Genomic DNA, 57,671 nt, shown 5'->3' on the forward strand with positions numbered 1-57,671 from the left:
TCGAGCTTGCCGGTGGGTATGCCACTGAGACTGGCGCCAGCGAACTGATGGTGATTGGCGGTGCGCAGATTTACCGCCTGGCTATGCCGCAGGCGGCTCGCCTTTACATCACAGAGGTGGATGCGGAAGTGGCGGGCGATGCGTTCTTCCCTACACTTAATGACTCATGGATCGAGGTTGTACGGGAGTGTTACCCAGCCTCCGACAAGAATGAGTACAACTACGCATTAGTTCAGTACGACAGATTTAAATAAAAACAATTTGATTAAAAGTTGATCAATCTGTTAAATTCTGCGACAGCTTACACAAGGAACTTCGCCGCTAATGTGTGCAAGCGACCCGGTTTTGTTACCTGGGTGTTACCTTGCTACCCATGCGGGCCGATGCTGGCAATCGGCATTTGAATAATCAAATCGGCTGTTTACAATGTGCGGCTCTTAGCTGTCTTCTAACCAATGTTTTTAAAACAAAAGGACACCGCGTTGTGGCAGCTAACTCATCGCGACCATGTTGTGAAATATTGAACCCACTGGGGGGTCTAATGAAAACCAAGCGATTCATGGCTGTGGCGCTGACCACTGCGTTGTCTGCCGGCGCGCTCTACGGCAGCGTAGCCACTGCGGATACTCTCGATAACGTACTCGCCGTCGGCCAGCAGAAAACCACTGCGGCCCAGGCATCGCAAAAGCGCATCGACAAGATTGCCGAAGAAACCAGCGGCCTGCTGCAGGACTTCAAGGTGGTTAATAAAGAAATCGATGGTCTGCGAGTGTATAACCGTCAGCTGGAAAAACAGCTGGCCAATCAGCTCGAAGTGATCAATGAGCTGGATGATTCCATTGCCAACGTCACGGTAATTGAGCGTCAGATCCAGCCGCTGATTCTGCGTATGCTGGACGGCCTGGAACAGTTCATCGAACTGGATGCCCCGTTCAAACTGGACGAGCGCATGGCCAACCTCGAAGGCGTAAAGAACAATATGGACCGTTCCGATATTACCGTTGCGGAAAAATTCCGCCAGGTACTGGAACTGTACAATTTCGAAGCGGAATACGCGCGTAAGATCGACACTTACGGCGACTCCCTGAACGTCAACGGTCAGGAGCGCGAAGTGAAAGTGCTGCAAATTGGCCGTATTGCCCTGCTGGCTCAGACCACGGATTCCAAGATTTCTCTCGCCTACGACAAAGGCCAAAAAGCCTGGGTTGAGATTGATGCTGGCGAATACCGCCGCGCCCTCATGAACGGCCTCAAGATCGCCAAGAAGCAGGCCACTATCGATATCATGACTATGCCGATCGCGGCACCGGAGGCAGCGCAATGAAATCCTCTATCGCCAAACGTGTACTAGTTGCAGCAGCGGCTGGCCTGATCAGCTTCTCAGCTGTTGCACAGGAAAAAGCCTCCTCTCTCGACGACCTGCTCAAGATGGTTAAGCAATCCAAGGTTGCCGAGTCCAAGGAGCACAGGCAGCGCGAAGCCGAGTTCCGCCGTCAGAAGTCCAACCAGCAGAGCCTGCTGAAGAAAGCCAAAGACACCCGCACCGCTGAAGAGAAACGCTCTGCCGAACTGGAAAAGAAATACCAGGAACAGGAAGTGGCTGTAGACCAGAAGCGTCAGCAGCTGGATGAGCGCCTGGGTTCTTTGAAAGAACTGTTCGGCCATATGTCTTCTACCGCGGCAGATCTGCGTGCGAACGTTGGTTCCTCTCTGGTTTCCGCTCAGTACCCCGGTCGTACCGAGTTTATCGACGGCCTGCTGGCCAAGATGAACAGTGCAACCAAGTTGCCGACTATCGAGGAAATCGAGCGTCTGTGGTTTGAATTGCAACGTGAAACCGTAGAATCCGGCAAGGTTGTTAAGTTCAACGCTACGGTGATTAAGCCCAGCGGCGAGCAGGCTGAGCAGGAGGTGGTTCGTGTTGGTAACTTTAACTTGGTTTCCAACGGCAAGTACCTGGAAATGAACGACGCCTACAAAATGGCGGAACTGATTCGCCAGCCGGATGCCAAGTTCCAAAGCATGGCGGAAAGTCTGCAGGCTTCCACCGCTGGGTTCAGTGCTTTTGGTGTTGACCCGACTGGTCCTACGGGCGGCTCCTACTTGAAAGCTATGATCAACAGCCCCGACCTCGTTGAGCGCTGGCACCAGGGCGGCATCGTTGGCTACATCATCTCTGCGGTTGGTGTATTCGCCATGCTGCTGGCCATCTTCCGCCTGATCGTACTGACCGGTGTTAGTGCCAAAGTAAGTGCTCAGCTGCGTTCCTCTACCCCGAACACCAACAACCCACTGGGTCGTGTACTGGCTGTTGCGGAAGAGAACAAAGGTGTCGACGGCGAGACTCTCGAGCTGAAGATGGAAGAGGCCGTATTGAAAGAGCGCCCGGCGGTAGAGTCTGGTCTCAACCTGTTGAAGATCATTGCCATGGTAGCCCCGCTGCTGGGTCTGCTGGGTACCGTTACCGGTATGATCATTACCTTCCAGGCGATCACTATCTTCGGTGCCGGTGATCCTAAAGCAATGGCTGGTGGTATCTCTTCCGCCCTGATCACCACCGTTCTGGGTCTGGTAGTGGCTATCCCCACTGTACTGATGCACACCGTAGTCAACGGTCGCGCCAAGCGTGTCCTGCACATTCTGGAAGAGCAGAGTGCCGGTATCGTGGCAGAAAACGCCGAGCGTAAATAAGAGGAGGCGGCAACATGCACGCATTAAATGACGCATGGGCCGCCGTCAACGCCTTTATGGCGTCGGGCGGGCCAGTACTGTTCCTGATCGCCGGCCTGACCTTCTTTATGTGGACGCTGATTTTTGAACGTGTTTTTTACTTTAACAAAGCGTTAAAGAGCGACGTTCAAGGTGCGGTAGACCAGTGGGAGGAGCGCACCGAGCGCAAGTCCTGGTCTTCCCACCAGATCCGTTACGCGATGATTTCCCGGGTATCCGAGAAGATTCAGGACAATATGGACATGATCCAGGCCTGTGTTGCCCTAGCACCTCTGTTCGGGCTGCTGGGTACGGTCTGGGGCATGATCAACGTGTTCGATGTTCTCGCGATTACTGGTGGTGGCGACGCCAAACAGATGGCCAGTGGTGTATCCATGGCAACTATCCCGACGATGGCGGGTATGGTTGCGGCCCTCTCTGGTGTATTTGCCAACACCTATCTCGCTCGTAAGGCTGAGCGTGAGACCCAGCTTTTGGAAGATCATCTGACCATGGATCACTAGGCACACATCAGCGAATAGGCAAGCTTATTTGCTGTGAAGGTTTAGCCAAGCCAGAAATTTTCGCCGGGGGCCCTCTCTGGGCTTCCGCCGGAAAAGTTCGCTAAGAGAGTTGCTATGAGCAAAAGACAAAATACGGCAGAAGAAGAAGCCGGCGCTATCGACCTCACGCCCATGCTGGACGTGGTGTTTATCATGCTGATCTTCTTTATCGTCACCGCGACCTTTATCAAGGAGCCGGGTGCTGATGTTGTGAAGCCGGAAGCGACAACCGCAGAACTCAAAGCCGCCTCAATTCTGGTAGCGATCAACGATAGTGATGAGATCTGGATTGCCAAAGATAAGGTTGATGAGCGCCAGGTGAAGATTGTCCTGGAACGCCTCTACTCGGAAAACCCGAAAGGGTGGTTGGTGATTCAGCCCGATAAGGAAGCGAGTATTGAGAAGATTGCCCTGATTGCGGAAGCGGCCAGGAAGATCGGTATCAAGAAAGTTTCGGTCGCGACAGAAAAGAGTTAACAGCTATGAATCCGGTAAGACTTCTTGGGGCAGGTACGCTGGCAGTAGCCACAACCTTTGGCCTCATCTTCACCATGCATCAGCTGATTGCGGCAAACATGAAGGCTCCAGAGGACAAGGAGCAGTTCAAAGTTGCCGATGTGGTGATGCCTGAGCAGAAGATTGAAACACAGTACGATACGACCAAGCCGGTGAAACCGGAGGATCCTGAGACTCCGCCGCCGGAAATGCCAGAGCCGGAGTTCGAAGAACCGGACATCGATGGTGGCATCAGCATTTCTGCACCGAAAGCCTCTGGTGGTGTCAAGCTTACGGGCTTTAGCTTTGGTGAGGGTGATTATCTGCCTATCGTCAAGGTTCAGCCTCAGTATCCACGCCGCGCTCTTCAGCGAGGTATGGAAGGCTTTGTGATTGTTGAATACACGGTGACCACCAACGGTTCTGTGCGCGACCCCAAAGTGGTCGAAGCTTTTACCCTGGACGGCAAGCCGACCTCTGTTTTTAACAGGGCCGCGCTCAAGTCTGCGCTGAAGTATAAGTACAAGCCGCGGGTAGTTGATGGCAAGCCGACTGAAGTCCCCAATGTGCGGACTAAGATTAGCTTTAATATGGCTAAGGACTAAGGGGGAAGCACTATGAAGTTGACAAGCATTCGCAAAGGTTTGTCCAAGCTCGCTCTGCGCACCTCTGTGGCACTACCCCTGGTGCTGGCACCGGCGGTCAGTGTCACCGTGCTCGAAGCAGCGGGTGTTTCCGCACCTTTCGCTTCTGCCCTGGCGCAGGAGCAAAAAAAGCCCAGCAAACAGAAGAGCCGCAAAGTACCGGCTATGCGCGAAGCCGCGTATAAAAAGCTGGAAAAAGCCCAGGAAGCTGCCGACGCAGAGGACTGGGCGGGCGCCCTTGTCGCGCTGAAGGAGATGGATGCGAGTAAGAAGCGGTACAACGGCTATGAAGTAGCGCAGATGTACAATTTCTTCGGTGTCGTTTACTACAGTACTGAGCGTTATAAGCAGGCAATCCCGTACTTTAAGAAAGTATTGAGCCAGGGTGAGAAAAACCTACCGGTGGCACTTGAAGTGGGAACCTTATTCACTCTTGCTCAGCTCTACTTCGTCACAGAGGACTACAAGCAGGCGATCAATTACCTGAACCAATGGTTCAAAGTTTCCGATCGTATTACTGCCGACTCCTACGCTTTGCGTGCCCAGGCTTATAACCAGGTTGGCAATCAGAGCAAGGCACTCGCGGATATTAATGTTGCGGTGTCCATGTACGAGAAAGAGGGCAAGGTACCGAAAGAGGGGTGGTACGGTCTTCAGCAGTACATTTACTTCGAGCGCAGTGACTATAAAAAAGTAGCCGGTGTTCTGGAAAAGCTGGTGCAGCATTATCCGAAGCCTGTGTATTACAAAACACTGGCTGCGATGTATGGCGAGCTCAAACGCGATAAAGACCAGCTGCATATGATGGAGGCGGCTTATCTTGCCGGCGCTCTGGAGAAGGATCGGGACCTGTTGAACATGGGTTATCTCTTTATGGGGCATGATATGCCTTATAAGGGGGCCAAGGTGATTGCCAAGGGCATCAAAGAGAAGAAGATTCCACGTACAGCCAAGAACCTGGAGACACTTGCCCAGGCTTACCAGATGGCTCAGGAGCTGCAAAAAGCGATCCCCCAGCTGGAAGCGGCCGCTAGTCTTTCCGACAAGGGTGAAATCTACTCGCGTCTGGCTGGTATCTACCTGGATCTGGACCAGAATGAGAAAGCCATTTCCATGGGTAAAAAAGCTCTAAAGAAAGGCAATATCAAGCGTGTTGATACCCTGCATGTCGTGATGGGCATGGCGAATGCCAACTTGAAGCGCTATGACGCCGCTTTAGTAAGTCTTAAAAAGGCTGAAAAAGATGAACGCTCTGAGAAGTTTGCCAAGCAGTGGATAGCCTTTGTGAAAGGCGAACAGGAGCGTGAAAAGCAGCTGGCAATTTAATTGTTGAGTTAGCTTTTTAGGTCCTCGAGAAAGCCGTGCAGAAATGCACGGCTTTTTTTATGTTCTTTTACTTCTGATTTCCAATACAAAAAATTGAGAAAACCTGTATTAACGAACTATTTGCATTTTTATATAAATTGGCTAATGATTAGAGTCAGCTGATCAGCTTTTTCCATTACGGCACTTGGATGCCTTTTACGCACCCTAATAACAATAGGAGAGGTGTTATGGATAGAGCTTGCACGCCAATTTCCAGCCCCGAATTTTTCCCTACCCACTTGCTTTCTAGTTATGCTAAGGGCTTAGCCTACGCTGCCCTGACCACCCTCGGGTTGATTTTTTTAATGAGCCAGTTGATCTCCACTCGTTTTGAGGAGCCTCTAGCAAAGCCATTACCGACGATTCAGCCTATCGATATTACCGAGAAGAAAGTGGTTACCATGAAAGAGTATGAGGCACCGGTAAGCCCTCAGGAAGTTCCGCCAACGCTTCAGCCTCCCAGAGAGAAAGAAGATGTAAAGGTTATAAATACCAATACAACAGTGACGCCTCCGGTTGTTATTAACGAAGGCATTTTTGATTTGGTATCGAGAGACCCTTTGCCTGTTTATAAGCCCGCACCGCGTTACCCCAGTGCGGCTCTGCGCAGAGGCATAGAGGGGTACGTGATTGTAGAGTTTGTGATAACCAAAACCGGCGCGGTACGTAATGTCAGGGTCGTTGCTGGCTATGATAGCGCCGGTAATGCCACCAGCGTATTTAACCGCTCGGCGCTGGCAGCGGCAGAGCGCTTCAAATATCAGCCGCAAGTGGAAGATGGCCAGCCGGTTGAGCGCTATGGCGTGCGCAATCGTATTGCCTATAAATTGGCGCAATAAAAAAACGGCCCACTGGGGCCGTTTTTTTAAATCCCAGGTATTTCTACCTAATCAATTTCCCGCACCGCGCCCCGGTCGGCACTGGTGGCAAGTAATGCGTAGGCTTTTAGCGCCTTGCTGACTTTGCGCGGACGCGGTTCACTCGGCTTCCAGGCCGCCTGACCGCACCCGCTCATTTCCTGACGACGTTTGTTGAGTTCGTCTTCACTAATAACAATCTCAATTTTGCGTGCGGGTATATCGATTCGGATTGGGTCGCCATTACGGACTAGGGCGATGTTGCCACCGGAGGCGGCTTCCGGGGATACGTGGCCGATTGATAGACCGGAGGTACCGCCGGAAAAACGGCCATCGGTGATCAGGGCACAGTGCTCCCCAAGCCCCTTGGATTTTAAGTAACTAGTGGGGTAAAGCATCTCCTGCATACCGGGGCCGCCTTTGGGTCCCTCATAGCGCACAATCACCGCTTCACCCTTATGTACCTTGCCATCGAGAATATGGGCAACAGCGGCTTCCTGACTTTCGACGACGTGGGCTGGGCCTTCGAATTGCCACAATGACTCGTCAATGCCGGAAGTTTTTACCACACAACCATTGGGGGCCAGGTTGCCAAACAGTACCGCCAGGCCCCCTTCCGCTGAATAGGCGTGATCTGCGGAGCGGATACAACCGTGCTGGCGGTCGGCATCCAGGGTCGGCCAGCGACAGGCTTGGCTGAAAGCGGTTTGAGTGGGAATGCCTGCGGGGCCGGCGCGGTAAAAGTCGTGCACAGAGTTGTCATCGGTGCGGCTGATATCCCAGCGGTTCAGCGCATCGGCGAGGGAGCCGCCGTAGGCGGTGGGTTGCGAGGTATCGATCAGTCCGGCGGACTCCAGCTCGCCGAGAATTGCCATAACGCCTCCCGCCCGGTGGACGTCTTCGACATGGTACTTTTCGATGTTGGGAGCGACTTTACACAGTTGGGGAACCTCGCGGGAGAGCCGGTCGATATCCTCTAAATGAAAATCGATATCCCCCTCCTGGGCAGCGGCGAGCAGGTGCAAAATGGTGTTGGTCGAGCCTCCCATGGCGATATCGAGGGCCATGGCATTCATGAAGGCGGTGCGGTTGGCGATGTTACGGGGTAGGGCACTCTCGTCATTTTTTTCGTAGTAACGCTTAGTCAGGGCAACGATTTCCCGCCCAGCGCGCAGAAAGAGCTCTTTGCGGTCTGCGTGGGTGGCCAGCAGGGTGCCGTTGCCCGGTAGCGAGAGCCCCAGAGCCTCGGTGAGACAGTTCATGGAGTTGGCGGTAAACATGCCGGAGCAGGACCCACAGGTGGGGCAGGCAGAGCGCTCGTACTCGGCCACCTCCTCATCGGAGGCCGTATCGGTGGCGGCGATCACCATAGCGTCCACCAGATCCAGTTTGTGATCGGCCAATTTGGTTTTGCCGGCCTCCATCGGGCCGCCGGAAACAAAGATCACCGGGATATTCAGGCGCAGCGCGGCCATCAGCATTCCGGGGGTGATCTTGTCGCAATTGGAAATACATACCAGGGCATCGGCGCAGTGGGCATTGACCATGTACTCTACTGAGTCGGCGATAATCTCGCGACTGGGGAGGCTGTAGAGCATGCCGTCGTGGCCCATGGCGATGCCGTCGTCTACGGCGATGGTGTTGAACTCCTTGGCGACGCCGCCGGCGCGTTCGATCTCCCGCGCGACCAGTTGCCCCATATCTTTCAGGTGCACATGACCCGGTACGAACTGGGTGAAGGAGTTGGCGATAGCAATAATGGGTTTGTGAAAATCTGCATCGGTCATGCCTGTGGCGCGCCACAGGGCTCGGGCGCCGGCCATATTGCGTCCGGCGGTGGAGGTACGGGAACGATATCTGGGCATGATTCAAGCATCCGGCTAGGCAAATTAAAGCGACAGCTTAGCAAAAAAAGCCCATATTCGGGATGTTTTCCCCCATTAGTGGTCCACTGAGTGTGTTACTAGGATAACGATTTCGAATAAGGTGGTGTCGAACTTGCTTAAGCGTCGTTATCCCAGCCCAAACGCTTGCGCAGGATGCGGGAATTGCGCTGAATGTTGTATAAGGATTTCCGCGAGGCGGGCAGATCACTGACATTCACCTGCTCAAAGCCTTGCTCAATAAACCAGTGTTCGGTCTGGGTAGTGAGGACATAGAGCTCGCAAATATGGATTGTGCGGGCCTGGCGCTCCAGGTGGCGCATTAGTTTGGCGCCGCGACCGCCGCCGCGAAAATCCGGATGGCTGGCCACACAAGCGATTTCCGCTGCGGATGTTGGACCGCCTTCCTCCTGGATGGGGTAGAGCGCGGCACAGGCCACAGGCGTCCCATCGACCTCCACCAGGGTAAAGTGCTCAATTTCCGCTTCGAGCTTTTCCCTTGAGCGCCGTACCAAAACCCCCTGTTTTTCCAGCGGGCGGATCAGGCCCAGAATGCCCCCCACATCGGTGATACGGGCCCGGCGCACGACCTCATAACTATCCCGGTAGATCATGGTTCCAGCACCCTCACGGCGAAAGAGTTCCTGGATCAGGGCGCCATTCTGGCAATAGCTAAGAAGGTGAACTCGGGCAATACCGGAATTGCAGGCGCGAATAGCGCACCGCAGGGTCTCACTCTGTACCCGGGTGGCGGCCTGCTCGGCCTGAACAATGCTGAGCTCATTGACCGGGTTGTCATCGAGTAGCAATTGGGCCGGCTCGCGAAATAGCACCAGCTTTTCGGCGCGCAATGCGCGCGCGGCCTCCGCGGCCAGATCCAGGTAGTTGATGTTAAATAGCTCACCAGTCAGAGAGGTGCCCAGTGGCGATAGCAATACCAGCGCGCCCTGGTCCAGAGCCTGTTCAATCGTATTGATTTCCATACGCCTGACCGTGCCGGTCCAGCCGAGGTCCACGCCATCGAGAATCCCGCAGGGGCGGGCGGTGACCAGATTTCCCGAGATCACTTTCAATGCCGAGCGGGCCATAGGGGAATCGGGGAGCCCTTGGGAAAAAGCGGCTTCAATATCGAAACGTAATCTCCCCACTGCGGCTTTAATGACTTCCAAACTTTCCCTGTCGGTGATGCGCTTACTGCCGTGAAAACGGTTCTCGATACCGCGTTCATCGAGGGCGCGGCTGACCTGTGCGCGGGAACCGTGCACCACTACCAGGCGCACACCTAGACTGGCGAGGAGGGCCAGGTCGTGAACCAGGTTGCGAAAATTATGATGTTCCAGGCCGTCGCCGGGAATGCCGACCACCAGAGTGCGACCACGCAGATCGTTGATGTAGGGTGCCGCGTGGCGAAACCAGTTGAGAGAGGCGTTTTCGTCGCTCACTAATGCCTTACCGTCTGTCGAAGTGTTTGCGATTTAAGGGCGCAGCCGAATACGGGTCTGCGGTATAGCCCGGTTTAGAGGCAGAAGCGGCCGATCAGGTTGTGCAATATTTTCACCATCGGCTCTATACGGTCCAAACTGAGGTATTCATCCGGTTGGTGTGCCTGGTCGATATCGCCTGGGCCGAGCACAATAGTGTCAATATTCAGACTCTTCAAGTAGGGGGCCTCAGTGCCGAAGGCGACACTCTCGGCTTTGTAACCCGTGAGCTTTTCGGCAACCTTGACCAGCTCGGAATCACGGCTTTGCTCAAAGGGCTCGGTGCCGGGAAAGAGTGGGACTATTTCCATATGAATTCTGTCGTTGGGGATGCGGGCCTGCAGCCTTTGCTTCAGTTCCGCACGCAATTCCTCAAGAGCCATGCCCGGTAGGGGGCGCACATCAAACTGCAGCTCCGCCGCGCCGCAGATGCGATTGGGATTGTCGCCGCCGTGGATGCAGCCCAGGTTCAAGGTGGGCACGGGGACGACAAACCCGGCGTTATTATATTTCTCCTGCCACTCTCCCCGCAGGCTGAGCAGCTCTGCAATCACGCCGTGCATGGCCTCGAGGGCGCTGGCGCCGAGGCTTGGATCGGAGGAGTGGCCGGATTGTCCGGTGATGCGTACCGACTCCATCATCACGCCTTTATGCATACGCACCGGACGCAAACCGGTAGGTTCTCCGATCACCGCGTAACGCCCCTTTGGCCGACCCGCCTTGACGAGCTCTCTGGCACCGGTCATGGAGGTTTCCTCATCGGCGGTGGCAAGTATCGTCAGGGGTTGGCGCAGCGGTTGATGGCAAAAGGATCGTGCCGCTTCAATAGCCAGAGGGAAGAAACCCTTCATATCGCTGCTGCCTAAACCGTAGAGGCGATTATCACGCTCCGTGAGTTTGAAGGGATCTGAGTGCCAAAGCCCTTCATCGTAGGGGACCGTATCGGTGTGTCCAGACAGTATCAAGCCACCTTCGGCGCCTTCACGTGCGCCCAGGGTGGCGATCATATTGGCCTTGTGGGGGCTGCCCGGGAGGGGCATCAGTTCAACGGCAAAGCCCAAAGTTTCTAGCCATGCGGAGAGCATTTCCACAACTGGGCGGTTGCCCATATCCAGAGCCGGGTCTGTGGCACTGACACTTGGGCAGGCGATTAGCTGTTGGAGTTGGGTTTTTAGCTCAGGTACTGCGATAGGTGCCATTGAGATTGTCCCTTATCTTGTTGCGTCGCTCATTGAGAATAACCGCCACGGCAATGGCACATCCACCCAGAGCCAACCTGGGGATATCTGCATCGCGATTCCAGATCAACAGATTTACGAGTAGGCCGACTGGTACCAAAGCATTGTTCATGGCGGCGAGTGTCGCGGCGGAAACCTGGATAGCCCCCTTGTTCCAGAGGAAATAGCCAAGGCCGGAGGCGACCAGCCCGAGCCACAGCAGCACAGTCCACTGCGTTGCGCTCTGCGGATATTGGGGGCGCCCCAGGATCAGCCAGGCAATCACGCTAACGAGGGCCGCACCGAGGAAAAACCAGCCAAATGTCTGTCTCGGGGGAAGTGACTGCCCCTGCCGCATAAATTGCCGATAGGCCACCTGACCAGCGGCAAAGCACAGGTTAGCGCCCTGGACCACGGCAAAACCAGCCCAATAGTCTCCACTGGGAGAATCCCAGCGGATGATAGCTGCCCCGAATACTGCAAGCAGGGCAATGGCCAGATTCCACAGTGATAGGCGTCGCTCTATCAGATCGTAGAGCAGGGCGATATAGAGGGGGGTGAATATGGTGAACAATAGTACTTCAGGTACACTCAGCAAAAGGAATGATTGGTAATAAAAGAGGTACATGGCCCCAAGCTGTAGGCCTCCAATAGCCATTAGGGTTACGGCGTTGCGCGCGCTGCAGCGACGCCATTGCAACAGCGGAAGGAAAACCAGAGCGGCCAATAAAACTCGGGTCATCGCTGAAAAGTAGCTATCTACCTGCCCCGCCAGATAGACGCCGATGAGACTGAAAGAGAAGGCCCACAAGAGTGTGACAATGATAAGGAGTGGCATGTTAAAGCGTTCTCAGAGCCAAATTCACATGGCGAGTATTGGCCGGTGAGTATTGCGTGCGAGGGGGATAAATGGAAGCGCTCCACGCCCTGGAAGCCAGTACATGGCCCTGAAAAATCGGTAATCCGTGTGTCCCGGTATTCTTTCAATAGATGGTAGCGAGGGTTAGTTGAGGCGTGTTCGGAAGAGTTACCTGGGGGAAAAGGCAGAACTAAAAAAGGGAAGCTCAGCTTCCCTTTTTTAGTTCGATAGACCTGGCTGAGATCAGCCAAATAGTCCTTTAAAAAAGTAGAAGAATAGAATAGCTATACCCGCACCCGCGGGCAGCGTGATGACCCAGGAGGCCGCGATGGTAGTGATCATGCGCAGGTTAAGTGCGCCTATGCCCCGCGCCAAGCCGACGCCGAGCACCGCACCCACCAATGTGTGGGTGGTGGAAATGGGCAGGCCGGTGCCGGATGCCATCACCACCGTGGAGGCGGCGCCGAGCTCGGCGGCGAATCCGCGGCTGGGGGTCAGCTCGGTAATTTTTTTGCCGATGGTGGCCATTACCTTGAAACCGTAAGTGGCGAGGCCAACCACGATACCCAGGCCCCCGAGCAGGAGAATCCAGGACGGCATAGTGGCTTTAGCGGTGACGGCACCACTCTGGATGGTGTTCACTACCGCCGCCAGCGGGCCCACTGCGTTGGCCACGTCGTTGGAGCCGTGGGCGAAGGCCATGGCGCAGGCGGTGAAAATCATCAGGATGGCGAACACCCGCTCCACATTGGCAAAGCGGTTTTCAGCTTCGATCGAGGGGTCGCGCTTAATGCGCTTGAGCATGCTGACGCCAACACCCGCGACGATCAGGCCGACAATCGCCGCAATGCCGGCATCCTGTATGAAGCTGAGCTTGATATTCGCATCTTTGAGAACGTGCTTCAGACCCTTGGTAAGGGTCACCATGGAGATCATCCAGCCTACCGCGAACATATAAAAAGGGATGTAGCGTTTGGCGTTGGCGAAAGGATCTTCGGTGTCGAGGATCAGGCGCTGCACACTGCGGAACAACAGGAAGGAGATGGTGCCTGCCAGCAGTGGCGACACGACCCAGCTCGCCACAATGCTACCCACCTTGCCCCAGGATACGGCATCGGCGGATATGCCCACCGCGGAGAAGCCGACAATGGCGCCGACAATAGAGTGGGTGGTGGATACCGGCCAACCTAGAATACTGGCCACCAGCAGCCAGGTACCCGCTGCGAGTAGCGCCGACAGCATACCGTACACCAGTAGCTGAGGTTGTGAGGCAAAGACGTCCGAATCGATAATGCCCTTACGTATGGTGGCGGTAACCTCCCCACCGGCCAGATAGGCGCCAGCAAATTCAAAAATCATGGCGATGACAATCGCCTGCTTGATAGTCAGTGCGCCGGAGCCTACTGAGGTACCCATGGCATTGGCGACATCATTGGCGCCAACGCCCCAGGCCATAAAGAAGCCCGCCACAATGGCCAGAATCAATAAGATATGGCCGTATTGACTAAGAATTTCCACGCTGAACCCCCTAACGTGCCAACAACAACTGCAAACGGTTACCCACGCTGTGGGCGCGATCAGCCAGTTCGCCGATCCATTCAATTATCCGGTAGAGGAACATGACATCCACCGGCGGTAAGTCTTTTTCTATACAAAACAGTGCAGCGCGAATCTCGACTTCCAATTTGTCTGACTTGCGTTCCAATTCATCCAGCTCTTCTGTCATACGCTTGGCGATGTTCACTTCGCGCCCGGCAAAGCCGCTCTCCAGCAGCTCGTCCAGCTCATTGATGGCGCGCAGTGCCTGGGCAGAAGTGGCCACAGCGCTCTCTACAAAGGTGGTCATCAGAGACTGTAGGTTCTGCGGGATCTGCATTTTTCTGCCCACCGCCAGCCCGGCGATGTCCTGAGCCGTATTGGCTACTTCGTCCTGTGCGTGCAGTAGTTCCAGCAGATCGGACCGCGAAACAGGCATAAACAAACTGTCCGGCAGGTGCAGACGCAGGTCTCTCTTGATGTCATCTGCGCGGTTCTCTGTAGCAGAGATACGCAACTGAATTTGCTCCGCCTCTTCCAGGTCGCCTTTTATCAGGGCCTCGAAGAAGGGGATCAGGTCGGCTGAAGCCTCGTGGGCCGTAGCCATATGCTTCTCGATCGGCTTGATCGGTGAGCGGCCAAACAGATTGGCAATATTCGACAGGGCCATGGTTAGCTCCATTGCTCAGGACACGAAATCGGCGGCATGGTACCCCAATCGGGGCAACTTCGGTAATAGTGCGTTAACGATGCACTGTCCCCAATAGTTGATAGGGCTACAATGCGTCGTCATATGAGAATAAGGGGTTACCGATGACTGAGAGCAGAGCGGCGGACAGGTTGCTGGATTTGCGCGGACTACTGGAAGACCTTGTCGTCCAAGGTTACGTGAGCAGGTTGGACGCGAACCGCATCGTGGGGTCGCCGCGCACCGCTGAGCAGGCACAGATGCACCCCCTTAGCTATATCGCCAGCTGCGATCTGGGAAACCAGAAGGCCCCCGGTACTCTGAGCCACGAGTTGCTCAGTGCCTGGTTGGCGGAGAGTTCCGCTCATCCCCTCTACCATATCGACCCGCTCAAAGTGAATGTGAATGCCGTCACAGAGGTGATGAGCTTTCAGTTTGCCAAGCGCCACCAAATTCTGTGTGTTGAGGCCGGTGCGGAAGAGCTGATGGTGGCTACCGCGCAACCCTTCACTCACGGTTGGGAAGAACAGCTGGAACACACCAGCGGGCGCCGGGTGCGCCGCGTGGTGGCAGATCCGGCGGATATCAAACGTTACTGTGTGGAGTTTTACTCCCTGGCCAATTCCATTTCCGGCGCCAGCGGTCTGCAGGGTACCTCTGCGGCGAATAACTTCGAACAGTTACTGGAACTGGGCGGCCTCAAAGACCCAGAGGCCAACGACCAGCACATTGTTAATATTGTCGATTGGCTGCTACAGCACGCCTTCGATCAGCGCGCCAGTGATATCCATATCGAGCCTCGGCGCCAGGTGGGGCGCATACGCTTTCGTATCGACGGGGTCTTACACCCGATCCATGAATTGCCCGACCAAGTAAATGCGGCGGTGACCAGCCGCTTGAAAATCCTCGGGCGGATGAACGTAGCGGAGAAGCGCAAGCCCCAGGATGGCCGCATCAAAACCAAGCGACCCGATGGCAGTGAGGTGGAGCTGCGTCTGTCCACCCTACCCACTGCTTTCGGCGAGAAGTTGGTGATGCGAATCTTCGATCCTGAAGTATTGGCACGTTCCTACAGCGATCTGGGGCTCGCGGGTTCCGACCTGGCTCGTTGGCAGACAATGCTGGCGCGCCCCAACGGCATCGTGCTGGTTACCGGTCCAACGGGTTCGGGTAAAACCACAACCCTTTACACCGGCCTCAAGCAGTTGGCCACCAGTGCCGTTAATGTTTCCACGGTGGAAGACCCCATCGAGATGGTGGAAGAGAGCTTCAACCAGACCCAAGTGCACCATGCTATCGGCTTCGATTTTGCCGCGGGTATCCGCACTTTGATGCGCCAGGACCCAGACATCATCATGGTGGGAGAGATCCGCGACCTGGAAACCGCACAGATGGCCGTACAGGCGGCCCTCACCGGCCACCTAGTGATTTCCACTCTGCACACCAACGACGCCCCCACGGCGGTTACTCGCCTGCTGGACCTGGGGTTGCCCCATTACCTGCTGAAGTCCACCATTTTGGGCGTGATGGCCCAGCGCTTGGTGCGCACACTGTGCCCCTCGTGCAAGCGTGAAGACAAAATTGATGAGGCGGATTGGCACTCCCTGGTGCGCCCGTGGAAAGCGCCAATGCCCGATAAGGTATACGGGCCAGAAGGCTGTCTTGAATGTCGCAACACCGGATACAAAGGGCGCCAGGGTATTTATGAAATCCTGCCGTTCAGCGAGGCGGTGCAGACGATCGTGACCCCCGATTGTGACCTGCAGCAGTTGCGCCGTCAGGCTATGCGCGATGGCATGAATAGCCTGCGTCTCTCGGGAGCCAAAAAAGTGGCGGCCGGTGTGACCACAGTAGCGGAAGTGTTGCGCGTGGCACCGCCGCCAGATATCGCTTTTTAACCGGGAGCGGTGGGCCCAGCGGCCCCTTGTAGTGTTCACCACTTTTGGAAATAAGGACTGATTCCGTATGTTTGATAGCGCTATTTGCCCCGAGCCCCTGCAGCCCCAACTGCAATCCCTGTGGTGCGACTGGAGTGAAGAGGCGGGTCCGGAGCTGGCTGGGGAAGCGAAAGAATTATTGCGCGATAGGGCGCTTCGATTGGGGCTGGCGCGCAGTTTTATCGGCTCCGAGTTTTTTTATCGACAGTGTCGTCGCCAACCGCAGTTGTTGATAGATCTGCTGAAGAGTGATGACCTGGGCCTGCCGTTAGCGAGCTTTGATAGCGATGAAAGTCTCGATTTTTCCCTGCGGCAGCTGCGCAATCGCACAATCGCCGAGGTTATTTACCGGGATTTTGCCGACCAATGGGATATCCCAAAAGCCTGCCTGCGTCTCAGCGATCTGGCGGAGCTCGCGATCAACACCGCCTTGCAGTGGCATCACGACCAATTGGCACAGCGCTACGGTGAGCCCCGCGATCGCCTGGGGCGAGCGCAGTCCATGGTGGTATTGGGAATGGGCAAATTGGGTGCCCGTGAATTGAATCTATCATCGGATATCGATCTGATTTTTGCCTATCCGGAGCCGGGCCACACCGACAATGAACCGTGCGTGGAAAATCAGAAATTTTTCCAGCGCTTGGGGCAGCGTTTAATTAAATCCCTGGACGCGGTTAACGCCGATGGTTTTGTGTTTCGAGTGGATATGCGCCTGCGCCCCTACGGCGATAGTGGCCCCCTGGTGAGTCATTTTGCCGCGCTGGAGGATTACTACCAGACCCAGGGGCGCGAATGGGAGCGCTATGCCATGGTTAAAGCGCGCCCAGTGGCTGGCAAAAGTGAAGTCGCGGCAGAGTTGATGGAATTATTGCGCCCCTTCACTTATCGCCGCTATATCGACTTCAGCGCGATCGATGCTCTGCGCGAAATGAAGGCCTTGATCCAGCGGCAGGTACGGGCTCGGGGACTCACGGACAATATTAAATTGGGCCGCGGTGGAATTCGTGAGGTGGAGTTTATTGCCCAGGCTTTTCAGTTGATTCGCGGGGGGCGCGAACCGGCGCTGCGTGAGCGCAATTTATTAAAACTGCTGCCTCTGTTGGAGTCCGATGGCCATGTGGAGCCCGGTGTAGCCGATGAGCTGGCAAATTGTTACCTGCTGCTGCGCCGTGTAGAGCACGCCTTGCAGGCCTATAAAGACCAGCAGACCCAGGCGTTGCCGCAGGATCAGGCGGAGCGTGAGCGACTCGCTTTCGCCCTCGGCCGCGACAGCTGGGATCAACTGTACGCTGAGCTCGCAGGGGTACGCAATGTGGTGGAGCGTGAGTTCGATACTGTTATCGCGCCGCCGGAAGAGATTGCGGAACCTCGCGTGGCAGAGGAGTGGCAGGGGCTATGGGGTAGCTGCAGTGAGGGGGGCAGTGAAGAGGTCAACCTGCAAACACTGGAAAATATCGGCTTTAGCCCGGCGCGTGAGGCGCTGGATCTACTTCAAGACCTAAATGACTCCTCTATGGTAGCGGCTCTGCCGGCACCCTCGCGTGCGCGTTTGGACCAGTTTATGCCGCTGTTATTGGCCGCGGCCAGTTTACAAGAACGGCCACTTTTGGTGCTCGGCCGGGTGCTGCCTCTGGTGCGTTCCATATTGCGTCGCAGCGCTTATCTGGTGCTGATCAATGAAAATCCACCGGTGCTCAGCCAGTTGGTGCAATTGTGTAGCGCCAGCCCCAGAATCGCCGAGCAGTTGGCGCGCCATCCGATTCTGCTGGATGAACTACTGGATTCCCGCCGTCTGTTGGCGCCGGCCACGGCGGCAGATATTGCCGATGAAGTGCGCCGCGAGCTGTTGCGGATTGACCCCGAAGATTTGGAGCTGCAGATGGAGGCGCTACGCTATTTCAAGCAGAGCCAGAGCCTTCGTATCGCCGCTCAGGAAGTTAGCGGTGCATTGCCGCTGATGCAGGTCAGCGACTCCCTCACTTGGCTGGCCGAGGGAATATTGCAGCAATCCCTCAGTTTGGCCTGGGCGCAGATGGTGGGTAAATACGGGCAGCCGGCCGGGGCCACGGCGGAAGATATGCATTTCGCTATCGTGGCCTACGGTAAGCTCGGTGGCTTGGAACTCTCTCATGGCTCGGATCTGGATATCGTATTTGTGCACGATGCGGATCCGCAGAGTTACACCGACGGCGATAACAGCATTGATAACCTGCGCTTCTACACCCGCCTTGCGCAGCGGCTGATTCATATCCTGCAAACTCGCACCTTGAGCGGACCCCTTTATGAGGTGGATACCCGCCTTCGCCCCTCGGGTAATTCGGGTCTGCTGGTTACTTCCATGACGGCCTTTGAAAAATATCAGCGCGAGAGCGCCTGGACCTGGGAGCACCAGGCTCTGGTGCGCGCACGTCCGGTTGCGGGCAGTGGCCCACTCTGTGAGGATTTTCAAGCGCTGCGCCTTAGATTGCTTTGCGAGCCGAGAAATGAGGGGAAACTGCGCGAGGAAGTGATCGCAATGCGCAATAAAATGCGCACCCATCTGGATAAGAGCAATGATCAGAATTTCGATCTGAAGCACGGCCCGGGCGGTATTGTCGATATTGAATTTTTGGTTCAATATGCGGCTCTGGCCTGGGCACAAACTGCGCCCTCGATCGTGCGGTATACCGATAATATTCGCATTCTCGAAAGTCTGAACGACGCGGGCCTGATGCCGGCCAAACAGGTCGGGCATCTGATCGACGCCTACAAAGCCTACCGATCTGAAGGTCATCGCCTGGCACTACAACATTTGCCAGGGACAGTGAGCGATGACCGCTTCACAGCGGAAAGAAAGACCGTTCTAACAAACTGGCAGCAATTACTCGGTTAAAGCCCGGCTTTACCCTGCTGCCCGATTAAACTGTTTTTCAGGATTTGTAGGAGTTGCCCTATGTCTTTTGCCGACCGCGACGGCGTTATCTGGTTTGATGGTGAGTTGGTGCCCTGGCGCGATGCGCGCGTGCATGTGCTGACCCATACCCTGCATTACGGTATGGGGGTGTTTGAAGGTGTACGCGCCTATGAGACCGACCGTGGAGCCAGTATCTTTCGGCTGCAGGATCACACTCGCCGATTATTCCGCTCTGCGAAAATCATGAATATCCCAATGCCTTTCAATGCCGATGAGCTGAATGAAGCCCAGCGTCTGGTGGTGCGGGAAAATAACCTGCATCAAGCCTACTTGCGGCCGATGGTGTTTTACGGGTCTGAGGGGATGGGATTGCGTGCAGAGGGTCTCACTACTCATGTGATTGTGGCTTCCTGGGAGTGGCCCAGCTATATGAGCCCCGAGGCACTGGAGCGCGGCATAAAGGTGAATACTTCCTCTTATACTCGCCACCACGTCAATATCAGCATGTGCAAGGCCAAGGCCAACGGCAATTACATTAATTCGATGCTGGCTCTGCAGGAGGCGATTCGCAACGGCTGTGAAGAAGCACTCTTGTTGGATCCCGAAGGCTATGTGGCCGAGGGCAGCGGGGAGAATTTTTTTATTGTCAGGGACGGGATTATCTATACCCCTGAGCTGACTTCCTGCCTGGATGGTATTACCAGGGATACGGTGATTGAGTTGGCCAGGGAGTGCGGTTATCGCGTCGTGGAAAAGCGTATTACCCGCGATGAGGTTTATATCGCCGACGAAGCTTTTTTCACCGGTACTGCGGCGGAAGTTCTACCTGTCAGTATGCTCGATGGGCGATCCATCGGCAGTGGCCATCGCGGACCAATCACCGGTCGCCTGCAGGGGCTTTATTTCGATGTGGTACAGGGGCGCAGTACTGCACATCGGGGATGGTTGAGCGATGTGGCCGATGGTAATTTTGGTGAGGATAATCGCTTTGCCGTTGCCTGAAACCGCTAGAGGCCAGTTAATTTTTTGATTTGATAACATGCATTTTAGCGTTTTGGAACGGCTATTGTTCAGCAATGGGGGGCTATCCCCCCATACAGTATTTTTTAGCGCTACTTATTTTTGGGGCGGCCTACGCAGTAATAATCTATTCCGTTGTCATTCATGTGCTTGGGCTCATAGAGATTGCGCCCATCAAAAATAACTGGGTTATTTAGTGCTTCAATCACTGCCTTTGTATCAATCGCTTTAAACTGTTGCCATTCGGTAGCGATAATGAGGGCGTCGGCTCCAGATAGCGCGACTTCTTTCGTGCCGCATAATTGCATATCCTCACGAACACCATATATCCGTTGGCACTCCTCCATGGCCTGGGGATCGAAGGCCTGCACTTTTGCTCCTAGCTGCCAAAGCTGTTCCATTAACGTGCGGCTGGGGGCTTCACGCATATCATCGGTATTGGGTTTGAAGGCAAGTCCCCAGAGCGCGATGGTTTTGCCGTTCAGGTCGTTGCCAAAATGCTCTTTAATTTTCTCAAGCAAATAGCTTTTCTGGGCCTGGTTTCGCTCCTCAACTGCATTCAAAATACCGGGAGATATACCCATTTGGGACGCCGTCGATATCAGTGCTTTTACATCTTTAGGAAAACATGAACCGCCGTAGCCGATGCCGGCATAGATGAAGTGGTAGCCAATGCGGGGATCGGAACCGATACCCTGGCGCACTTGCTCAATATCGGCCCCTACGTGATCGGCAATTTGTGCCATCTCATTCATAAAGCTGATTTTGGTGGCCAGCATGCAATTGGCCGCATATTTGGCCAGTTCCGCACTGCGGACATCCATGGTGATGATTTTTTCGTGGTTGCGGTTGAAGGGAGCATACAGTTGGCGCAGGGCATCCTCTGCGGAGGGACTGCTGGTTCCGATAATGATGCGGTCCGGTCGCATACAATCACTGACGGCAGAACCCTCTTTGAGGAATTCGGGGTTTGATACCACCTCAAAGGTCAGGTTTTTCGCATTGCGCTCTGCCAGTTGGGCAGCGATGGCCTTACTTACTTTATCCGCAGTGCCAACCGGAACCGTCGACTTGTTGACGATGACTTTGTGGCCAGCCATATAAGTGGCGATAGACTTGGCAACTGCCAGGACATGGCGAAGATCGGCAGAGCCGTCTTCATCGGGGGGGGTTCCGACGGCGATAAAGATGACTTCGCCGTGCTCGACACCCTTTGACGCATTAGTGCTGAAATTGAGGGTCCCATTTTTCAGGTTGCGCTCGATCAGTGGGGATAAGCCGGGTTCGTAGATGGGGATAATCCCATTTTTCAGGTCTTCGACCTTCTTCTCATCAATATCAATGCACAAAATATTGTGGCCAACTTCAGCCAAAACTGCGGCCTGAACTAGACCGACATAACCGCTGCCAAATACCGTTACATTCATGTGTATCCCATTACCTGTCGCTGAAGGGGCTGTGTTGCCCATAAAACATGCGCGCTAGTGTACCAGATATCGCCAGCATACCCTGCGCTGGGCAGGGTATTCCGGGACTCTCTTATTCGCTGACAAAGGCGCAATACGCTATGCTTGCAGGCTTTTCAATGACAGGGGTTTACGCATTTTGCAGCTGAGGGTTTGGCGTTTTCTCGATGGTAACCGGGCGCATGAGAAGCAGAGCGCGGCGCTGGTTTGTGGCTTGCGAAAGAGTTTTGCCGGACAGGTACAGAGCTTTGATATCCCGGCTGGGTTAACCCCATCGCGTATATTACTGGGGCGAATGAAAGAACTAGAGCAACTTCCAAAGCCGGATTTCCTTATCGGCACTGGTCGCAAGAGCCGCCTGCCGATGTTGGCTGCCCGCCGACGTTTTGGTGGGCGTGCGATATCGATTAATCGTCCTCAGTTGCCATTTAGCTGGTTCGATTATGCGATTGTGCCGGAACACGATCGACCACCACCTCTTGAGAACGTTATTCTAAGCCAGGGTGCGCTCACGGAACCTTTGCCTGAAAATAGCCCGCAGGCCGGGCGCGGATTGGTATTGCTCGGTGGCCCGAGCAAGCATTATGCCTGGGATATCCAGGCGATCAGTAAACAGATCGAGCCACTGCTAAACCAGCCTATCGAGTGGCAAATTTCAGACAGCCGGCGCACTCCAGAGGGCACGCTGGACGCGTTGTCCGGCGAACGTATCAACCTGGTCGATTGGCGTACATGTGCTCCCGGTTGGGTTCAGGAGCAGATGGCGTTGGCAGGGCAGATCTGGGTGAGTGAAGACAGTGTTTCAATGTTGTTCGAGTCCCTGCAGAGTCGCGCGCGAGTGGGGGTAATCCGGGTTCCCGGTCGGGGCAAGTCCAACAAGGTCCGCGCAGCCGTGCAGAGGTTGATCGATCAGGACATTGTCAGCGAACACCTTGGCGAGGTGCTGGCTCAGCCACAGCGCCAACCTTTAGATCAGTATCTCCTGTGTGCCCGGGCGCTCTTGCGCCGCTGTGGCTTGCCGCTAAATTAGCCCTTGAGGCCTCGCGCCTCAAATTTTCTCCAGGGTATTTTCTTGTCGGAGACCTCCCACTCGACCCGCAGCCACATCCGCTGAATACGGCGGTGGATATAGCGTCTGGCAAAGAAGCGGGAAAACTGGGGGAGAGGTAAAAATGAGGCGCAGCCTAAACCGTCGATAACATAGACCTGTAAATGCCCATTTTCCCGGCGCAGAACCAGATTGTGTGCGATCAGGTTTTTGGTCAGTACCTCGTACTCCAATAGCCAGTCGGCAAATTGTTCAAGGGCCGCGCGGATCTCTGCATCCAATCCATTCTTGTTGAGGTATTGGCGCAGGGTGGGGGCCGGGGTCCCGGCCTCGTCCAGAATCATATCGGTGACCGCAGCTGGACCAAGGGTCGTTGCCTGGATTCCGTACCAGCGCGGTAGGTGCTGCCACAGCCCCTCTCGACTTTGTTGTATGGCCCGCTGGCTATAACCTTCTTGTTCGCGCAGGTTGTCGTCAAAGCTGTCCAAGCCGCGCCAGCGTTTAAACCAGGGCGCTCTGTTCAGCAGTACCCGGGTGCGCCCCGGACGCATGACTTTGACACACTTTTGGGGATCTTGAGGGTGAAGGTAACAAAAGCGATTGCCCCCGCTGGCAAAGGGGTCCCGGTTGTTTAAATCTATCATTGCGTTGCCCTGGCACTGCTATTGAGCATCGCTCGATAGATATCCATGGTGTGTGAGGCCTGTCTCTCCAGGGTGAAATCCTCCGAGAGATGGGGTTTTTGCAGCGGCGTGTCGAGTATTTCTCGAGTGCGTTCGAGGAGCATTGGTAAGTCCCCTTGATTGACCAACCCCTGCGGAAAGCAAGCCTGTAGGGACTCGGCCGGGCCGCCGATGTCATAGCCGATAATGGGAGTACCTATGGCGGCGGCTTCAATAACGGTACGGCCAAAAGGCTCAGGGCGCTGAGACAGGTTAAAAACCAGAGAGGACTGCTTGTACCAGTAGCGGATATCTGAGCGATGCCCGACAAAACTGATACGATTTTCAATGCCCAGGTTTTGTACTTTCTCTTTGAGCTCTTCTTCGTAATGGGCTTTATTCGCTTCGCTACCGCCGAGGATAACGCCATGTATGTCGCTATTCAGGGGGGCGAGCTTGGCGATTAAGTCGATGAAATCCTCCTGGCCCTTCCAGCGGGTTAGACGTCCAGGAAGTAGCAGCCAGCGCTTTCCCTCAAGCTGGGGAAATTCGGCACAGGTTTTTTCCATCCAGTTTTCGGGCAGGCTAATTGTCGGATGAAACTCTTCGGTATCCACGCCCCGGTAGACAATCTGGGGTGGTGCCTGTAGGTCACTCGGATAGTTTTTGAGTAGGTAATCATTGACGCAACGGGAAATAGCAATAACTTGTTCAGTCTTTGCCATGATCGCGCTATAGCGATTGATCGAGTAGAGTCCATGGGCGGTACTCAGCAGCCTCGGGCGGCTGGCTTGCGGCATTTTTTTCCAGGCCAGATAAGTAAGCCAGGCCGGTACGCGGGAGCGTACGTGCAGAATATCGGCATTCAGTTCCTTGAGCAGGCTGCGCAGTGGACGCACCTGTAACAGACTGGTTAAGGACTTTTTGTGGATGGGCATGGTGATATGTTGCGAGCCTTCACGCTGCAACTGTTCGACCATGCGCCCGCCACTGGAAATGACAATTGACTGATGTCCGGCATGGACCAGCGCACGGGCAAAATCCACGGTTCCGCGTTCAACCCCGCCCGAATTCAAGGCGGGCAGTAGTTGCACTACTTTCAAGTGACCAGCTCCGAGTGACCAAGAAGAAAATGTTCTGCCAGTGATATGATGGCCGGGTTTTGGCTTCCTGGCAGGGAACTCATTATATGCAGCGAAGCCCGACCCCGTACAGCTGGTGGTACACCCTACCGGCGTTTGTTTTCTTCCTGTGAAGCACTTTTGTCGATGCGTGTCCTGTATACCTGTATTTTTCGAGTGGCCGTCCCATTTATTTTGCTGCGCCTCTGGTGGCGAGGTCGCCGCCAGCCCGCGTATCGGCAACGTCTGCGGGAACGCTTGGGGCGTGTGCCGACTCGCCTCAGCCGCGCGCCACTTTTGTGGGTACACTCGGTTTCCGTGGGAGAGACGCTGGCCGCAGTGCCGGTTATTGCCCAGCTGGCCGCCCGTCATCCCGATTGGCAATGGTTGGTGACTACTAGTACCCCCACCGGCTCCGAACGGGTCCGCGAGGCGCTACAACCGGTTTTGGGGGGGCGTCTTTTACACTACTACCTGCCCTATGATCTGCCCGAATGTCTGGTTCCTTTCCTGCAAGCCCTGCGTCCGAGCATGTTGGTCATTGTGGAAACCGAATTGTGGCCCAACCTCCTGCACCTGTGCAGAAAGCGCAAAATACCGACGCTACTGGCCAATGCGCGTCTCAGTGAGAAATCGGCTCGAGGCTACGGCAAATTTGTAAAACTCACGGCCTCCATGCTCGCCAACCTGGATAGAGTGGTGGCCCAGTACGATGTGGATGCGCAGCGCTTTGTGGACCTGGGGCTGCCACCACAGCGGGTGGTGGCCAGTGGGAATATCAAGTTTGATCTGTCGATAGACTTGGGGCTGGCCAGTGAAGCCCAGGCTCTGGCGCACCAGTGGCGAGGTTCCAGTGGGCGCAAGATATGGTTGGCGGCCAGTACCCATGCCGGTGAAGATGAAATTATTTTGGATGCCTACCGGGAACTGGTGAAGACTTTTGAGGATTTACTCCTGGTTCTGGTGCCGCGACACCCCCAGCGCTTTGACCGCGTCGCGCAGCTCTGTCAGGAACGGGGCTTCCGGGTGGCCAGGCGCAGTGAGGGGCTGGGATTGTCCCCCCGCGATCAGATACTCCTGGGGGACACTATGGGGGAGTTGCTACGCTTTTTCGGTGCCTGCGATATAGCCTTTGTGGGTGGCAGCCTGGTTCCCGTGGGCGGGCACAATATGATCGAGCCAGCAGCCTGGGGAGTGCCGGTAATCACCGGCCCCTTCCTGCATAACTTTGCCACTGTTGGCCAGTTGCTAACGGATGCTGGCGGTATGGTGGTTGTAAAAGATGCTGAGGGCCTGGTTTTGCAGTTGCGCGAGTGGTTGGAAAAGGATCAGCAGCGCATCACTGCGGGGCAGTGTGGCCGAGTTGTTGCTCAGGAAAATAGCGGTGCTTTACAGCGTTTATTGAATGAAATTGAAGGGCTGCAGTCTGGATTGCAGAAACAGTGAGTGGGCCTGTGCCCACTCACTGTTAGGGCGTTTTATTTGGATGGCCCTGGCAGACTGGTGGAGCCGGCTTCTGCAACACGGTAAATGTTATGCGCTGGATTCAACATGGTATCCAGCTCTTGCAAGTCTTTGGGAGACAGCAGTCCCGCTACCTGCTTGAGATTGAGGGTGTTGAGGATGTAGTCGTACAACGCGTTAGCATAATCTGTCTCCGCCAGGAACAAGGTGCGCTGGGCCAGGAGTACATCGACGATATTACGGGTGCCCACCTCATAGCCCGCCTGGGTGGCTTCCAGTGCGCTCTTAGCGGAAACCACGGCCTGCTGCCGCGCCGATACGCGGGAGACATCGGTCACTACCGCGCGGTGTAGCGTGCGGGTGGTTTGGATGGTGTTGCGCTCGGTCAGGTTTCGCAGATCCTGGGCCTGGAAGGACAGGTTGCGCGCCTCACGGCGGTTGGCGCTGAGCAGGCCGCCGGTGTAGATAGGGATGTCTAAGGTAATCGCGACGGTAGTATCGCGAAAATCCTGGTCGCGCGGAAATACCGTGGATCGATTCCGATCTCGAAATTGTTCATCGAATAAAAATTTGCTTTTTTGATCGCCTTTCACCGTGAGCTTATTGTACGAGACAGAACCTGTAAGCGTTGGCAGATGCTCACTGGCTCTAGAGCGGGCGTTGTAGCGCGCTGCCTCAGCATTCAGGCGTGAGGCTTTTAGGTCGAAGTTATTGGCCAGGGCGAATTCTACCCAGTCGGCGCGATCTGCCGGCACAGGTGGCGCTACCTGGAAGGTCTCTACCAGGGGGGCAACCTCATCGTGGTAACCGCCGGTGAGGACAGAGAGGGCATCGAAGTCGCTGAGCAAGTCATCTTGGGCAGTCAGGCGTCGCGCTACGGAGCTGTCGTAGGCGGCCTGGGAATCGTACACATCGGTAATGGCAGTCAGTCCAACCTCAAAACGCTGCTGCGTTTGTTCCAGCTGCTTGGCTAGGGCCTTTTCCTCAGAAACGGCCGCTTCCAGCACATCGTAGGCGCGCAGTACATCAAAATAAGCTGTGGCTACGCGAATCATCATAGCCTGCTGGTTTGCACTGTATTCTGCGGTGGCTCGTTCGGTCAGTTTTTTGCCCTGCTGGTAACCGAACCAAGCCGGGGCGTCAAATATTGCTTGGCTTAGGCTGGCATTGTAAGTTCTGTCGTCAAAAGTTCCTGTTTCTCGTTGAAGGAAATCGACCAGTTCAATATTGTTGTCGTTCTCTTCATCAACAGGCTCTGCAGCCCCAAACTGCCGGAATTCGTGATTTTTTGCTGCCTGGATTTGAGCATTTACTTGCGGCAACAAAGGGGCGCGCAGCTGATTTTTTGCCTCAATCCCCGCATGGTAACCAGCCCTGTCTGCGGCCAGTTGGGGGTCGTTATCCAGCGCCTGCATATAGATATCCCACAGGGTGTCGGCCTGGGCCTGCATGGCGCCGAAGCCCAGTAGGGTGGCGGCGACGAGTCTCTTCAGTGGGCGCAACTGGCGGCCTCGCGGCTCTTTGCGGTTACTTCTTTTCATCTGTTTCAACTTCCTGTGGCGGGTGCGGTCTTCAAGCTTCTGTCAGTTGTTTGGAGCGGCACTCGAGTTCTGGATTCTCGGTGGGTTCCCTTGGCTCGCATAGTCCGATGGTGCTGCCAGTCTCCCCAAGTAGCAGTCGCGAGAGTGTACCCGCGGCTAGTCTAAGCGTCGAGGCGACGCTTTCGGCTTTTTGGTATATCTTCGTTAAACCGACGCGAATGTGCGTTTACCGGTAACTGCCTGGCAATATCAGAGCAGTATTGAATAGGGCAAAGGCCCTGTATTGCAATAGACGCGCCATCGAAGCATTTGGATGCGGCAAAAATTGTGCAGAATAAGGCAAGGACCTCTGGCACATGGATCAGCTGCGCAACAAAAAGCCTGTACCTTGGCAGCGTGCCTGCCACGAGTGCGATCTACTATTGACTGGTGGGTTAGCACCAGCAGGCCAAAAACTGGTTTGCCCGCGCTGCCGCTGTACCCTACATCGCAATGGTAACCACAGTGTCTATTACACCATCGCCTTGAGCCTGACAGGGCTTTTTTTGTTTATTCCCTCTGCCAGTCTGCCCCTGCTTAAATTCTCCATTTTCTCTTTTGGTGCCGAAAATACCCTGTTGAATGGTGTCTACTCCCTGTACAAGTCGGGATTTATTTGGCTGGCATCGCTGGTGCTGTTTTGCAGCGTGCTGGCACCCCTGGGCAAATTTCTGTTGTTGCTATTTATCTGCTGTGGTAGCGCCTGGAGGGTTCTGGATCGTGCGGTTGCCAACGCGGTACGCTGGTATCAGCACATCAAGGAGTGGGGCATGTTGGATGTGTATATGTTGGGCATTCTGGTGGCGCTGATCAAACTTAGAGACCTGGGCAAAATGGATGTGGAGCCGGGACTCTACTGTTTTGGTGCCATGATGGTATTGGCCAATCTTTCCTCACTCAGCTTCGATCAACATGCCATTTGGCAGCGCATGGCGCAGCGCCCCACCCGGCCTGAGGCGGCAACATGAGTACCCCGCAAAAGGCACTCAAGAATGGGTTGAGCAGCTGCCTGAGCTGTCATCAGTTGATCATCCTACCGGCCAGGGGCGGGCGCTGTCGCTGTCCCCGCTGTGACTCGAGAGTACACGGTCGCATTGATGGCAGCTTGATGCTGACTTGGGCACTGACGATTACCGGGGTCCTGCTGCTACTTCCTGCGAATGTTTTGCCAATCATGAGTGTGATTTATCTCGGTGCCGGGGAGCCCAGTACGATTATCAGTGGTGTGATGCAACTCTATAACAGCGGTATGTGGGGAATCGCCCTGGTTGTATTTGTAGCCAGTATCGCGGTCCCGGTAATGAAATTACTGGGTTTGGTTTTATTGTTGGTACAGATTCAACTGCGATTACATTTTGTGCCCTCCCAGGCGATGAAAATTTACCGGGTGGTGTCCGGTATAGGGCGCTGGTCGCTGTTGGACCTGTTTATGATCTCAATCCTCGTGGCCCTGGTGGATATGGGATTTATTGCTCAGGTAGCGGCTGGTCCGGGTAGTACCGCTTTTGCTTCGGTAGTGGTGGTCACCATGATGGCGGCGCGCTCTTTCGACCCGCGCTTGATCTGGGATGCTTACGATGGCGATCTGTATGCAACCGCGGTAGAGCCCGAAACGGCTCATAGGAGTGCGGCTGAGAATGGCTGACAACACACCCGAGGACAGTGAGGTCATCGAGCCACGCGCCTATGAAGGCGCCCAGCGAGGGCAGGTGCGCAGAAGCCGGGGTTTGCCATTAGTGTGGATATTACCTCTGGTTGCGGGCTTGATCGCCGTGTGGTTGCTCTACCAGGATGTGGCCGAGGGGGATGTACACGCGAGCATCCTGTTTCACTCCGGCGATGGCTTAGTCAAAGGCAAAACGGTTGTGAAGTATTCCGGCGTGGATATCGGCGTTGTGCAGGACGTGCGCCTGGTGCCCAACGCAAAAGAATTAAACGGTGCCGATGGCGTACTCGCGGAAGTCAGCCTCAATCGCAGTGCCGAGTACCTGTTAGTGGAGGGTACCGAGTTTTGGGTGGTGAAACCCGAGCTTTCCATCACTGGGATCAGCGGTTTGGAGACGCTGTTGTCGGGGAATTACATCGCGGTGGAATCCGGTAGTGGTAAACGCAAACGGGAATTTGTCGCCCTGGATAGACCTCCGGCCTTTATTCGTGGCGACGGTCTGCGCGTAGTGCTCAAATCGCGTCGACTCGGCTCTCTGAGTCGGGGATCACCGGTGTATTACCGACAGTTGAGAGTGGGGCAGGTGGCGGACTACAGCCTCGGTGAGGACGGCAATGAGGTCAGCATCGAATTATTTATCCGCCGTGAATACGCTTACCTGGTGCACAGAGGGAGCCGCTTCTGGAACAGTTCCGGGATTTCTATCGAGGGTGGCATCAGCGGTATCAGCATTAATCTGGAATCTCTCGCCGCCCTGTTTGCCGGTGGGGTTAGTTTCTATACACCAGAACCCCAACGCCAGTCCCCACTGGCGGTCAACGGCACAGAATTCAAGCTGTATAAAAATTTTGCTGCGGCGGACGCGGGTATCGCGGTCACTCTAAATTTCGATCGCGGCGTCGACGTGACACCGGGTGGTACTAAGGTGTATTACCAGGGTATCAAGGTGGGAGAGGTCAGCCGGGCGAAAGCCAATAAGCGCATCAATGGTATGGAGGTCAGAGTGTTGATGGACCCGGCCACTGATGACTTGCTCACTGAGAACACCCGCTTCTGGTTGGCGCCACCTACCTTTGATTTCAGTGGCGGTTTGAATGAATTAATTCAGGGCAACCGGATTGAGGTAGACCTGCGCCGCGGACAGCGTTCCCAGCGCACTTTTTCCGCGCGCGCCTCGGCACCGCAGATGGACCCCAGAGTGCCGGGACTACACTTGCGTCTCACCTCCCGCAATCCGGGCTCCTTACAGCGGGGTGCCCCGGTCTATTTTCGCCGTATCGAAGTGGGCAAGGTGCAGGGCATGGAGCTGCGCAGGGACGGTGAGGGCGTCGAGGTGTATGTGGTGATCGAGCCGCGTTACGCACACTTGGTGAAGCCGGGTACGCGCTTTTGGAATATCAGCGGACTGCGCGCCAGTGCGAGCCTCAGCAAGGGTATCGAGGTGCAGGCGGATTCACTGATGTCACTGCTGCGTGGCGGAGTTGCGTTCGGTATCCGGCGCGAGGATCACGGCAAGGGCTCCGAAGTGCAAAGTGGTGACCAGTTTCCCCTATACCGCAGTCGTGAGGCGGCTCTGGAAGAGGGCATTGAAATCAGTATCAGTTTGCCCAATGCCGAGGGGCTAAAGGTCGGGGCCCCTCTGCGTTACAAAGGGGTGCAGGTTGGTGAAATAACCCGCTTGCGTCTCGGTGGAGACCTCGCTGAAGTTAAGGCGCGTGCAAAGCTCTATCATCGAGGCGGTAACTTTGCCCGCGCGGGCACGCGTATCTGGGTGGTATCGCCGCAAATTGGTCTCACTAAAGTCGAGCACTTAGATACTCTTATTACCGGCCGTTACCTGGCTCTGGAGCCCGGCGGTGGACCGCCGCAAACAGAATTTTTCGCCGAGCTACAGGCGCCCAAAGAGGACCTTGCCGAGACTATGAGTCGGCCGGGTCTGACGGTGATACTCGATGCCGCCCGGCGCGGTTCCCTGGTGGCGGGCAGCCCGGTTTATTACCGACAGGTTCAGGTGGGGGAAGTTACCGGATTTGCCTTGGGGGAGTGGGCGGACAGGGTTTATATCTATGTGCACATTCAGCCGCAATATCGTCCGCTGGTACGTGAGCACACCGTTTTTTGGAACGCCAGCGGTGTGGATGTGAATTTTGGGCTGAAAAGTGGTCTGAATATCAATACCGAGTCTGCCCAGGCTTTGATCAAAGGGGGCATTGCTTTTGCAACTCCAGAACCACCGTTTATGGGGTTCGAAGTGGAATCCGGCAGCCACTTTCCACTCTATCCGCGCCCGGAGCCCAAGTGGTATAAGTGGAGCCCCAAAATCGAGTTGTATAATGATTTTGAACCTGTCAAATAAGTATGAAAGTCAAAGGAGTATTTATGCGTTACCTATTATCCATGGGGCTAATGACTCTACTGTTCTTGGCCGGGTGCCAGGAAATGCAGGTGGAGCGAGTGAATACAGGCGCTCAACCGGTGGCTTTTTCCACTTATAAGTGGGGGGTAGCGCCGCTTAGCGATGTGGATGCAACGGCGCAGCTGGTGGAGCTGGATGAAGAAATGCGCGGTACTGTGGCGGCGCAATTGCAGCGGCGCGGCTACCGTCAGGTGGCTCAGGATCAGGATGCGGATATGGTGGTGGATTATCAGGTTGCGGTTGTGGATGAATTTTTTTCTGGAGATACCAGAAACCCGAGTTGGGACAAGCAATTTGACAGCAACGCCCCCCAGGATGTGGTCGAATTGCCGCCGTTGACCGACGCTCCGCTGGTTATTATGAGCGTGGGGATTGGCCGCCCAGACGGTGCCGCTATTTGGGGGGGCAGAGCCAGTGAACTGCTAACCCGCCCCGACAGTATCGAACAGCGCCAACGCCTGATATCCCAGGGCGTCAGCCAGTTACTGAGGGACTTACCGCCAGCGTATCAGTAATTTGGCGTCTGTGCGGGCTTTTCAATAGTGATGAACCTGCCCAGTAAATAGTTCTACCGCCGGCTATAGGCCGGCGGCGAGTCGGCTAAACACTGCAAATTTAGAGGTTATTTCTCTGTATTTTGCCGACTTGGTTTTTACTGTTTCAGTTTCAGCGACCCCTACGGGCGAGGTAGCCGATCTCTCCGTGGCTTATGATAATTTGGGACGCCCGCGATGCATCAAGGTTTCGTACAGCTCAATGTAGGAATCCACAATAAACTGCTTCGAATACCCCTTCGCATACACTTCGGAAGCGTTTTCAATCAGGCTTCGGCGCAACTCCGGATTATCCAGCACCGAACGGATGGCTTTGGCGAGGGCATCGGCATCGTCGATGGGGGTGATAAGACCGCTGTGTCCATCGCTGATCACTTCGCCTGGCCCTTGGGAGTTGGTGGCTACTATTGGGCAACGGTGTGCCCAGGACTCCATCACAATTGAGCCCAGTCCCTCGTGCCGAGACGGACAGACAAATAGATCCGCGGTGCGCATCAGGGTGGTGACATCGTTGCGCCAGCCGAGGAAGCGTACACGCTGATCCAGGCCGAGCTTGTGGCACAGCGCCTTGAGGTTGGCTTCCTCCGGGCCGGCACCGGCCAGCCAAAGGGTGGCATTGGGTATTTGTACAAGGGCGTGCAGCAATACATCGAAGCCCTTGTTGATATGCAGGCGCCCCGCGGCGAGGATCAGGGGGCTGTCTTCCGGCGTATTAAAACTATTGCGTGGCAGAGGGCTGACCGGAGTTTCATCGGCAAAATTCGGGATATGAAAAATTCGCTCCCTGGGAATGCCGCCATCGATCATGTGTTGACAAATACCCTTGCTAATACCGATCCAGTAATCTGCGTGACGGTAATACTTGAGGTTGTAGTAGTGACCGAGTCGGCTTACCAATAAGTAGTTTTTCGAGTTGGGAGTGATGATGGTGGCGCGCCCCATCCAGGTCATTACGATATCCGGTTGCCAGTTATTCAGGGCCTCCCGGTAAATTCTGCGACCGAGAAAATCTAGTTTGCCACCAAACTTAAATCCCTCTGTTTCCACCTCGTTATTGCGCAATGCCTGCACGCGGTGGTCGTGGTTGCGGATAAAGGCCTTCTCGTTAATTTCGTTTCTGGGGTTCAGGCCGCTTACCAAGCGCACGAAAAAATTCTCTGCGCCACCGTGCTCGGCACCGGCGAGGACCTGCGCTACTCGAATTGGTTTGCTACTCATAAATCCTGCGTATTCTGTTTCATTCTTCCGGTGGCCTGTTATTTCAAGGTGCCGTCCAAGTTGATATCGCGCGCCCAGGCATATTCGTGACTGAAGGGCTGCAGACTCGTGGCTTCGACGATGTACTGGGCGTAGAGTTTCGAGTTCATCTCGGTGTGGAAAAACTCCCTGGCTTTTGCCGCCCAGGCACGTCGTTTGGCATCGTCACTGTGGAACTCGCGGATTTTTGCCAGTAGATCCTGTTCATCGGAAAAGTAGACCACGCTCTCGGCGGGTAGCAGTGTATCAAAGTGCAATTTGTTACTGGTGAACTGCAAAATACCATTGCCGGCGAGCTGGGCCATGCGCGCGGAGGAATACCAGTAGTGGGTATCCTGGCGATTAAAGTTCAGGCCCATTTTAGTTTGTACCAGAGCACGATCGTAATCTCGTCCCCACACGGGTGCTTCGCCAAAGCTGCCATAGGTCTTGAAGTTCAGCGAGTCCCCCAGGGCATCCTTGAGGTTTTTCACCATTTGCAGACGCTTGGTGAAATTATTGCTGTTACTGCAAAACAGCAGGTCGATAGGAAGGTCGGTGCGTTCGGCATTGTTAAGACTTTCAATAGAAGTCTCGACGGGGTTCGGCATGTGGTAAACCCGGGCACCGATACCCTCAAAAATATTTAGCTCGCGACGGCCGGTGGAGACAAACACCGCATCGGCGACTTCAGCGCGGTGTTTGATGCGCTCTACATTGCTGGGGACGAATAATGGGTCGTTATTGCAGTGCGCAATCAGGCAGTTGGGCTGTTGTTGCTTGATCGCTTTTAAGGTGTCGTTGCTGATCATATCGCAGTGACCGGCGATGACCAGGTCGGGCTCAAAAGCCTCAATCGTCTCCAGCAGACGGCGGTTGGCCTTGCTTACACCCAGATCGCGGATTCCAAAAGGCGCCTCAAATGCGGCCACATCCCGGTCGCTGAATACCTGTGTATAGTGGTCATTTTTGATCAGACCAAAAGTCAGTTTCTGTGCCCAGCTGACCCGCGTCTTGCCATAGCGGCGCAGTTGCTGATAGGCGATATTGAGCACTCTCATGGTGGTGCACTCTCTAAAAATTCAGGGAGATAATTCGTATGGCCGCTTGATTCAGGGGCTGGTACGGTGGGCGCAGAGTATAACAGCTGGTTCTCGGCCATATAGTGCCAGAGTCTGCAGACCCCAATCGCAGAGAAGGACGGCGAACAATGCCAAAAAATAACAGTCCAACCTCCCTGTCCCCGGAATTTTCCGCAGTCGATGTGGAAATTGTTTCCAAAGAGACGGTTTTCAAGGGTTTTTTCTCCATGTTGCGCCTGCGCTTGCGCCACCGTTTGTTTGGTGGTGGCTGGAGTAACGCTTTCCAGCGCGAGCTTTTTGTACGCGGTCCGGCAGTGGGGGTGCTGCTCTATGATCCCGAACGGGATTTGGTTGCACTTACCGAGCAATTCCGAGTTGGTGCCCTGGAACGCCCGGCGGGTCCCTGGTGCTTGGAAGTGGTCGCCGGCATCGTGGAGGCCGGTGAAGCGCTAGCGGATGTAGCGCGGCGAGAGGTATTGGAAGAGGCGGGTCTGCAGGTGCAGGATCTGCATTTTATCCACAGTTATTTGCCTAGTGTAGGCGGCAGTAACGAGCGGTTACACCTCTACTGTGCGCTGGTGGACTTGAGCCTGGCAGAGGGTTATTTTGGACTCGAGCAGGAGAATGAAGATATCCGCTTGCGGGTGTTTCCCACAGACTCGGTGCTCGGCGCTATGGCGGCAGACTATGCTCCAGGAGAGAACCCTATCGATAATTCGGCCACTATCATTTGTATGCAGTGGTTGCAGTTGCACCGGGCAGAACTCAAAAAGTTAAGGCCAACTGCCTGATCGGTCATTTTGCGTTGCGTGCTGTTACCTGCGTTTAGGGCAAACTGAGAGCTGAGTCACGGCGGCCACTGAATTGGAGTGTTGATAATGGCTCTACAGGGTAATGCAAAAGCGCGGCAGCGCAGTCAGTTAAGAATGTCGCCAAATGGCAACGAAAGGGCGGTGTATAGAGTCGATCTGTCGTCTTATCATGCCGATTGCGATGCAAACTACCTGCGCTTGACCAAATTGTTGCCAGAGCTTTCGCAGAGGGCACTTTGGCGGTATCAATTACCCGGTGGCACTCTGGTGTTGAGAGTTGTGGAGCGTTCCAGATACACCACGGAGGTGTCTCTGGGGGCCGAGGTAAGGCTCAGCGAGTGCGAGTGGCTGGAGCCGCCGGACTTGACTGTACGCCTCTACCACGATGCGTGCATGGCGGAGGTGATAACAGCCAATGGCCGCGGGCCGGTGGGCGGTAAAGGAGTGGATACCGCCTACCCGAATCCCCGTATGCAGCGCGCAGATGAGAGACCCCAGGCCAATCGTTTTCTCGGCGAATGGCTGGAGTACTGTCTTGCAAATGGTCGCGCAGAATTCGAACTGGTGCTGGATGGCCGGAGATTCTAATTCTGCTGTAGAGCACATGGATGTGAACACAAGGTGAGCAAGTGATTCGCGAGCACAATAAGTCGAATTCGCCCGAGGGGGCGTCATCGCATCGTCTAATTCAGATTACAGATCCACATATTGGCAGCAGGCCGGACTATCAATTACTGGGTCTGGATACAGGCCACACTCTCGATGAGGTCCTGGCCTCTCTCCGGGCCGGGCAGCCCCGTGCCCGTGCTCTGGTCGCCACCGGCGATATCAGTGCCAACGGCTCAGAGGCTTCCTACTGCCGCTTCCTGCAAAAAAGCCGCTCACTCTCCATGCCCTGGTACTGGCTCCCCGGTAATCACGATGTCAGCGCCCGAATGAAAAAGCTGGCGCCCAATCGCTGCGCCGATTTGGTCACTTTGGGAGATTGGCGTTTAGTATTACTGGACACCAGTGTATCGGGAAAGATCTGCGGGGGCCTCGACAGAGCAAAGCTGGATCGCTTGGAGCTGCTGTTGTGGGAGACGCGCCATCACCCGGTGATTGTTATGATGCATCACCAACCGGTTCCCGTGGGCAGCAAGTGGATTGATGGGCATATGCTGCGCGAGGGCTGCGAAACATTTTGGCAAATGATCGATCAGGCCACCCAGGTAAAGGCCCTGGTTTGGGGGCATGTACATCAGCAATTCGACTGTCAGCGCGGGCAGGTTGGCCTGCACGCGACTCCCTCCACCTCAGTGCAATTTACCCCCGGCAGCGGCCCCTTTGCTGTAGATGAGGAAATGCCTGGTTATCGCTGGTTTGAGCTGCATAGTGATGGCTCTTATGATACTGGCGTAGAGCGTGTTGCTATTTCCAAATATTGTGTGGATCTCGCCTCATCCGGTTATTGATATAAACCAAGCCGCTGCAAATTTGCAGCGGTGTTTCTGTCACTCCCAGTTTTTCTTGTAAAAAAGAGATAAGAAAACCTTTACCGAGGCTCCCTATTTTTTCACACCGTCGCCGTAGAATGGGACTTTCAGTGGTAATTATTGTTTTCTAGAAACGGGGAAGAGGCGGTGTAAGGCTGGGCCAGCTGAGTCGTCTGGTTCGCTTTCTGAGTTTGCCTGGGCGCAAAATTTAGTGAAAAGAAATTTTGCTGTTGGGGGTCTCTACCAAAAAGCGATTTCGGCAAATCAGGAGCCAAAAAATGCATAAATTATTGTATTTACCACTCTTTTTGTTCTCAGTGATATTGGCGGCTTGTAGCCAGCAAACCGCCGTTGCGGAGCGCAGCGATGGGTTGCAAGCGCGCCCGAGCCAGCTCGATGAGGTCGCGGCGGCTTTCGCCCTGGACCTCGGTGGTGCCAGGGTTTATATCGCACCCGCTGAGATTGAGTATTCGAAGCGATTTTCCTCCCCTTTCAGGCGCCATTACCGAGAGAAAGATTACCAGCTGGATCTGAGGGAACGGCAGCGACTGGACGCACTGCTGGCGCAGGCGTTCACCGAAAAACTGCTCAAACCGCGGAATGCCCGGCAGGTGTTAGAGCAGGTGGAGGCTGATTACACGTTGTCCATCTCCCTACAGCGCTTCTCCCTGGCCGCGCCGCTGGAACCCTCACCCTGGGCTTGGCGGATCTATACCGAGCAGAGCGCCTACGCAGAGCTGAAGGGTACTTTGTACAATCGTGACGGCAGTGCGGTCATGCATTTCCGCGACCGGCGGGATATCGGCGAAAACCTCGGCTCAGCTGGGCCCGGCGGACGCCTACAGCGCTTTACCAATGTTACCTTTTGGTCAGATTTGCGAGTGGACATGCGCCGTGCCTTCGCCAGCCTGGATAAATCGCTACTCTAATCTACGCTTTGCCGGGCGTAGGTTTGCAAGGGGGCTTGACCCCACAGAGGTGAAGGGGCGCTATAATCCCCGTCTATGCACACACAAACTCTCAAGGGAAGGCCGCTGCTTATCTACTTGCACGGCTTTTTGTCATCGCCGCAGTCTTTTAAATGCCAGTTAATGCGGGAGCGACTTGCTGTCGATTTCCCCCATATTACTTTCTGCGCACCGCAAATATCCCCTTACCCTGATGTTGCTCGGGAGTCGCTGAACAGCCTGCTGGAGGGTTTTTTACAATCCCCCAGCCCCATTGGCCTCGTTGGGAGCTCTATGGGGGGCTTCTGGTGTACTTACCTGGGAGAGCGCTATAACCTGCCGGCAGTGCTTATCAATCCTGCGGTACGTCCATCCCGCTTTATGCCGGCTTATGTCGGGCGGGTGTTACAGCCCTACAGTGGAGAAGCGCAGGAGTATCGCTTAAGTGAGGCTGACGTTGATACCATGGAGCGAGTGGAAGCCGAGCTGCCCAGTTCGCTGAACGGCCGCTATTGGCTTTTGGCCCAGCGCGGCGATGAAACCCTCGACTATCGCGATGCTGAATCACTCTATCAAGGGCAGCGCCAAACTCTCGAAGAGGGTGGCGATCACAGTTTCCAAGGGTTCGCGCGTTACTGCGATCCCATTGTCGAATTCCTATTTAACCAGCAGTAATTTATAAGAAATTATGGCCAATTATTCCGCCGAAGATATTGAGGTACTCACGGGGCTAGACCCGGTGCGCAAACGCCCGGGTATGTATACCGATACTACCCGCCCCAACCACCTGGCCCAGGAGGTGATCGATAACAGTGTCGATGAGGCCCTCGCCGGACACGCCAAGAAAATTGAAGTGGTGCTGCACAAGGACCAGTCGCTCTCGGTGAGCGACAACGGGCGAGGTATGCCGGTGGATATCCACCCGGAACAGGGGCGTCCCGGTGTCGAAGTGATCCTCTCCACCCTGCATGCCGGTGGCAAATTTTCCAATAAAAACTACCAGTTCTCCGGCGGCCTGCACGGTGTGGGTGTCTCTGTAGTCAATGCCCTTTCCAAGGTGCTGGAAGTTACGATTCAGCGCGATGGCAAGGTGCACCGCATCGGCTTTAAGGATGGTGAAAAAGCTTCTGACCTCGAAGTGATTGGCGATTGCCCCAAGCGCACCACGGGCACCAGTGTACGTTTCCTGGCGGACCCGCAGTATTTTGATTCTGCCAAGTTCTCTGTGGTGCGTCTGCGCCACTTGTTGCGCGCCAAGGCGGTGCTCTGCCCCGGCCTGACGGTAACGTTTATTAATGAGCAGGATGGCGAATCCGACGAGTGGTACTACGAAGATGGCCTCAAGGATTACCTCGCCGCAGCCAATCAGGGCTGGGAAGTACTGCCGGGTGAACCTTTTGTCGGCAGTTTTGCCGCATCGTCCGAAGCCGCAGATTGGGCAGTGCAATGGCTACCGGAGGGCGGTGAGGTCACGGCCGAGTCCTATGTGAACCTGATCCCCACCGCCCAGGGTGGCACCCATGTGAATGGCTTGCGCGCGGGGTTACTCGATGCCATGCGTGAGTACTGTGAGATCCGCAATTTGCTGCCGCGTGGTCTCAAGCTGGGGCCGGAAGATATCTGGGGACAATGTTCCTATGTACTTTCTGCCAAGCTAGCCGATCCGCAGTTCTCGGGTCAGACCAAGGAGCGCCTCTCTTCCCGTGAAGCCACCGCGTTTATTTCTGGCGTTGCCAAGGATGCCTTCAGTCTGTGGCTGAATCAGCATACCGAAGACGGCGATAAACTCGCCGAATTGTGCATCGGTAATGCGCAAAAGCGCATGCGCTCTGCGAAAAAAGTCGCGCGTAAAAAAGTCACTCAGGGGCCCGCATTACCGGGTAAGTTGGCCGACTGCTCCAGTGCCGATACCTCCCGCTCTGAACTGTTTCTGGTGGAGGGTGACTCCGCCGGTGGCTCCGCCAAACAGGCACGGGATCGCGAGTTTCAGGCGATCATGCCGCTGCGAGGTAAAATCCTAAATACCTGGGAAGTGGACTCGGGAGAAATTCTTGCCAGCCAGGAAGTACACGATATTGCCGTGGCACTGGGTGTTGATCCCGGCAGTGACAACCTGGAAGGCTTACGCTACAACAAGATTTGTATCCTCGCCGATGCCGATTCCGATGGCCTGCATATTGCCACGCTGTTGTGCGCTCTGTTCTTACGTCATTTCCGTCCATTGGTGACCAATGGCCACGTCTATGTTGCTATGCCACCGCTGTTTCGTATTGATATCGGTAAGGACGTTTACTATGCGCTGGATGAGTCGGAGAAACAGGGTATTCTCGACCGTATTAGCGCGGAAAAGAAAAAGGGTAAAATCCAGGTAACCCGCTTTAAGGGCTTGGGTGAAATGAACCCCATGCAGCTGCGTGAAACCACTATGGACCCCAATACCCGCCGCCTGGTACAGCTTTATATCGATGTAGGCGATGACAGTAATCAGTTGCTGGATATGCTTTTGGCAAAGAAGCGTGCGGGGGATCGAAAGCAATGGCTGGAAAGCAAAGGTAATCTGGCGGAAGTGGGTTAATCTATAGGCCGGTAAAACACAATTTATGTTCTCCTTTCAGTTTTAACGAAGACATGTACTTTGCGCATGGATGCCTCAGTACATGTGGCCATTTAAAATATTTACTTTCTGTTTTTAAAAAAATAATGAAATGCGGATGCCGTTTGGCAACGTTGGTGGTGTGGTTTTTTTGATTTTTGTCAGTATCACGGTTAAGTGCTTTGCCGTGCCGGATGTACAAAGAATTATTCAGCTAGAGTTATTTTGGGCTCCTAGTGATTGTGATTCCGCATGATATCTTTAAATATTTTCTGCCGTTTATTTGTGTTCTGTATTCAACTCTGAAGTAGATTTTCCATTAGGATGTTGCACTTCAAAGTTGAACACAGGAATTTTTGTTTTTTGTTGGATGTATCAATCATTGTTGGTTTGTGTCTTTACCTTGATTTAAGATACTTTATCTTCTATCTATTTGGTTGCCCTTATCACTGTTATATATGAGGTTACATGCAACCGTGCTGGCTGCCTGAATATTAAAGGTAAGCGGGTAAAGTAATCGGTAGCTGGATTTGCAATATTTTCCTGGTAGGTTATAGACACTTGTTTAGTTGTTTTTCCGGTTATGAGTATATTGAAAAAGAGAATAGGCCTAAAATAATATCCATGAAGTATTTGCCGTTATTGTTTTTATTCTATGTGAAGTCCCTGTTCGCTGTAGAGATAGAGGATTTTTATTCTGATGGATGCAGTATCTTTCCTGACGGTACACCCAATCAGAGTGATTTATGGCTGGATTGTTGCCGCGTCCATGATTATGCCTACTGGAAGGGGGGAAGCTATGCGCAGCGGCAAGAGGCCGATCGTAACCTAGAAGCCTGCGTTGCCAAAACTGGAGAGAGCGAAGTAGCGTTACTGATGCTGGTTGGAGTTAGAGTTGGCGGGACGCCATTCTTGCCAACCCCTTTTCGCTGGGGTTATGGTTGGCCTTATTTGCGGGGTTATAGAGCCCTGACAGAAGAGGAGCTGGAAGCCATTGAGCGGGCACAGGAATCTTTACCAAGGATGCCCTAGGTAATCTATTAACACCTGTATTCAACTCTATGATTTTCTTCTTTGGGTGATGCTAGAAGCAACTGATAGCGTGATCAATAATAATAAAATTTATTAAAAATAATTTATAGGATGTTCTATTTTTGCTGTGTTTTATAGCTCGGCATTACCCTAAATATGCTGGCCTTTAGCTATTTGGTTTTTTACTCGGGCAGGAATGTTGGATTACTGGAAGTTTTAATAGGAATCGTTCTTGCCAATTTTTCTTTGGTTTTTATAGTTGGTTGGTGTGAACGTATGGCCAAGGATTTAAAGGGGTACTGGATCAATTTTACTCCCTTTATGAGCCCCGTATTGGTAGGGTTGGGCGGTACAGCAGTTTATATTTATGCTGCGCTACAGGGAGAAAAGGTATTTTGGCTTTATTTGACGGTGTCTATAGCACAGGCAACGGCTTTTTGGGTACTTCTGGCAATTATTTTTTGTATTTATCCCTTCATTAATATGGATAGACAAGCTGAAGAAGAGCCCAAGCAAAGTAACGGCGCAGAAAACCCCAGATAGGGTTTGATAAAAGAGTGGGAAAGGGTGGATGAAATTGCTTAGCGCTATAAAATATCATTGTATAAAGATTGGTATCTGTAACTTTTCAGCTATTTTCTACGGGCCCTCTTTTCAGCAACTGCCCATATTCTGTGGCGAAGTGGTCCTTTAACCATTGCATCAAACTGCGTACGCGGGCTAACTGGTGGCGTAAGGGCGGGCAAACCATGGAGAGCTGGGTGGACTCTGACCATCCAGGTAATATCTCGTGTAATTTACCCTGTTGGATATCCGCCTGAACGTAGATGTCCGCCAGGCGGGTTATTCCAAGTCCCGCCAGCGCTGCAAGGCGCATCGCCCGGCCGCTGACCAGTTTGATACCCTGCTCGACTTCGACCTTATGTTTGGTCTTACCGCGAGTCAGCACCCATTGACCAACACTGCCGTAAATTAGGGGCACCCCAGAAAGATCCATAGGCTTTAAAATTGGGCCCCGCACCTTGATAAAATTCGGGCTCGCAACATAGCGGGTTTTGATACTGTGCAGCTTGCGTACTATGAGGGTGGAATCTGGCAGCTCACCCATCCGTATGACTAAGTCATAGCGATCCCCAATGAGATCGACATGCACACTGGAGAAATCCAGCTCTATTTGCACATCGGGATGTGCCTTCTGGAACTTAATGACTACGGGGGCAATGATCTCCTCACCGATTACTCCACCCACCGCGTTGATGCGTATCTTCCCTTTTACCTTCTCCTTGGAATGTGTTGCCCACTCTGTTGCACTATCCAGTTGCTGCATCGCTTGCTTGCAGCGCTGGTAATAGCCTTCACCGACCTCAGTTAGTCGCAGTTTGCGGGTGGTGCGGTGTAACAGTTGAACATCCAGGGAGGATTCCAATTCGGAGACTTGCTGGCTGAGCGTGGCCTTGGAGAAGCCTGTATGGTCCGCTGCAGCGGTAAAGCTGCCCTGCTCGGCTACGGCGATAAAAGCGCGTATGGCGCGCCAAGAGATATTGTTCATAAAATCCAAACAATGTTTTCATATTAGTTAGGTTAGTCATTCTAATTCTAAATTCTATACTGCTGATACAGAAGGGTTACCCCAGTAACTCAGGATCATTGATTTCAGAAGAGAGAGTTCGTATGTCTAAGCCGCTAGTTGTAATAACAGGTGCCAGCTCTGGAATTGGAGCGGCAATAGCCCAGCATATGTCGGATGCCGGGCATCCGTTGTTGCTATTGGCCCGTCGTCAGGAAAAGTTAGAGGCGATGAAGTTACCGAATACCCTATGCCGACAGGTCGATGTTACTGATAACGGAGCTTTAACTAAGGCAATTCGGGAGGCGGAAGCGTTGTATGGGCCTGTGGATTGCCTAGTGAATAATGCCGGTAAGATGTTACTGGGGAGTATTGAGACCCAGAATACCGAAGAGTGGCGGGAGATGTTCGATGTGAATGTGCTTGCCTTGATGAACAGTATGCAGGCTGTTCTGGCTGATATGAAATCCCGCGGTTGTGGCACTATCCTCAATATCAGCTCTATTGCCGGGGTGAAAACTTTTATCAATCACGCGGCCTATTGTGGGACCAAATACGCCGTGTCGGCGATCAGCGAAACCGTGCGGGAAGAGGTCGCCGCAAGCGGAGTACGTATTATGGCCCTCTGCCCAGGTGCTGTGGAGACTGAGCTTCTAAGCCATACCACCTCTGAAGAGATTATCAAAGCTTACGAAGAGTGGAAGGCCTCCATTGGTGGTGCCATCAATGCAGAGGACATCGCTCGTACGGCGTTGTTTATGTACAGCCAGCCCCAGCATGTGAATATCCGCGAAGTTCAGATAGCCGCTACGGGTCAGGATCGATAGATTTGATTGGGAAAGAGACTGAATAAGCTTTCCTATTTATCAGCCTCTTTCCTGTAAATTGTCTGGATGCTGGAGAAATCCAGCCCTTCATTGCCCTTCAAACTGTGTAAGCCATATAGATTTCTAGCCAGTGAGCCGAGCGGTGTATAGCTTTTGCTATTGTCGGCGGCTTGCTGGGCGAGCCCCAGATCTTTACACATCAACCCCACTTTAAACCCTCCGCGATATTGATTGCTCGAGGGCACACTATCCATAACACCGGGGTAGGGGTTATAAGTCTGTAGAGACCAGTTAGCGCCAGAGCTTTTCGACATGATTTCGGTCAGCACTTTGGGGTCCAGGCCGTTATCAACACCCAGTTGGAGTGCCTCTGCAGTACCTATCATATGAATAGCCAGCAACATATTGTTGCAGATCTTTGCCGTTTGCCCAGCTCCAGCAGGGCCAGCAAAAAAAACATTGGCCCCCATATGTTGTAATGCTGTTTTGGCCCGCTCTACATCCTCGTGCTCACCGCCGCACATAAAGCTGAGTGTAGCGGCGGCAGCCCCTTTCACTCCGCCAGAGACCGGGGCTTCTATTGCATGAAGGCCTTTATCTCGGGCGGCGCTAAGCAGGCGTTTTGAGCTGCTTGCGGCAATTGTGGAGCAATCAATAATTAAGGATTGCTTTTCGATATCTTCCAGCAGACGATCTTTATCAATATAAAGGTATTCCACCGCAGTACTGCTGGGCAACATACTTATAACAAAATCTGCTCCCTTCACCGCTTCTTTTGCCGATGAACATTTTTCCACTCCCTGCTCTACAGATGCCTGGAGTAAGGCCTCTACAGGGTCGAAGCCTTTCACAAGGAACCCGGCTTTGGTTAAGTTGTAGGCCATAGGGGCGCCCATATGCCCCAGACCAAGGAAGGCGGCGATTTTATTCATGACGTTACCCAAAAAATAAAACTGTGTTGGTATATGGAGTTACTTAAGTTGTATGGTCATATTAGCCTGTTCGGCGTGTTCAATATCTGAATCGAACCAGCGAGCGGTGATAGTTTTTGTCTCAGTATAGAAACGTACGGCCTGCTTACCATAAGCGTGAAGGTCTCCATAAAATGAACTGCGCCAGCCAGTAAAACTAAAGAAGGGCAGTGGAACCGGGATAGGCACATTGATGCCTACCTGCCCCACAAGAATTTCATGCTGATATTTACGTGCGGCTGCTCCGCTGGCCGTGAATATGGACGTTCCATTGCCATAGGGGCAGTTATTCACCAGTTTTATAGCTTCATCGAGGTGATCTACACTCACCAGACACAATACGGGACCAAAAATCTCATCGGTATAAATTGACATTTCGGTAGTGACATTGGCAAACAATGTCGGGCCAACCCAGTTACCATGGGGATACCCCTCCACTGAGACCTGTGAACCATCCAGCAGGCAGTTTGCCCCCTCTTTTTTACCTGTCTCGATATAACCCAGTACTCGCTCCTTTGCTGCGGGAGAAATCAAGGGGCCATAGTCGGATTGCGGACTCTTCCAATGCCCAGGTGTTATCTTTGCCATCGCGTCCCGTATTTCGGGTATCCAACTTTGCGCCTCACCCACTAATACCGCCACTGAGATAGCCATACATCGTTGACCGGCAGCACCTACAGAAGAGCCGATAATGTTGTTAATAGCGGCCCCTTTATTGGCATCCGGCATGACCACCATATGGTTTTTTGCCCCGGCAAAGGCCTGGACTCTTTTTAAATATTGGGTGCCTGTTTGATAAATATGGCGGCCCACTGGCACTGAGCCAACAAAAGAAATGGCTCGAATATCTGGGTCCTTAAGTAAGAAATCTACTTGCTCGCGACCTCCATGGATAACTTGTAGCACACCTTTGGGGGCTCCTGCCTGCTCAAACAGTTCAGCCAGTTTGCACGGTGTAATGGGATCCTGTTCAGAAGGTTTAAGGATAAAGGTATTGCCACAGGCAATGGCTAGCGGAAACATCCACAATGGAATCATTGCGGGAAAGTTAAATGGCGTAATACCGGCGCAGACGCCGATGGGCTGAACATAGGAATAGCAATCTATAGCGCTGGCAACGTTTTCAACGGTTTCACCCATTAACAAGGTCGCAATATTGGCGGCATGTTCAACTACCTCAATACCGCGCCAAATATCCCCTTTGGCGTCCTCAAACGTTTTACCGGTTTCCTCTGCGAGAATTTCAGCCAGGGTCTCTTGGTGCTCCTTCAGAAGAGCCTGGTATTTGAGCATAATGCGCGCTCTAGTAGGGACTGGGGTATCCCGCCAGGTAATGAACGCCTGCTTTGCGGCGGAAATCGCCTGGAGTTGCTCGGCCTCAGTGGTATAGGGCGCCTGGGTTAAAACCTCCCCTGTGGCGGGGTTTGTTACATCCAGCCACTCCTCGGTATTGGATTGCAGCCAGTCGCCGTCAATGAATAGAGGAAGGCGTGAAGGGATGGATTTATTCATATTATTTGCCTTACCAGTAACAGATGGAGAAGTGCCACACAGTTTAGGCGTTGCCTGATTGAAAAAAGAGGTGTTTTGCGCCGCTTCTTGATAGGAAAAAGATCGGCTTTGATTCTAAAGCGTATTATGGGGTAGTGAATATCGATAAATATCTTTTTTTGTGGGCTTCTCATCTTTTTTAGCAATATTGGATTTTTGTGCGCACCTTCTCAACCTGAACAATAGATTCTCTGGTTTCAAACTTCGGCCATATTCATACTGTTAGTATGCTATCTCTATAGGTTCGAAGTGATTTTTGTGAGGTTTTCTATTCATTTACTTTAAGAGAGAGGGTGGACGGTGTTTCATAATAAAATAATACAAGTATTTATTCTGTTTGTTTTGGGTTCCTTAAGCGCATTTTTATCTGCAACCACTTTGGAGGATCTAAGGTCTCACACTCCTACGTCAGATAAGACCTGGGCAGAACAATGGTTTTATAACATTGCCGTGCCGGATGTTGGTTACTTCAAAGTAAGCCTCCAAACGTATATTGCCCCAGATTTTATTGCGCCGGAACCCAAGGCTTATATCCACTTGGCGTTTTCGCCAAGAAACGGTGTTGAGGTAAAATATGATATTTTTAGAGATGAAGTGATTTTATCTAATCCAGATGGTTCCGAGGGTTTTTATTACGAAGTGCCCGGTGTGGTTATGGCAAATGAGGAGGGGATAAGAGTAAATCACTCAGATTTTAATTTCTCTATGCGTTGGAACGGGGAGCATCATCATTATTGGCATGGTTTAAATCCTGGGCAGACACCGTTTGGCATTATTCCAGAGCTTCCGGGAGTTGGCGGAAGATGGTTTCTCTACACAGTTGGAACCCCTGTTGAATACAACTTTAGCGATGCTGGCCAGTCGTTAATAGGACTGGGTTATGCCCAGTTGGATAAGGGATGGTATGACAAGGAATCCAGTGCTGGCATGATCTACTCCATGGGCTTGTCAGATGAACTTTACTATATGTTCACCGGGGCAAAACTGGGGGAATCTGATTTTGAGATGTGGGCTGGCAGGTATATTTCAGATGAGTATGACTTAATATTTCATCCGGCATTTAATAATCTTTCGGTAAAGAGGGAGCTGGATGCTTGCACTGGTCGTATCAAAGTTGAGCTAAACAAAATAAAGTACAAGTTGATCATGGAGGCGCAAGCCAATATTAATAGCTTTTATCCATTGTTGTTCCCTTCAGTCATTATCTTTGGGGGTGAGCAAAGGTATATGAAGTCTATGCAGGCCAACATTGATTTCTCTCTGTATAAAAAAGGAATTTTGGTTGAATCTATCCAGGTGCCCCAGGGGCTTCTGGAATTTAGTGGTCCCTTGGCTTGTGATGGTTTTTTTAACTGAGATGTAATGTTATTAACAGGATAATTCATTATTTTCACTTTGAAAGGCGGAACTCTAGGGTTTCGCCTTTCAAAGTAAGTCGGCAGTCCTATTGGTATCAAAAAGTGAAACTACCTACCTTGGATCAGCCAATCTTGTAATGCGCTATGTTCAATTTCCCCGATAACCGCCATGCCTGGATGATTCCTGTCTTTCAAGAGCACAACCTCGATATGATCCTGGTTCAGCGTTCGGAAGTGATCGTAGGGTGATATTGAGTCAGTATTAGAGGCAAATAAAAGCACGGGTACAGAGGATTTGGTGAGCAAGGGTTCAATTTGTGTTTCCAGTAAGCCTATATTGACTCCTTCGAGGGCAATTAATGCTCCCTTTCTTATTTCTTCCTCAGAGAGCGCTTTACTCAGTAGTGGAAAATTTTCTTTGGCATAATTATAAACAGCCTGATCAAACTTCAACATGGGGGCCTGTAATATCAGGCCACAGATGTCTTGCCGCGATTGAGTGATTCTCGCTGCGGTAAGACTTCCCATAGAATTTCCAAGAAGGTAAATAGGTTTGCTTTCTATTATGTCTTTATGAATAAGGTCGTCCATTAGCCTGTTGATCACTTCGCTATCACCAACACCATATTCCTTATGGCCTTCGGATTCACCATGGCCGAGAAGATCTGGAATCACTACCTGAAACCCAAGGAGGCGAAAGTATAATGCTGAGTTAAGCATGAACTCTTTTGAGATTCGGAATCCATGTAAAAGGACGATGGTGCCAGAATAACTGTTTTTTAATTTTTCTTTGTCTATAGAAAAATCAACTTGGCTGGTTTGGTTGCCTGAACCAGTTTCTATAGAGTATTTTAGCCTCCCCCCTTTCAAAGGGGCAGCATGAAAATAACTGATGCAGAGATTTCTTTGTTTGTCACAGTAGTTATTTTTATTAAATCCCCATGATTTAATCTGTTCGTTGGAAATTATGTGGTTGTAAGAGAGGCTTTTTGAGCTTGCAATATATTCTGAAATGTTGAATGCGCAAGATGAAATAAGTATGCAAGATGATATGGTCAAAAATAGTTTTATTCGTTTCATTTTTATGGAGTTTAAGTGATCAGTTAGCTTATGTGTGAATTCAAAAATTAACAGGGCCATGAATCACAGATGTGCCGGTGGTGGCGATTACATGTTACAGCCCTAAACCGACTCAACGAGAGATAATGGGTGAGTTCTAGCAAATATAGGTAAGCAAGGTCTACCTTTCTTTTTGATTGTTATAGGGCAGTGTAAAGGTTTTAACTCAAGTGTTGCGTCTTACCGACTAGGACACTAGTCAAATAGAACGAGGAACTGGATGACCAGATAGTCAAAGGTGAGCGGTGTAGGCGAGGCTAAGAGGGATGCCGGGCTCTAACGAGAGTTTTTTAGTTTTCAGAGGTTGGCGGCAGACAAATAAAATTCGCTAACCGCCAAGAATAATAGGGGGGAATATTTAATTTAGGTTAATTCCGGCCTCCCTGGAGGCTGTATCAAAGCCGTTGGCCTGCGAGTTAGCCTGCAAATTGAGGGTATAGGTTAACAGGGTGTAATCTTTAGGGTCCGCCTTACAGATAAAACCCATAGAGCGGGCAAAAATTTGTACGCGTTTGTTATCTGCGGACTCAATGGAGTAAATCCGCTCTAAGCCCTGCTCCCTGGCACAGTCAATGAGGCGCTGTAGCATTAGCCGACCGAGCCCCAATCCCTGCCAATCATCACTGACAACAACTGCACATTCACAGGCTCTTCCATCGGCGTCCAGGGCATAGTGCGCAGTGGCCACGGCTGTTTGTGCATGATCACTGTTGCAAAGGGCAATAAAGGCTTCATGTATCTGATGGTCGTTATCGGTGAGCAACTCAATCAATTTTTGACTGGCTTTACTGCTGCCGCCAATAAATCGATCACGGCGGGTCTGTGGCGACAGGTCTTCAATCAACGCCTTTTCCAGCTGGCCATCACTGCGACATACAGGACGTATCGAGACCCTGCGGCCATTGTCGAGTGTTACCTGCTCAATTTTATGTTCGTTACCGACACTACTGTTGTGTGACATGGTTGTGAATATCCCGACAGCACTTGGCTGAATCATTTGTGGTTCGCAACGGGGGTTGGATATCACAAAGATAGACGCTCGCGTTGCGAACGTGGAACTATGTTACGGTCGAATCGCCCAGATCCCTAACACATCTCACACTCTTGGAAAGAGAGAGTTTGGAACTATACAGTCAGTTTGTATGTGGTATAGTGTTCCGGCTGAATTTTCTCAGCTGCGTCATTTGTAGACCGGTAATCCACCGGTATCCTCCCGTGAACTTTTCTTAAATTCTTCCCGGAACCTTCTACTGAATGCCGCGCGCCGATTAACCGGTGAATAGACGGCTGTGTGTATCGAGCATTTTCTGCTCTGGATGCCAACTCCGATTTTTCTATTTGCACCTCTGTGGTGCGAATGTGTTTGATTGCGCCTGGAGCGCAGTTTGAGGTTATTTATGTTGTTTGAAGATCTGGGCCTCGCCCAGGAGATTGCCCGTGCGGTTTCTGAGCAGGGGTATAGCGCGCCTACGCCCATTCAGGCCCAGGCCATCCCAGCTGTGATGCAGGGCAATGATATTATGGCTGCGGCCCAGACGGGTACCGGTAAAACGGCTGGTTTTACTCTGCCGCTGCTACATCTTCTGAGTTCCGGGGAGCGTGCGAGTAGGGGCCGGGTTCGTGCCCTGGTGCTAACCCCAACCAGAGAACTTGCTGCGCAGGTATTCGATAATGTGCAGAGTTACAGCAAATATCTGCCCTTGCGCCACTCTGTTGTGTTTGGTGGAGTGAAGATCAACCCGCAGATGGTCCGACTACGCGGTGGTGCGGATATCCTGGTGGCGACACCGGGGCGCTTGTTGGATCTATACAATCAGGGAGCCATCCGTTTTGATCGGCTTGAGGCCCTGGTACTGGATGAGGCCGATCGCATGCTCGATATGGGCTTCATCCACGATATCAAGAAAGTGTTGAGAGTTTTGCCGGCTAAGCGTCAGAACCTGTTGTTTTCGGCCACTTTCTCCCCGGAAATACGCCAGCTGGCAAAAGGGCTGGTGAAGAATCCGCTGGAAATTGATATCAGCCCACGCAATACAACCACGGAAACGGTGCGCCAGAAGTTACACCCTGTGGATAAGGCCCGTAAAACCAAACTGCTGAGTCGCCTGATTCGCGGAAACGACTGGCACCAAGCCCTGGTATTTAGCCGTACCAAACACGGTGCCAATCGCCTGGTGAAGCAGCTTGAGGGCGATAATATTCGCGCGGAAGCAATTCACGGCAACAAGAGTCAGAATGCACGCACCCGTGCCCTGGCCGACTTTAAAGCGGGCAAGGTACAAATTCTGGTTGCCACTGACATCGCTGCCCGTGGAATTGATATCGACCAACTGCCCCAGGTGGTTAATTTTGATCTGCCTAATGTGCCCGAAGATTATGTGCATCGCATTGGCCGTACAGGCCGGGCAGGTGCGAGCGGACAGGCGGTTTCTCTGGTTAGCGCAGATGAAATCAAGCAGTTGCGCGATATCGAGCGCTTAATTGGTAAGCCGATTCTCCGCGAAGAAATTGAGGGTTTTGAGCCAGATCATCAGTTGCCTGAATCGGGTAATCCAAAGCGCGGCGGCGGACAAAAACCGCGCGCTAATGGTCAAAAGCGCAGCGAAGGAGCGCGCGGTAACGGCGACAGTCGTGGTGGGCGCAATGGCGAGGGTAACCGTTCCGGCAATCGTGGGAATAGTCGTGGCAATGGTGAGAGCCGGAGCAAGAGCGGCTCGCGTAACGGTGGAGACAGTCGCGGAAGCTCCGGGGCTCGCAGCAAGAGCAGCGAGAGCGGGCGCGGGAATAGCCCTTCTGGCACCGCTCCCCAGCGGGCGCCCCGTCGCCGCCCCGCAGGGGGCCGCTCTGAAAGCGCTTAACCATTAAAATAAAAAAGCGGCGATAAGCCGCTTTTTTATTTCCTGTCTATTTGTTTCTCTAAGTATCGCTTTTAAAGCGTTTTCAATCGTATTTTTACTGCTAAAGAAAAAGTTCACTCGATATTTGGTACCAGTGTTCAGTTCTGTGCTTAATATTCTTTCCTCTTTCCTCTTTCCTCTTTCCTCTTTCCTCTTTCCTCTTTCCTCTCATTTTATGTCACATCTTTAAGTAGTATTCGTGTTAATTTATGTTTGCTTTTAAAAGCGATTTTACAAGGAGATGTTGTGAAGCTTAGATTACTCGCAAAATATTTGGGACTTTCCTCGGCTGCTTTTCTATTTACAAACACTGCAAGTGGAGAGGTTCAGTTTCAGCCGGTAGAAATTTATTCCTCAGGATCAAAGGCAGAAGCGGTCGCTATTGCCGATTTTAATAATGATGGACTTGATGATGTTGTACTAACTACATCGAGCAACTTTGATCCTGAAAATGACTTTAAATTAAAGGTATTTCTACAGGACGAATTTGGTGGTCTGGCGGGTTCTATTGATTATCCACTTACAGGTGGAGAGACAAGTCTGCCTCAATCTATTGCAGTGGGTGATCTTGATAATGATGGTTTGATAGATGTTATTGTTGGACTTGACAGTGGCGTAACTGAGATATATCTGCAAGATCCCGTTGACGGTTTAGTATATGCGGAATCTTTGGAAAATTCCTATTCTGAGCGAGTCGCAATTGCCGACCTTAGCAATAATAGTAATAAAGGAATTCTCGGGGTTAGTTGGGAAGAGAATGGTGCTGTAATAACCCATAAAGTAGGGGGGGCACCTACCTATGTAAGTACCGCTAGCGATCTAGCTATTGAAAGTCTAGGGCAAATGGCACTGGGTGATGTTGATGGAGATGGTATAACGGATATTTCTCTAATTGCTAACGGGTCTCCCGAAAATAGCCTGGTTGTTCTATCGCCGGATGATTCTTTGAGGTTGAATGAAATTACCAGTATTGAATTAGATGGAAATGCTGATGATATTCAAATAAAAGGGATCGCCATTGGTGACCTTAATAATGATGGGCGCAACGATATTTCCGTATCACTCGTTGGTGAGGGGCGTCTTAACCCTGGAGTCGCGGTATATTACCAGGGAGAAGATGGCTTATTGCAGCAGGCTGACATTCATAACTATGGCGGCATTCCTGGGGAACTTTTAATAAAAGATATTGATAATGATGGTTTTGCTGATTTAGTTGTCTTGCCGGTTGGTGGCGAATTCTTAAGTATTTATCAGCAGCAAGATGATGGTGCTTTGGCTATGAGTGAACAGATCGCCATTCCAGGTGCGATGTATACCAACCCTCAGAGTATGGCTAGTGGTGATGTGAACGGGGATGGTATTGCAGATATCGTTATCGCAAATCCTTCCCAGGGATTGGTTGTACTAAAAGGTAGTGCTGGGCATATCAATCAGCCGCCCACAGCGGTTGCCGGTGAAAATCAAACGGTTGAAGGTAATACGGCGGTATTGCTCGATGGTACTCTGTCTTCTGATTCCGATGGCAGTATCGTGGCCTACCGCTGGACACAGATTTCCGGGACCTCCGTCATCTTAAATGACTCTAGTGATGGCTTTACTAGCTTTACCGCGCCTTCCGAAATTACTGGAGTGGTGCAAGAGTTAATTTTCGAGCTGGAAGTTGAGGATGATAAGGGTCTAAAGAATACTAGCAAAGTAACGATTAGTGTTGGGGTTAACTTAGATCCTGTTTTGGTAGTCGATCTGATAATGTCAGCATTTACTGCCGGCCAAGAGGTTACATTATCTGCAGGTCAGTCTTATGATCCTGATGGAACCATCGTTAGCTATCAATGGCAGCAGGTTTCTAGTGGCCCGCGTATTGAACTGAAAGAGCTTGATGATGGCTCCGTAACATTTATTGTTCCCAAAATAGTTGCAGAGCCAGGAGTTTCCTACTCAGCACTAGTATTTACGATTGAGATTGAAGATAACGGCGGCGCAAAGGTTAAACAGAAAAGGTATTTTTTTGTTAAAGTGTTAACAGCTCCTGTGGTCGGAAGTGCTTTTCTAATAGTAGACCCAGGCGAGGAAGTCTTGCTTCAAGATTGGGTTGGGGATAATGACGGCCATATTGTAGATTATCGCTGGCGTTCACTCTCCGATATGGATATCGAATTAACAGCCCTCGCCGATGGTAGCGCAAGCTTTTTAGCTCCCCAAATTCCTGAGGGTACAGAAGTCACACTGGAATTTGAGCTTGAGGTTGAGGATAACGATGGCCTGACAGCCACGGGGGTATTTACTGTAATTGTTAAGCGGAATATTCCCCCGTTTATTGGGATAAGTTTTCAACCATTGGCTTTACCGAATACAAATATTACTTTGGATGGTTCCCATTCAGGTGATTCAGATGGATTTATTGTGAGTAAACAGTGGGAGCAAGTATCAGGTCCCCCCGTTGAATTGATGGATGCTAATACTTTAATTACTAATTTTAAAGCGCCAGCAGAGCCAGCCGTATTGTCATTCAAATTGAGTGTCACTGATAATAGAGGGGTGACACTTCAGTCTACTGTCAGTATAGAGGTTGCGTTAGTTTCTCCCAGAGTAATAAGTACGACTCAAGAAGTGGGGCCCGGTGAAAATATCATACTGGCTCCTGATATTTTTTGGGACGCTCCAGGTGCGCATATTGTAGATTATCGTTGGCGTTCACTCTCCGATAGGGATGTGGAATTGACAATCCATGCCGATGGTAGCGCGAGTTTTATAGCGCCACAAAATCCGGGGAGTGAATTTACTCTGGAGTTTGAGCTGGAGGTTGAAGATAACAATGGCCAGACTGCTACGGGTGTATTTACAGTAATCGTTGAAGGAAATATTCCACCGTTTATGGTGGTTGCATATGGGGCTGTAGGCGGTGTTAAGACTAATACAATTTCGACCTTGAGCGGTGGGGCTTCAAGAGATCAAGATGGAACTATTGTGAGCCAGAAATGGGAACAGGTATCGGGTCCATCCGTTGAGTTGATTGATGCGGACAAACTGACTGCTTATTTTATGACTCCAGCGGAGCCTGCCAGTTTATCTTTTAAATTCAGCATAACGGATGATGATGGAGCGACGACCGACACGACTATAACCTTAGATGTTGAAGAGTAGATAATAATAAAGGCGAGCCTCACAAGAGGCTCGCTTTCTATTACTGTTGTTTATAATTGGCCATATAATTCAAAGTCAATACAGTCAAAGCCTCAGTACCTTTGCGCAAAGCACTTTCATCCACATAAAACAGCGGTGAATGGTTGCTTGGCGCTTTGCTTGGATCTTGGCCTTGTGGGGTTACGCCAAGGAAGTAGAAGAAGCCGGGTACTTCATTCGCATAGTAGGAGAAGTCCTCGGCTCCGGTTATTTTCGGGACTTCGACCACGCGCTTGTCACCCACTACAGACCTTAAAATAGGCAGAGCCTTTTCTGTTAGCTCGGCATTATTGATCGTTACAGGGTAACCCTCCAGAATTTCTACCTCGGCGCTAGCCCCAGAACTTTCGGCAATTAATTCCGCAGTGGTTTTTAAGCGTTTAAAGATCTCAGCGCGATTATCCATATCAAAATTGCGAATAGTGCCATTCAGATAAACGCTGTCTGGAATAATATTGTTGCGCACGCCACCATCGATACGGCCGTAAGAAATTACCGCTGGCTCTTTGGTGATATCGACCTGGCGGCTGACAATCGCCTGGGTGCCCATGACCACCTGTGCAGCGGCGACGATGGGGTCAACGCCGCCCCAGGGGCGTGAGCCATGGGTCTGGCGGCCGTTGATAGTAATGCGGAACTCATCGGCAGCGGCCATAAGTGGGCCCGAGCGATAGCCGATGACACCGGAGGGTAGAGAGGAAGTCACATGCTGACCAAAGGCCACGTCCGGCTTGTACTTCTTGAAGATGCCCTCTTTGAGCATCAGTTCAGCCCCGCCTTCCTCATCATCGGGTGCGCCCTCTTCAGCGGGCTGAAAAATAAACAGTACGTTGCCGGCCAACTCATCGCGCAGGCCGGCGAGTACCTCGGCAGTGCCCATCAGCATGGCTACATGGGTATCGTGGCCACAGGCATGCATTACGCCCACGTCTTTGCTTTGGTAAGTGGCTCGCGCCTTGGAAGCGAAGGGGACATCGGTTCTTTCGGTGACCGGCAGAGCGTCCATATCCGCGCGTAGGGCAACGGTTGGTCCGGGTTTGCCACCTTTCAAAAAGCCCACTAGACCGGTATGGGCGATATCGGTTTCTACCTCAAGGCCCAATGTGCGCAAGTGCTTTTCAATGTATTTGGCGGTTTCAAATTCGCGATTGCCCAGCTCGGGATTCTGGTGCAGGTGGCGGCGCCATTCGATGACCTTGGATTCGGTATCCTGTAATAGTTGCTGTGGTCCTTGATCGGACGCAGACGCTGGGCTGGTCAGTAGGGCAGTGCTGATGGCTAGCGGTAGGAATAATTTTCTCACGGATTTCCCCTGGTTCTCATTATCGTTAGCCGATTCTAACGGGCTGGGAGAAAAGCGCCAGAGGTAATTAAGTCTGTTCCTTTTAGTAGATGCTGCTAGATTATTAGCCTTTAAAACAGACTCACGGAGTGGCTCGGTGTATATAGGTTCACTCCTATCGGCTCAGAGATATTGTAGATTCTGAAAGCACTGATTGATTGCCGATTCGAATTTTTATATTGCTTCTGAATATTGAGTTTCACGATATTGTGAATACCTTTACAATAAATTTTATTAATATTAAAGGGTGCCAGGAGAAATTTGATGAAGCGAGTGAAAAGAGGGATCTTGATAACTGTCTTTTGGGGGGCGGAATATTTTGTTCGTTAACGAATTTTATTTTATGTGTACCATAAAAAAGCAGTGAGACGGCTATGGAATTTGTGAGAAGTAAAGAGTTTACCGGTAAGGTTGCCTGGGAATCAAAATTAATCGCCAATATGGATGGTGTTACAACCAAATTGCATTGGACCGATAAGCCCTATGTTTGGCATATTAATGATGGCCAGGAAGTTTTTGCCGTACTTGGTGGTTGTGTTGAGATGTTTTATAAGGTAAACGGGCAGGTGAGATCGCAGCTATTAAATACTGGTGATATTTTTTATGCATCGGAAGGCACTGAACATGTCGCTCATCCGCGAGGTGAGGCTCGGGTTCTGGTGATAGAGTGTGAGGGCAGCGTATGATAAGTCTTCCCCAGAGATGTTTAGTGATTGACTGAATACAGTAAAATCTATAGGTCGATATTTTATTTTTTCTTTGGGCCGATTGATTTCGATTTTTTATCGCTCTGCGATAAGGGCTTTTTAGCAATATTTAAGAGTTATTCAGCTTCAAGTATTTTATCTTTTAAGTTGTGGATAGTGTTCTCCCCTAGCGCTGGCTAAGTATTGAATTTTAGGTGATTAAAGAAAGGAAAATGGTCTATGTTGGCATTGAGACCCAACTGCGAGTGTTGCGATAAAGATCTCCCATCTCACTCGGTTGAAGCGATGATTTGTACTTATGAGTGCACTTTTTGCCGTACTTGTGTTGAGGAAGTTTTAAGTAATGTCTGCCCTAATTGCGGTGGTGGTTTTTGTTCTCGCCCCATTCGTCCACAAATAGCGCGGCGTCCTGGAGTGGGGCTCGAGTTTCAGCCGCCCTCGGGGCAGCGGGTACTGAGCACATTTAGCCGGGAAGAGATGCAGGAATTTGCCCAGTCGATAAAGGGAATTGTTGCCGAAGCGCGCTGACTTCCTGAATAACGTGGGACAGAGCTCAGCCTGGTGACCAGCTGTCATCTATTGGTCAGGGGTAATGAAATGAGGGCCATCCTTGCAGTGGCCATTTTATACAAAGATAGACCACCCGGTTATTTTATGGGCCAGGCTGTCCTCAGGACGGAGTTCTGGGGCTAGCATAATTTCCTCTGACCCCTTAACTTATATCGCCTTTTTTGGGGATCTTATAGGGATAACTATGACGAGTATCGTAGCGGACATCGGCGGCACAAACGCCCGCTTTGCGATAGCCAGGCCAGTTGGGCAGGGTTATGCGCTTGAAGGGCTGAAGG

General features: G+C 52.5%; 50 protein-coding genes (2 of these 50 running past the window's edge). 32 read left to right on the plus strand and 18 right to left on the minus strand.

Annotated elements, in window-relative coordinates; all coding sequences use genetic code 11:
• The 8 genes from ACCI51_RS05865 to ACCI51_RS05900 form a co-directional block, all read left to right on the plus strand.
• Positions 1–254 carry the final stretch of a dihydrofolate reductase gene (locus ACCI51_RS05865; RefSeq protein ID WP_371842931.1) on the plus strand. Its footprint begins 256 nt before the window's first position, so the window shows 254 of its 510 coding nt (coding positions 257–510); its start codon lies beyond the left edge, outside the window; the stop codon is at positions 252–254.
• 287 nt (positions 255–541) lie between these two features.
• Positions 542–1,324 carry a DUF3450 domain-containing protein gene (locus ACCI51_RS05870; protein WP_299581424.1) on the plus strand — a complete coding sequence of 261 codons (783 nt, stop codon included), beginning with the start codon at positions 542–544 and terminating at the stop codon, positions 1,322–1,324.
• The gene (locus ACCI51_RS05875; RefSeq protein WP_299581427.1) at positions 1,321–2,691 is read left to right on the plus strand and encodes a MotA/TolQ/ExbB proton channel family protein; all 1,371 of its coding nucleotides are present in this window, start codon (positions 1,321–1,323) and stop codon (positions 2,689–2,691) included. Before ACCI51_RS05870 ends, ACCI51_RS05875 begins: the two co-directional genes overlap by 4 nt.
• Before the next feature lie 14 nt (positions 2,692–2,705).
• Positions 2,706–3,233 carry a MotA/TolQ/ExbB proton channel family protein gene (locus tag ACCI51_RS05880; RefSeq protein WP_371842932.1) on the plus strand — a complete coding sequence of 176 codons (528 nt, stop codon included), beginning with the start codon at positions 2,706–2,708 and terminating at the stop codon, positions 3,231–3,233.
• 114 nt (positions 3,234–3,347) lie between these two features.
• The gene (locus tag ACCI51_RS05885; protein WP_299581433.1) at positions 3,348–3,749 is read left to right on the plus strand and encodes an ExbD/TolR family protein; all 402 of its coding nucleotides are present in this window, start codon (positions 3,348–3,350) and stop codon (positions 3,747–3,749) included.
• A 5-nt stretch (positions 3,750–3,754) separates the two neighbouring features.
• A complete protein-coding gene (locus ACCI51_RS05890; RefSeq protein WP_299581436.1) occupies positions 3,755–4,372 on the plus strand; it encodes an energy transducer TonB in 618 nt (205 codons plus the stop codon).
• A gap of 12 nt (positions 4,373–4,384) precedes the next feature.
• Positions 4,385–5,737, plus strand: coding sequence for a tetratricopeptide repeat protein (locus ACCI51_RS05895; RefSeq protein ID WP_299581439.1), 1,353 nt, complete (start codon positions 4,385–4,387; stop codon positions 5,735–5,737).
• Positions 5,738–5,964: 227 nt separating this feature from the next.
• Positions 5,965–6,615, plus strand: a complete 651-nt coding sequence (locus ACCI51_RS05900; RefSeq protein WP_371842933.1) for an energy transducer TonB — start codon at positions 5,965–5,967, stop codon at positions 6,613–6,615.
• A gap of 47 nt (positions 6,616–6,662) precedes the next feature.
• Here ACCI51_RS05900 and ilvD read toward each other — a convergent pair whose 3' ends face one another.
• The 6 genes from ilvD to ACCI51_RS05930 all read right to left on the minus strand — a co-directional run bounded on the left by ilvD (position 6,663) and on the right by ACCI51_RS05930 (position 14,279).
• The gene (gene ilvD, locus ACCI51_RS05905) at positions 6,663–8,498 is read right to left on the minus strand and encodes a dihydroxy-acid dehydratase (RefSeq protein ID WP_299581445.1); all 1,836 of its coding nucleotides are present in this window, start codon (positions 8,496–8,498) and stop codon (positions 6,663–6,665) included.
• Between the two features lie 137 nt (positions 8,499–8,635).
• The gene (argA, locus tag ACCI51_RS05910; protein WP_371842934.1) at positions 8,636–9,958 is read right to left on the minus strand and encodes an amino-acid N-acetyltransferase; all 1,323 of its coding nucleotides are present in this window, start codon (positions 9,956–9,958) and stop codon (positions 8,636–8,638) included.
• A 74-nt stretch (positions 9,959–10,032) separates the two neighbouring features.
• Positions 10,033–11,196 (minus strand): acetylornithine deacetylase, encoded by a 1,164-nt coding sequence (gene argE, locus ACCI51_RS05915; protein ID WP_371842935.1) that lies wholly within the window; start codon positions 11,194–11,196, stop codon positions 10,033–10,035.
• Positions 11,174–12,052, minus strand: coding sequence for a DMT family transporter (locus ACCI51_RS05920; RefSeq protein ID WP_371842936.1), 879 nt, complete (start codon positions 12,050–12,052; stop codon positions 11,174–11,176). The genes argE and ACCI51_RS05920 overlap by 23 nt, the downstream gene beginning before the upstream one ends.
• 264 nt (positions 12,053–12,316) lie before the next feature.
• On the minus strand, positions 12,317–13,591 hold the full coding sequence (locus tag ACCI51_RS05925) for an inorganic phosphate transporter (protein WP_299581457.1): 1,275 nt from the start codon (positions 13,589–13,591) through the stop codon (positions 12,317–12,319).
• Positions 13,592–13,601: 10 nt separating this feature from the next.
• A complete protein-coding gene (locus ACCI51_RS05930; RefSeq protein ID WP_299581459.1) occupies positions 13,602–14,279 on the minus strand; it encodes a TIGR00153 family protein in 678 nt (225 codons plus the stop codon).
• A gap of 143 nt (positions 14,280–14,422) precedes the next feature.
• Between ACCI51_RS05930 and ACCI51_RS05935 the strand changes: the two genes are divergently transcribed.
• The 3 genes from ACCI51_RS05935 (at position 14,423) to ACCI51_RS05945 (ending at position 20,129) form a co-directional block, all read left to right on the plus strand.
• Positions 14,423–16,195 (plus strand): GspE/PulE family protein, encoded by a 1,773-nt coding sequence (locus tag ACCI51_RS05935; protein WP_371842937.1) that lies wholly within the window; start codon positions 14,423–14,425, stop codon positions 16,193–16,195.
• A 67-nt stretch (positions 16,196–16,262) separates the two neighbouring features.
• Positions 16,263–19,106 carry a bifunctional [glutamate--ammonia ligase]-adenylyl-L-tyrosine phosphorylase/[glutamate--ammonia-ligase] adenylyltransferase gene (gene glnE, locus ACCI51_RS05940; protein ID WP_371842938.1) on the plus strand — a complete coding sequence of 948 codons (2,844 nt, stop codon included), beginning with the start codon at positions 16,263–16,265 and terminating at the stop codon, positions 19,104–19,106.
• Between the two features lie 60 nt (positions 19,107–19,166).
• Positions 19,167–20,129, plus strand: coding sequence for a branched-chain amino acid transaminase (locus ACCI51_RS05945; RefSeq protein WP_299581465.1), 963 nt, complete (start codon positions 19,167–19,169; stop codon positions 20,127–20,129).
• A gap of 110 nt (positions 20,130–20,239) precedes the next feature.
• Here the strand turns inward: ACCI51_RS05945 and ACCI51_RS05950 are convergent, their stop codons facing one another.
• On the minus strand, positions 20,240–21,574 hold the full coding sequence (locus tag ACCI51_RS05950; protein WP_371842939.1) for a UDP-glucose dehydrogenase family protein: 1,335 nt from the start codon (positions 21,572–21,574) through the stop codon (positions 20,240–20,242).
• A gap of 178 nt (positions 21,575–21,752) precedes the next feature.
• Between ACCI51_RS05950 and ACCI51_RS05955 the strand changes: the two genes are divergently transcribed.
• Entirely contained in the window at positions 21,753–22,643 is an 891-nt protein-coding gene (locus ACCI51_RS05955) for an ELM1/GtrOC1 family putative glycosyltransferase (RefSeq protein ID WP_371842940.1), read from the plus strand.
• Here the strand turns inward: ACCI51_RS05955 and ACCI51_RS05960 are convergent.
• Both ACCI51_RS05960 and ACCI51_RS05965 read right to left on the minus strand, forming a co-directional pair.
• Positions 22,640–23,305 (minus strand): YrbL family protein, encoded by a 666-nt coding sequence (locus ACCI51_RS05960; protein WP_371842941.1) that lies wholly within the window; start codon positions 23,303–23,305, stop codon positions 22,640–22,642. The two genes, ACCI51_RS05955 and ACCI51_RS05960, sit on opposite strands and share 4 nt — an antisense overlap.
• Positions 23,302–24,417, minus strand: a complete 1,116-nt coding sequence (locus ACCI51_RS05965; RefSeq protein WP_299581557.1) for a glycosyltransferase family 4 protein — start codon at positions 24,415–24,417, stop codon at positions 23,302–23,304. Before ACCI51_RS05965 ends, ACCI51_RS05960 begins: the two co-directional genes overlap by 4 nt.
• Positions 24,418–24,591: 174 nt before the next feature.
• On the opposite strand from ACCI51_RS05965, the gene waaA reads away from it, so the two are divergent.
• Complete coding sequence (gene waaA, locus ACCI51_RS05970) at positions 24,592–25,890, plus strand: lipid IV(A) 3-deoxy-D-manno-octulosonic acid transferase (protein WP_371842978.1); 1,299 nt, start codon at positions 24,592–24,594, stop codon at positions 25,888–25,890.
• Positions 25,891–25,922: 32 nt separating this feature from the next.
• Here the strand turns inward: waaA and ACCI51_RS05975 are convergent, their stop codons facing one another.
• Positions 25,923–27,449: a TolC family outer membrane protein gene (locus ACCI51_RS05975; protein WP_371842942.1), complete on the minus strand. Its 1,527-nt coding sequence runs from the start codon at positions 27,447–27,449 to the stop codon at positions 25,923–25,925.
• A 356-nt stretch (positions 27,450–27,805) separates the two neighbouring features.
• Here ACCI51_RS05975 and ACCI51_RS05980 point away from each other — a divergent pair, with 356 nt between their 5' ends.
• Genes ACCI51_RS05980 through ACCI51_RS05995 form a run of 4 tightly spaced genes read left to right on the plus strand, consistent with a single transcriptional unit; the run spans position 27,806 to position 32,085 of the window.
• Positions 27,806–28,456: a paraquat-inducible protein A gene (locus ACCI51_RS05980; protein WP_371842943.1), complete on the plus strand. Its 651-nt coding sequence runs from the start codon at positions 27,806–27,808 to the stop codon at positions 28,454–28,456.
• On the plus strand, positions 28,453–29,133 hold the full coding sequence (locus tag ACCI51_RS05985) for a paraquat-inducible protein A (protein ID WP_371842944.1): 681 nt from the start codon (positions 28,453–28,455) through the stop codon (positions 29,131–29,133). The genes ACCI51_RS05980 and ACCI51_RS05985 overlap by 4 nt, the downstream gene beginning before the upstream one ends.
• Entirely contained in the window at positions 29,126–31,510 is a 2,385-nt protein-coding gene (locus ACCI51_RS05990) for a PqiB family protein (RefSeq protein WP_371842945.1), read from the plus strand. The genes ACCI51_RS05985 and ACCI51_RS05990 overlap by 8 nt, the downstream gene beginning before the upstream one ends.
• 23 nt (positions 31,511–31,533) lie before the next feature.
• Positions 31,534–32,085 (plus strand): DUF4136 domain-containing protein, encoded by a 552-nt coding sequence (locus ACCI51_RS05995; protein WP_299581488.1) that lies wholly within the window; start codon positions 31,534–31,536, stop codon positions 32,083–32,085.
• A gap of 192 nt (positions 32,086–32,277) precedes the next feature.
• Here ACCI51_RS05995 and ACCI51_RS06000 read toward each other — a convergent pair whose 3' ends face one another.
• Together ACCI51_RS06000 and ACCI51_RS06005 are read right to left on the minus strand one after the other, a co-directional pair.
• Entirely contained in the window at positions 32,278–33,342 is a 1,065-nt protein-coding gene (locus ACCI51_RS06000) for a glycosyltransferase (RefSeq protein WP_299581491.1), read from the minus strand.
• A 38-nt stretch (positions 33,343–33,380) separates the two neighbouring features.
• A complete protein-coding gene (locus tag ACCI51_RS06005; protein ID WP_371842946.1) occupies positions 33,381–34,421 on the minus strand; it encodes a glycosyltransferase family protein in 1,041 nt (346 codons plus the stop codon).
• A 149-nt stretch (positions 34,422–34,570) separates the two neighbouring features.
• On the opposite strand from ACCI51_RS06005, the gene ACCI51_RS06010 reads away from it, so the two are divergent.
• From ACCI51_RS06010 to ACCI51_RS06045, 8 genes are all read left to right on the plus strand, one after another.
• On the plus strand, positions 34,571–35,233 hold the full coding sequence (locus ACCI51_RS06010; RefSeq protein WP_371842947.1) for an NUDIX domain-containing protein: 663 nt from the start codon (positions 34,571–34,573) through the stop codon (positions 35,231–35,233).
• Between the two features lie 87 nt (positions 35,234–35,320).
• Complete coding sequence (locus tag ACCI51_RS06015; protein ID WP_299581502.1) at positions 35,321–35,842, plus strand: DUF1249 domain-containing protein; 522 nt, start codon at positions 35,321–35,323, stop codon at positions 35,840–35,842.
• Positions 35,843–35,883: 41 nt separating this feature from the next.
• Positions 35,884–36,708: a phosphodiesterase gene (locus tag ACCI51_RS06020; RefSeq protein ID WP_299581505.1), complete on the plus strand. Its 825-nt coding sequence runs from the start codon at positions 35,884–35,886 to the stop codon at positions 36,706–36,708.
• 299 nt (positions 36,709–37,007) lie between these two features.
• A complete protein-coding gene (locus tag ACCI51_RS06025; protein WP_371842948.1) occupies positions 37,008–37,658 on the plus strand; it encodes a hypothetical protein in 651 nt (216 codons plus the stop codon).
• Positions 37,659–37,733: 75 nt separating this feature from the next.
• On the plus strand, positions 37,734–38,351 hold the full coding sequence (locus ACCI51_RS06030) for a YqiA/YcfP family alpha/beta fold hydrolase (protein ID WP_299581510.1): 618 nt from the start codon (positions 37,734–37,736) through the stop codon (positions 38,349–38,351).
• A gap of 13 nt (positions 38,352–38,364) precedes the next feature.
• Positions 38,365–40,251, plus strand: coding sequence for a DNA topoisomerase IV subunit B (gene parE, locus ACCI51_RS06035; RefSeq protein ID WP_299581512.1), 1,887 nt, complete (start codon positions 38,365–38,367; stop codon positions 40,249–40,251).
• A gap of 642 nt (positions 40,252–40,893) precedes the next feature.
• Positions 40,894–41,301: an FAD-binding oxidoreductase gene (locus ACCI51_RS06040; RefSeq protein ID WP_371842949.1), complete on the plus strand. Its 408-nt coding sequence runs from the start codon at positions 40,894–40,896 to the stop codon at positions 41,299–41,301.
• Positions 41,302–41,457: 156 nt separating this feature from the next.
• A complete protein-coding gene (locus ACCI51_RS06045; RefSeq protein WP_371842950.1) occupies positions 41,458–41,844 on the plus strand; it encodes a hypothetical protein in 387 nt (128 codons plus the stop codon).
• Positions 41,845–41,929: 85 nt separating this feature from the next.
• Here ACCI51_RS06045 and ACCI51_RS06050 read toward each other — a convergent pair whose 3' ends face one another.
• The gene (locus ACCI51_RS06050; protein ID WP_371842951.1) at positions 41,930–42,850 is read right to left on the minus strand and encodes a LysR family transcriptional regulator; all 921 of its coding nucleotides are present in this window, start codon (positions 42,848–42,850) and stop codon (positions 41,930–41,932) included.
• 122 nt (positions 42,851–42,972) lie between these two features.
• Between ACCI51_RS06050 and ACCI51_RS06055 the strand changes: the two genes are divergently transcribed.
• Positions 42,973–43,695, plus strand: a complete 723-nt coding sequence (locus ACCI51_RS06055; RefSeq protein ID WP_371842952.1) for an SDR family oxidoreductase — start codon at positions 42,973–42,975, stop codon at positions 43,693–43,695.
• Between the two features lie 32 nt (positions 43,696–43,727).
• Here ACCI51_RS06055 and mmsB read toward each other — a convergent pair whose 3' ends face one another.
• Together mmsB and ACCI51_RS06065 are read right to left on the minus strand one after the other, a co-directional pair.
• A complete protein-coding gene (mmsB, locus tag ACCI51_RS06060; protein ID WP_371842953.1) occupies positions 43,728–44,627 on the minus strand; it encodes a 3-hydroxyisobutyrate dehydrogenase in 900 nt (299 codons plus the stop codon).
• 39 nt (positions 44,628–44,666) lie between these two features.
• Complete coding sequence (locus ACCI51_RS06065) at positions 44,667–46,178, minus strand: CoA-acylating methylmalonate-semialdehyde dehydrogenase (protein ID WP_371842954.1); 1,512 nt, start codon at positions 46,176–46,178, stop codon at positions 44,667–44,669.
• A 339-nt stretch (positions 46,179–46,517) separates the two neighbouring features.
• On the opposite strand from ACCI51_RS06065, the gene ACCI51_RS06070 reads away from it, so the two are divergent.
• Positions 46,518–47,573, plus strand: a complete 1,056-nt coding sequence (locus ACCI51_RS06070; protein WP_299587681.1) for a hypothetical protein — start codon at positions 46,518–46,520, stop codon at positions 47,571–47,573.
• Positions 47,574–47,683: 110 nt separating this feature from the next.
• Here ACCI51_RS06070 and ACCI51_RS06075 read toward each other — a convergent pair whose 3' ends face one another.
• Both ACCI51_RS06075 and ACCI51_RS06080 read right to left on the minus strand, forming a co-directional pair.
• Positions 47,684–48,715: an alpha/beta hydrolase gene (locus ACCI51_RS06075; protein ID WP_371842955.1), complete on the minus strand. Its 1,032-nt coding sequence runs from the start codon at positions 48,713–48,715 to the stop codon at positions 47,684–47,686.
• A 337-nt stretch (positions 48,716–49,052) separates the two neighbouring features.
• Positions 49,053–49,655 (minus strand): GNAT family N-acetyltransferase, encoded by a 603-nt coding sequence (locus tag ACCI51_RS06080; RefSeq protein WP_299587687.1) that lies wholly within the window; start codon positions 49,653–49,655, stop codon positions 49,053–49,055.
• Between the two features lie 436 nt (positions 49,656–50,091).
• Here ACCI51_RS06080 and ACCI51_RS06085 point away from each other — a divergent pair, with 436 nt between their 5' ends.
• Positions 50,092–51,552 (plus strand): DEAD/DEAH box helicase, encoded by a 1,461-nt coding sequence (locus tag ACCI51_RS06085; RefSeq protein WP_299587690.1) that lies wholly within the window; start codon positions 50,092–50,094, stop codon positions 51,550–51,552.
• 285 nt (positions 51,553–51,837) lie between these two features.
• On the plus strand, positions 51,838–54,735 hold the full coding sequence (locus ACCI51_RS06090; RefSeq protein ID WP_371842956.1) for a PKD domain-containing protein: 2,898 nt from the start codon (positions 51,838–51,840) through the stop codon (positions 54,733–54,735).
• A 40-nt stretch (positions 54,736–54,775) separates the two neighbouring features.
• Here the strand turns inward: ACCI51_RS06090 and ACCI51_RS06095 are convergent, their stop codons facing one another.
• Positions 54,776–56,077 carry an amidohydrolase gene (locus tag ACCI51_RS06095; RefSeq protein WP_371842957.1) on the minus strand — a complete coding sequence of 434 codons (1,302 nt, stop codon included), beginning with the start codon at positions 56,075–56,077 and terminating at the stop codon, positions 54,776–54,778.
• A 413-nt stretch (positions 56,078–56,490) separates the two neighbouring features.
• Here ACCI51_RS06095 and ACCI51_RS06100 point away from each other — a divergent pair, with 413 nt between their 5' ends.
• The 3 genes from ACCI51_RS06100 to glk form a co-directional block, all read left to right on the plus strand.
• Entirely contained in the window at positions 56,491–56,802 is a 312-nt protein-coding gene (locus ACCI51_RS06100; protein ID WP_299587702.1) for a cupin, read from the plus strand.
• Between the two features lie 240 nt (positions 56,803–57,042).
• On the plus strand, positions 57,043–57,351 hold the full coding sequence (locus tag ACCI51_RS06105) for a DUF1272 domain-containing protein (protein ID WP_371842958.1): 309 nt from the start codon (positions 57,043–57,045) through the stop codon (positions 57,349–57,351).
• 226 nt (positions 57,352–57,577) lie between these two features.
• On the plus strand, positions 57,578–57,671 hold the start of the coding sequence (glk, locus tag ACCI51_RS06110; RefSeq protein ID WP_299587705.1) for a glucokinase. The gene runs 869 nt beyond the window's last position; only the first 94 of its 963 coding nucleotides appear in the window; the start codon lies at positions 57,578–57,580; its stop codon lies off the right edge, out of view.

The organism is Microbulbifer echini (assembly GCF_041447225.1).
Lineage (GTDB): Bacteria > Pseudomonadota > Gammaproteobacteria > Pseudomonadales > Cellvibrionaceae > Microbulbifer > Microbulbifer echini.

Bases quoted from the DNA above. Each gene is read 5' to 3' on its own strand.
- ACCI51_RS05870 (WP_299581424.1), top strand. From the start codon at position 542: ATGAAAACCAAGCGATTCATGGCTGTGGCGCTGACCACTGCGTTGTCT.
- ACCI51_RS05875 (WP_299581427.1), top strand. From the start codon at position 1,321: ATGAAATCCTCTATCGCCAAACGTGTACTAGTTGCAGCAGCGGCTGGC.
- ACCI51_RS05880 (WP_371842932.1), top strand. From the start codon at position 2,706: ATGCACGCATTAAATGACGCATGGGCCGCCGTCAACGCCTTTATGGCG.
- ACCI51_RS05885 (WP_299581433.1), top strand. From the start codon at position 3,348: ATGAGCAAAAGACAAAATACGGCAGAAGAAGAAGCCGGCGCTATCGAC.
- ACCI51_RS05890 (WP_299581436.1), top strand. From the start codon at position 3,755: ATGAATCCGGTAAGACTTCTTGGGGCAGGTACGCTGGCAGTAGCCACA.
- ACCI51_RS05895 (WP_299581439.1), top strand. From the start codon at position 4,385: ATGAAGTTGACAAGCATTCGCAAAGGTTTGTCCAAGCTCGCTCTGCGC.
- ACCI51_RS05900 (WP_371842933.1), top strand. From the start codon at position 5,965: ATGGATAGAGCTTGCACGCCAATTTCCAGCCCCGAATTTTTCCCTACC.
- ilvD (WP_299581445.1), bottom strand. From the start codon at position 8,498: ATGCCCAGATATCGTTCCCGTACCTCCACCGCCGGACGCAATATGGCC.
- argE (WP_371842935.1), bottom strand. From the start codon at position 11,196: ATGGCACCTATCGCAGTACCTGAGCTAAAAACCCAACTCCAACAGCTA.
- ACCI51_RS05920 (WP_371842936.1), bottom strand. From the start codon at position 12,052: ATGCCACTCCTTATCATTGTCACACTCTTGTGGGCCTTCTCTTTCAGT.
- ACCI51_RS05930 (WP_299581459.1), bottom strand. From the start codon at position 14,279: ATGGCCCTGTCGAATATTGCCAATCTGTTTGGCCGCTCACCGATCAAG.
- ACCI51_RS05935 (WP_371842937.1), top strand. From the start codon at position 14,423: ATGACTGAGAGCAGAGCGGCGGACAGGTTGCTGGATTTGCGCGGACTA.
- glnE (WP_371842938.1), top strand. From the start codon at position 16,263: ATGTTTGATAGCGCTATTTGCCCCGAGCCCCTGCAGCCCCAACTGCAA.
- ACCI51_RS05945 (WP_299581465.1), top strand. From the start codon at position 19,167: ATGTCTTTTGCCGACCGCGACGGCGTTATCTGGTTTGATGGTGAGTTG.
- ACCI51_RS05950 (WP_371842939.1), bottom strand. From the start codon at position 21,574: ATGAATGTAACGGTATTTGGCAGCGGTTATGTCGGTCTAGTTCAGGCC.
- ACCI51_RS05960 (WP_371842941.1), bottom strand. From the start codon at position 23,305: ATGATAGATTTAAACAACCGGGACCCCTTTGCCAGCGGGGGCAATCGC.
- waaA (WP_371842978.1), top strand. From the start codon at position 24,592: ATGCGTGTCCTGTATACCTGTATTTTTCGAGTGGCCGTCCCATTTATT.
- ACCI51_RS05975 (WP_371842942.1), bottom strand. From the start codon at position 27,449: ATGAAAAGAAGTAACCGCAAAGAGCCGCGAGGCCGCCAGTTGCGCCCA.
- ACCI51_RS05980 (WP_371842943.1), top strand. From the start codon at position 27,806: ATGGATCAGCTGCGCAACAAAAAGCCTGTACCTTGGCAGCGTGCCTGC.
- ACCI51_RS05985 (WP_371842944.1), top strand. From the start codon at position 28,453: ATGAGTACCCCGCAAAAGGCACTCAAGAATGGGTTGAGCAGCTGCCTG.
- ACCI51_RS05990 (WP_371842945.1), top strand. From the start codon at position 29,126: ATGGCTGACAACACACCCGAGGACAGTGAGGTCATCGAGCCACGCGCC.
- ACCI51_RS05995 (WP_299581488.1), top strand. From the start codon at position 31,534: ATGCGTTACCTATTATCCATGGGGCTAATGACTCTACTGTTCTTGGCC.
- ACCI51_RS06000 (WP_299581491.1), bottom strand. From the start codon at position 33,342: ATGAGTAGCAAACCAATTCGAGTAGCGCAGGTCCTCGCCGGTGCCGAG.
- ACCI51_RS06005 (WP_371842946.1), bottom strand. From the start codon at position 34,421: ATGAGAGTGCTCAATATCGCCTATCAGCAACTGCGCCGCTATGGCAAG.
- ACCI51_RS06010 (WP_371842947.1), top strand. From the start codon at position 34,571: ATGCCAAAAAATAACAGTCCAACCTCCCTGTCCCCGGAATTTTCCGCA.
- ACCI51_RS06015 (WP_299581502.1), top strand. From the start codon at position 35,321: ATGGCTCTACAGGGTAATGCAAAAGCGCGGCAGCGCAGTCAGTTAAGA.
- ACCI51_RS06025 (WP_371842948.1), top strand. From the start codon at position 37,008: ATGCATAAATTATTGTATTTACCACTCTTTTTGTTCTCAGTGATATTG.
- ACCI51_RS06030 (WP_299581510.1), top strand. From the start codon at position 37,734: ATGCACACACAAACTCTCAAGGGAAGGCCGCTGCTTATCTACTTGCAC.
- parE (WP_299581512.1), top strand. From the start codon at position 38,365: ATGGCCAATTATTCCGCCGAAGATATTGAGGTACTCACGGGGCTAGAC.
- ACCI51_RS06040 (WP_371842949.1), top strand. From the start codon at position 40,894: ATGAAGTATTTGCCGTTATTGTTTTTATTCTATGTGAAGTCCCTGTTC.
- ACCI51_RS06045 (WP_371842950.1), top strand. From the start codon at position 41,458: ATGCTGGCCTTTAGCTATTTGGTTTTTTACTCGGGCAGGAATGTTGGA.
- ACCI51_RS06050 (WP_371842951.1), bottom strand. From the start codon at position 42,850: ATGAACAATATCTCTTGGCGCGCCATACGCGCTTTTATCGCCGTAGCC.
- ACCI51_RS06055 (WP_371842952.1), top strand. From the start codon at position 42,973: ATGTCTAAGCCGCTAGTTGTAATAACAGGTGCCAGCTCTGGAATTGGA.
- mmsB (WP_371842953.1), bottom strand. From the start codon at position 44,627: ATGAATAAAATCGCCGCCTTCCTTGGTCTGGGGCATATGGGCGCCCCT.
- ACCI51_RS06065 (WP_371842954.1), bottom strand. From the start codon at position 46,178: ATGAATAAATCCATCCCTTCACGCCTTCCTCTATTCATTGACGGCGAC.
- ACCI51_RS06075 (WP_371842955.1), bottom strand. From the start codon at position 48,715: ATGGCCCTGTTAATTTTTGAATTCACACATAAGCTAACTGATCACTTA.
- ACCI51_RS06080 (WP_299587687.1), bottom strand. From the start codon at position 49,655: ATGTCACACAACAGTAGTGTCGGTAACGAACATAAAATTGAGCAGGTA.
- ACCI51_RS06085 (WP_299587690.1), top strand. From the start codon at position 50,092: ATGTTGTTTGAAGATCTGGGCCTCGCCCAGGAGATTGCCCGTGCGGTT.
- ACCI51_RS06100 (WP_299587702.1), top strand. From the start codon at position 56,491: ATGGAATTTGTGAGAAGTAAAGAGTTTACCGGTAAGGTTGCCTGGGAA.
- ACCI51_RS06105 (WP_371842958.1), top strand. From the start codon at position 57,043: ATGTTGGCATTGAGACCCAACTGCGAGTGTTGCGATAAAGATCTCCCA.